General features: G+C 33.9%; 57 protein-coding genes and 1 tRNA gene (2 of these 58 running past the window's edge). 26 read left to right on the top strand and 32 right to left on the bottom strand.

Going from position 1 to position 57,671, the window contains the following annotated elements; genetic code table 11:
• The 11 genes from xseA to A9CBEGH2_RS03445 form a co-directional block, all read left to right on the top strand.
• Positions 1-477: the 3' portion of an exodeoxyribonuclease VII large subunit gene (xseA, locus tag A9CBEGH2_RS03495; RefSeq protein ID WP_118360966.1), read on the top strand. The gene continues 852 nt to the left of window position 1, outside the view; 477 of the gene's 1,329 nt are visible here — the last part of the coding sequence; the start codon falls outside the window, past its left edge; it ends in the stop codon at positions 475-477.
• Positions 478-690 (top strand): exodeoxyribonuclease VII small subunit, encoded by a 213-nt coding sequence (gene xseB, locus A9CBEGH2_RS03490; protein ID WP_115714851.1) that lies wholly within the window; start codon positions 478-480, stop codon positions 688-690.
• Complete coding sequence (locus tag A9CBEGH2_RS03485; RefSeq protein WP_118360964.1) at positions 683-1,525, top strand: polyprenyl synthetase family protein; 843 nt, start codon at positions 683-685, stop codon at positions 1,523-1,525. The genes xseB and A9CBEGH2_RS03485 overlap by 8 nt, the downstream gene beginning before the upstream one ends.
• Before the next feature lie 13 nt (positions 1,526-1,538).
• The gene (gene dxs, locus A9CBEGH2_RS03480; RefSeq protein WP_118360962.1) at positions 1,539-3,401 is read left to right on the top strand and encodes a 1-deoxy-D-xylulose-5-phosphate synthase; all 1,863 of its coding nucleotides are present in this window, start codon (positions 1,539-1,541) and stop codon (positions 3,399-3,401) included.
• 10 nt (positions 3,402-3,411) lie between these two features.
• A complete protein-coding gene (locus tag A9CBEGH2_RS03475; RefSeq protein ID WP_118360960.1) occupies positions 3,412-4,191 on the top strand; it encodes a TlyA family RNA methyltransferase in 780 nt (259 codons plus the stop codon).
• 11 nt (positions 4,192-4,202) lie between these two features.
• On the top strand, positions 4,203-5,861 hold the full coding sequence (recN, locus tag A9CBEGH2_RS03470) for a DNA repair protein RecN (RefSeq protein WP_118360958.1): 1,659 nt from the start codon (positions 4,203-4,205) through the stop codon (positions 5,859-5,861).
• 64 nt (positions 5,862-5,925) lie between these two features.
• A complete protein-coding gene (gene spoIVB, locus A9CBEGH2_RS03465; protein WP_118360956.1) occupies positions 5,926-6,924 on the top strand; it encodes a SpoIVB peptidase in 999 nt (332 codons plus the stop codon).
• A gap of 1,129 nt (positions 6,925-8,053) precedes the next feature.
• Positions 8,054-8,884 (top strand): sporulation transcription factor Spo0A, encoded by an 831-nt coding sequence (spo0A, locus tag A9CBEGH2_RS03460; protein WP_115714844.1) that lies wholly within the window; start codon positions 8,054-8,056, stop codon positions 8,882-8,884.
• Positions 8,885-8,931: 47 nt separating this feature from the next.
• Positions 8,932-10,113, top strand: coding sequence for a DNA polymerase IV (dinB, locus tag A9CBEGH2_RS03455; RefSeq protein ID WP_115714843.1), 1,182 nt, complete (start codon positions 8,932-8,934; stop codon positions 10,111-10,113).
• A 60-nt stretch (positions 10,114-10,173) separates the two neighbouring features.
• Positions 10,174-10,779 carry a stage II sporulation protein M gene (locus A9CBEGH2_RS03450; RefSeq protein ID WP_118276637.1) on the top strand — a complete coding sequence of 202 codons (606 nt, stop codon included), beginning with the start codon at positions 10,174-10,176 and terminating at the stop codon, positions 10,777-10,779.
• A gap of 37 nt (positions 10,780-10,816) precedes the next feature.
• Positions 10,817-11,482, top strand: coding sequence for a tRNA1(Val) (adenine(37)-N6)-methyltransferase (locus A9CBEGH2_RS03445; RefSeq protein WP_232057306.1), 666 nt, complete (start codon positions 10,817-10,819; stop codon positions 11,480-11,482).
• Positions 11,483-11,539: 57 nt separating this feature from the next.
• Here the strand turns inward: A9CBEGH2_RS03445 and A9CBEGH2_RS03440 are convergent, their stop codons facing one another.
• Positions 11,540-13,516, bottom strand: coding sequence for a UvrD-helicase domain-containing protein (locus A9CBEGH2_RS03440; protein ID WP_118360952.1), 1,977 nt, complete (start codon positions 13,514-13,516; stop codon positions 11,540-11,542).
• A 168-nt stretch (positions 13,517-13,684) separates the two neighbouring features.
• Between A9CBEGH2_RS03440 and A9CBEGH2_RS03435 the strand changes: the two genes are divergently transcribed.
• The 6 genes from A9CBEGH2_RS03435 (at position 13,685) to A9CBEGH2_RS03410 (ending at position 19,379) form a co-directional block, all read left to right on the top strand.
• A complete protein-coding gene (locus A9CBEGH2_RS03435) occupies positions 13,685-14,584 on the top strand; it encodes a tyrosine recombinase (RefSeq protein WP_115714840.1) in 900 nt (299 codons plus the stop codon).
• Positions 14,581-15,771, top strand: coding sequence for a phosphopentomutase (locus A9CBEGH2_RS03430; protein ID WP_115714839.1), 1,191 nt, complete (start codon positions 14,581-14,583; stop codon positions 15,769-15,771). The genes A9CBEGH2_RS03435 and A9CBEGH2_RS03430 overlap by 4 nt, the downstream gene beginning before the upstream one ends.
• Positions 15,772-15,789: 18 nt before the next feature.
• Complete coding sequence (locus A9CBEGH2_RS03425) at positions 15,790-16,623, top strand: Mrp/NBP35 family ATP-binding protein (protein WP_118276635.1); 834 nt, start codon at positions 15,790-15,792, stop codon at positions 16,621-16,623.
• A 188-nt stretch (positions 16,624-16,811) separates the two neighbouring features.
• Complete coding sequence (locus tag A9CBEGH2_RS03420) at positions 16,812-18,098, top strand: adenylosuccinate synthase (protein ID WP_115714837.1); 1,287 nt, start codon at positions 16,812-16,814, stop codon at positions 18,096-18,098.
• Between the two features lie 119 nt (positions 18,099-18,217).
• The gene (locus A9CBEGH2_RS03415) at positions 18,218-18,529 is read left to right on the top strand and encodes a PadR family transcriptional regulator (RefSeq protein ID WP_115714836.1); all 312 of its coding nucleotides are present in this window, start codon (positions 18,218-18,220) and stop codon (positions 18,527-18,529) included.
• A gap of 19 nt (positions 18,530-18,548) precedes the next feature.
• Positions 18,549-19,379 carry a DUF2812 domain-containing protein gene (locus A9CBEGH2_RS03410; RefSeq protein WP_163051433.1) on the top strand — a complete coding sequence of 277 codons (831 nt, stop codon included), beginning with the start codon at positions 18,549-18,551 and terminating at the stop codon, positions 19,377-19,379.
• 127 nt (positions 19,380-19,506) lie between these two features.
• Here the strand turns inward: A9CBEGH2_RS03410 and purB are convergent, their stop codons facing one another.
• A complete protein-coding gene (purB, locus tag A9CBEGH2_RS03405) occupies positions 19,507-20,937 on the bottom strand; it encodes an adenylosuccinate lyase (RefSeq protein ID WP_118360948.1) in 1,431 nt (476 codons plus the stop codon).
• A 20-nt stretch (positions 20,938-20,957) separates the two neighbouring features.
• Positions 20,958-21,665, bottom strand: a complete 708-nt coding sequence (purC, locus tag A9CBEGH2_RS03400) for a phosphoribosylaminoimidazolesuccinocarboxamide synthase (RefSeq protein WP_163051431.1) — start codon at positions 21,663-21,665, stop codon at positions 20,958-20,960.
• A gap of 241 nt (positions 21,666-21,906) precedes the next feature.
• Between purC and A9CBEGH2_RS03395 the strand changes: the two genes are divergently transcribed.
• From A9CBEGH2_RS03395 to A9CBEGH2_RS03380, 4 genes are all read left to right on the top strand, one after another.
• A complete protein-coding gene (locus A9CBEGH2_RS03395) occupies positions 21,907-23,217 on the top strand; it encodes a Mur ligase family protein (RefSeq protein ID WP_163051429.1) in 1,311 nt (436 codons plus the stop codon).
• Complete coding sequence (locus tag A9CBEGH2_RS03390) at positions 23,217-23,957, top strand: type 1 glutamine amidotransferase (RefSeq protein WP_118276629.1); 741 nt, start codon at positions 23,217-23,219, stop codon at positions 23,955-23,957. Before A9CBEGH2_RS03395 ends, A9CBEGH2_RS03390 begins: the two co-directional genes overlap by 1 nt.
• 110 nt (positions 23,958-24,067) lie before the next feature.
• Positions 24,068-24,916, top strand: a complete 849-nt coding sequence (locus A9CBEGH2_RS03385; RefSeq protein ID WP_118360946.1) for a DegV family protein — start codon at positions 24,068-24,070, stop codon at positions 24,914-24,916.
• A 373-nt stretch (positions 24,917-25,289) separates the two neighbouring features.
• Positions 25,290-26,701 (top strand): IS3 family transposase gene (locus A9CBEGH2_RS03380; RefSeq protein WP_163104252.1). Its coding sequence is split into 2 segments (ribosomal slippage): positions 25,290-25,799 and positions 25,802-26,701, totalling 1,410 coding nucleotides; the frame shifts between segments, so codons are not numbered across the junction.
• 61 nt (positions 26,702-26,762) lie between these two features.
• On the opposite strand, the gene A9CBEGH2_RS03375 is transcribed toward A9CBEGH2_RS03380, so the two are convergent.
• The 17 genes from A9CBEGH2_RS03375 to A9CBEGH2_RS03295 form a co-directional block, all read right to left on the bottom strand.
• Positions 26,763-27,476: a zinc metallopeptidase gene (locus tag A9CBEGH2_RS03375; RefSeq protein ID WP_115714829.1), complete on the bottom strand. Its 714-nt coding sequence runs from the start codon at positions 27,474-27,476 to the stop codon at positions 26,763-26,765.
• A 99-nt stretch (positions 27,477-27,575) separates the two neighbouring features.
• On the bottom strand, positions 27,576-27,860 hold the full coding sequence (locus tag A9CBEGH2_RS03370) for an HU family DNA-binding protein (protein ID WP_115714828.1): 285 nt from the start codon (positions 27,858-27,860) through the stop codon (positions 27,576-27,578).
• A gap of 84 nt (positions 27,861-27,944) precedes the next feature.
• The gene (spoIVA, locus tag A9CBEGH2_RS03365) at positions 27,945-29,423 is read right to left on the bottom strand and encodes a stage IV sporulation protein A (RefSeq protein ID WP_115714827.1); all 1,479 of its coding nucleotides are present in this window, start codon (positions 29,421-29,423) and stop codon (positions 27,945-27,947) included.
• An 84-nt stretch (positions 29,424-29,507) separates the two neighbouring features.
• A complete protein-coding gene (locus tag A9CBEGH2_RS03360) occupies positions 29,508-31,103 on the bottom strand; it encodes a peptide chain release factor 3 (protein ID WP_115714826.1) in 1,596 nt (531 codons plus the stop codon).
• Between the two features lie 111 nt (positions 31,104-31,214).
• The gene (gene der, locus A9CBEGH2_RS03355; RefSeq protein WP_118276627.1) at positions 31,215-32,525 is read right to left on the bottom strand and encodes a ribosome biogenesis GTPase Der; all 1,311 of its coding nucleotides are present in this window, start codon (positions 32,523-32,525) and stop codon (positions 31,215-31,217) included.
• A 13-nt stretch (positions 32,526-32,538) separates the two neighbouring features.
• Positions 32,539-33,195 (bottom strand): (d)CMP kinase, encoded by a 657-nt coding sequence (cmk, locus tag A9CBEGH2_RS03350; protein ID WP_118276626.1) that lies wholly within the window; start codon positions 33,193-33,195, stop codon positions 32,539-32,541.
• Complete coding sequence (locus tag A9CBEGH2_RS03345) at positions 33,196-34,065, bottom strand: hypothetical protein (RefSeq protein WP_118276625.1); 870 nt, start codon at positions 34,063-34,065, stop codon at positions 33,196-33,198.
• A 114-nt stretch (positions 34,066-34,179) separates the two neighbouring features.
• On the bottom strand, positions 34,180-34,740 hold the full coding sequence (efp, locus tag A9CBEGH2_RS03340) for an elongation factor P (protein WP_115714822.1): 561 nt from the start codon (positions 34,738-34,740) through the stop codon (positions 34,180-34,182).
• A gap of 354 nt (positions 34,741-35,094) precedes the next feature.
• Complete coding sequence (locus tag A9CBEGH2_RS03335) at positions 35,095-35,505, bottom strand: hypothetical protein (protein ID WP_147360214.1); 411 nt, start codon at positions 35,503-35,505, stop codon at positions 35,095-35,097.
• Positions 35,480-35,872 carry a prepilin-type N-terminal cleavage/methylation domain-containing protein gene (locus A9CBEGH2_RS03330; protein WP_118276622.1) on the bottom strand — a complete coding sequence of 131 codons (393 nt, stop codon included), beginning with the start codon at positions 35,870-35,872 and terminating at the stop codon, positions 35,480-35,482. Before A9CBEGH2_RS03330 ends, A9CBEGH2_RS03335 begins: the two co-directional genes overlap by 26 nt.
• Before the next feature lie 143 nt (positions 35,873-36,015).
• On the bottom strand, positions 36,016-36,435 hold the full coding sequence (locus tag A9CBEGH2_RS03325) for a prepilin-type N-terminal cleavage/methylation domain-containing protein (RefSeq protein ID WP_147360213.1): 420 nt from the start codon (positions 36,433-36,435) through the stop codon (positions 36,016-36,018).
• Positions 36,389-36,688, bottom strand: coding sequence for a competence type IV pilus major pilin ComGC (comGC, locus tag A9CBEGH2_RS03320; RefSeq protein WP_118276620.1), 300 nt, complete (start codon positions 36,686-36,688; stop codon positions 36,389-36,391). The genes A9CBEGH2_RS03325 and comGC overlap by 47 nt, the downstream gene beginning before the upstream one ends.
• Before the next feature lie 17 nt (positions 36,689-36,705).
• A complete protein-coding gene (locus tag A9CBEGH2_RS12490; RefSeq protein WP_332066397.1) occupies positions 36,706-37,032 on the bottom strand; it encodes a type II secretion system F family protein in 327 nt (108 codons plus the stop codon).
• Positions 37,033-37,651: 619 nt separating this feature from the next.
• A complete protein-coding gene (locus tag A9CBEGH2_RS03310; protein ID WP_115714815.1) occupies positions 37,652-38,644 on the bottom strand; it encodes an ATPase, T2SS/T4P/T4SS family in 993 nt (330 codons plus the stop codon).
• Positions 38,645-38,782: 138 nt separating this feature from the next.
• Positions 38,783-39,391 (bottom strand): MBL fold metallo-hydrolase, encoded by a 609-nt coding sequence (locus A9CBEGH2_RS03305; RefSeq protein ID WP_118276618.1) that lies wholly within the window; start codon positions 39,389-39,391, stop codon positions 38,783-38,785.
• A gap of 37 nt (positions 39,392-39,428) precedes the next feature.
• Positions 39,429-39,578: a 50S ribosomal protein L33 gene (gene rpmG / locus A9CBEGH2_RS03300; protein WP_002609076.1), complete on the bottom strand. Its 150-nt coding sequence runs from the start codon at positions 39,576-39,578 to the stop codon at positions 39,429-39,431.
• 123 nt (positions 39,579-39,701) lie between these two features.
• Positions 39,702-41,774 (bottom strand): peptidoglycan D,D-transpeptidase FtsI family protein, encoded by a 2,073-nt coding sequence (locus A9CBEGH2_RS03295; protein ID WP_118276617.1) that lies wholly within the window; start codon positions 41,772-41,774, stop codon positions 39,702-39,704.
• Between the two features lie 361 nt (positions 41,775-42,135).
• On the opposite strand from A9CBEGH2_RS03295, the gene ispG reads away from it, so the two are divergent.
• Entirely contained in the window at positions 42,136-43,206 is a 1,071-nt protein-coding gene (ispG, locus tag A9CBEGH2_RS03290) for a flavodoxin-dependent (E)-4-hydroxy-3-methylbut-2-enyl-diphosphate synthase (protein WP_115714812.1), read from the top strand.
• A gap of 29 nt (positions 43,207-43,235) precedes the next feature.
• Here the strand turns inward: ispG and A9CBEGH2_RS03285 are convergent, their stop codons facing one another.
• Positions 43,236-44,114 (bottom strand): deoxyribonuclease IV, encoded by an 879-nt coding sequence (locus A9CBEGH2_RS03285; RefSeq protein ID WP_115714811.1) that lies wholly within the window; start codon positions 44,112-44,114, stop codon positions 43,236-43,238.
• Entirely contained in the window at positions 44,111-45,475 is a 1,365-nt protein-coding gene (locus tag A9CBEGH2_RS03280) for a DEAD/DEAH box helicase (RefSeq protein WP_115714810.1), read from the bottom strand. The genes A9CBEGH2_RS03285 and A9CBEGH2_RS03280 overlap by 4 nt, the downstream gene beginning before the upstream one ends.
• Before the next feature lie 150 nt (positions 45,476-45,625).
• Between A9CBEGH2_RS03280 and ispH the strand changes: the two genes are divergently transcribed.
• Positions 45,626-46,537: a 4-hydroxy-3-methylbut-2-enyl diphosphate reductase gene (ispH, locus tag A9CBEGH2_RS03275; protein ID WP_118276615.1), complete on the top strand. Its 912-nt coding sequence runs from the start codon at positions 45,626-45,628 to the stop codon at positions 46,535-46,537.
• 81 nt (positions 46,538-46,618) lie between these two features.
• Here the strand turns inward: ispH and A9CBEGH2_RS03270 are convergent, their stop codons facing one another.
• The 9 genes from A9CBEGH2_RS03270 to ybeY all read right to left on the bottom strand — a co-directional run bounded on the left by A9CBEGH2_RS03270 (position 46,619) and on the right by ybeY (position 54,673).
• Positions 46,619-47,296, bottom strand: a complete 678-nt coding sequence (locus tag A9CBEGH2_RS03270; protein WP_118276614.1) for a tRNA (adenine(22)-N(1))-methyltransferase — start codon at positions 47,294-47,296, stop codon at positions 46,619-46,621.
• Positions 47,296-48,486, bottom strand: a complete 1,191-nt coding sequence (gene rpoD / locus A9CBEGH2_RS03265) for an RNA polymerase sigma factor RpoD (protein WP_115714807.1) — start codon at positions 48,484-48,486, stop codon at positions 47,296-47,298. The genes A9CBEGH2_RS03270 and rpoD overlap by 1 nt, the downstream gene beginning before the upstream one ends.
• Positions 48,487-48,489: 3 nt before the next feature.
• Entirely contained in the window at positions 48,490-50,256 is a 1,767-nt protein-coding gene (gene dnaG, locus A9CBEGH2_RS03260; RefSeq protein WP_118276613.1) for a DNA primase, read from the bottom strand.
• A gap of 18 nt (positions 50,257-50,274) precedes the next feature.
• Positions 50,275-51,657 carry a glycine--tRNA ligase gene (locus A9CBEGH2_RS03255; protein WP_118276612.1) on the bottom strand — a complete coding sequence of 461 codons (1,383 nt, stop codon included), beginning with the start codon at positions 51,655-51,657 and terminating at the stop codon, positions 50,275-50,277.
• Positions 51,658-51,831: 174 nt separating this feature from the next.
• Positions 51,832-52,575, bottom strand: coding sequence for a DNA repair protein RecO (gene recO / locus A9CBEGH2_RS03250; RefSeq protein WP_115714804.1), 744 nt, complete (start codon positions 52,573-52,575; stop codon positions 51,832-51,834).
• Positions 52,572-53,471, bottom strand: a complete 900-nt coding sequence (gene era, locus A9CBEGH2_RS03245) for a GTPase Era (protein WP_115714803.1) — start codon at positions 53,469-53,471, stop codon at positions 52,572-52,574. The genes recO and era overlap by 4 nt, the downstream gene beginning before the upstream one ends.
• The gene (gene cdd / locus A9CBEGH2_RS03240; protein ID WP_232057324.1) at positions 53,468-53,842 is read right to left on the bottom strand and encodes a cytidine deaminase; all 375 of its coding nucleotides are present in this window, start codon (positions 53,840-53,842) and stop codon (positions 53,468-53,470) included. The genes era and cdd overlap by 4 nt, the downstream gene beginning before the upstream one ends.
• A 35-nt stretch (positions 53,843-53,877) precedes the next feature.
• On the bottom strand, positions 53,878-54,237 hold the full coding sequence (locus tag A9CBEGH2_RS03235) for a diacylglycerol kinase (protein WP_115714802.1): 360 nt from the start codon (positions 54,235-54,237) through the stop codon (positions 53,878-53,880).
• Positions 54,206-54,673, bottom strand: a complete 468-nt coding sequence (ybeY, locus tag A9CBEGH2_RS03230) for an rRNA maturation RNase YbeY (RefSeq protein WP_118276611.1) — start codon at positions 54,671-54,673, stop codon at positions 54,206-54,208. Before ybeY ends, A9CBEGH2_RS03235 begins: the two co-directional genes overlap by 32 nt.
• Before the next feature lie 203 nt (positions 54,674-54,876).
• Between ybeY and A9CBEGH2_RS03225 the strand changes: the two genes are divergently transcribed.
• From A9CBEGH2_RS03225 to A9CBEGH2_RS03215, 3 genes are all read left to right on the top strand, one after another.
• On the top strand, positions 54,877-56,550 hold the full coding sequence (locus A9CBEGH2_RS03225) for a Na/Pi cotransporter family protein (protein ID WP_115714800.1): 1,674 nt from the start codon (positions 54,877-54,879) through the stop codon (positions 56,548-56,550).
• 91 nt (positions 56,551-56,641) lie between these two features.
• Positions 56,642-56,716, top strand: a tRNA-Glu gene (locus A9CBEGH2_RS03220).
• 128 nt (positions 56,717-56,844) lie between these two features.
• Positions 56,845-57,411 carry an HD domain-containing protein gene (locus tag A9CBEGH2_RS03215; protein ID WP_163104250.1) on the top strand — a complete coding sequence of 189 codons (567 nt, stop codon included), beginning with the start codon at positions 56,845-56,847 and terminating at the stop codon, positions 57,409-57,411.
• A 64-nt stretch (positions 57,412-57,475) separates the two neighbouring features.
• Here the strand turns inward: A9CBEGH2_RS03215 and A9CBEGH2_RS03210 are convergent, their stop codons facing one another.
• Positions 57,476-57,671, bottom strand: the end of a protein-coding gene (locus A9CBEGH2_RS03210; RefSeq protein WP_115714798.1) for a sensor histidine kinase. The gene runs 1,025 nt beyond the window's last position; the window shows 196 of its 1,221 coding nt (coding positions 1,026-1,221); its start codon lies off the right edge, out of view — the gene reads right to left on this strand; it ends in the stop codon at positions 57,476-57,478.

Raw genomic sequence — 57,671 nt, 5'->3', positions numbered from 1 at the left:
CGTTTAGAAAAAGAAAAAGCAGCATTAAAGCCACTGCAGGAACATCGCTATATGAAAGATCCATTATCTTATGTGGCAGATAGCCAGATGAAACTTGCTATGCATGTAAAAGAACTAAGTATCATGGAACATCAGGTACATGCATGGTCACAGAAATTATCTTCGCTATCTTCTCATTTGGGACTTTATGCCAAGAAAATCGAAAGAGAAAAAATGGAAGATGTCAAGCAAAAACAAAATCTTCTATTCGTAAATATGGAACATTATAAACAAAAAGCAAATGAAAATTATATGGAAAAAGTTCGTCTGTTAGATGCTTTTAGTCCATTAAAAATATTAACACGTGGATATACCTTAACTTATCGTAAGGAACATTTAGTAAAAAGTATTCAGGATGTAGAAGAACAGGATGCTTTGCGTATTCGTATGCAGGATGGATATATCCATACAAAAGTAACAAAGAAGGAGGGGCTGTAAATGAGTGAAAAACTACCTTTTAAACAATCCATGCAGCGCTTGGAAGAAATTATTGGAATGCTTGAAAAAAATGAAATTGAATTAGAGGAAGCAATTTCTCTTTTTGAAGAAGGTTTGAAACTGGTAAACAGCTGTGATTCTCAGTTGAAAAACTTTGAAAATAAAGTAGAAGAATTATTAAAGACATATCAGGAGGACAGCAGCAATGTCTGAGTTTGAAACATATCTGTCTACTGTCTTGGATGATGTGAAAAACTCTACGGTAAAAGAAGCGATGCGCTATTCTTTAATGGCAGGGGGAAAGCGAATTCGCCCACAGCTTTTATTATCGACGTTGAAAGCGTATGGCGCAAATGCGCATGTCGGTTACAAGGCAGCAGCAGCCATCGAGATGATTCATACGTATTCTTTGATTCATGATGATTTGCCTGCGATGGATAATGATACGCTTCGAAGAGGAAAACCTACCTGTCATGTCAAATATGGCGAAGCCAATGCGATTTTGGCAGGAGATGCTTTATTGACACAGGCTTTTGTGTTAGGAGCAAATGCGTGTGAAGAAGCAGATATAAACTGTCATATCGTTTCCCTGCTAAGTCGATACAGCGGGGCAGATGGTATGGTGTTAGGACAGTGTCTGGATTTGGAAGGGGAAGCAAAAAAAGATATTACACTGGAAGAAATGAAAGAAATTCATTACTATAAAACCGGTCGTTTATTAACGCTTCCTTTCTTATGTGCTGCCTATTTGACACATAATGAAAAAGATATTCCTGTATGGGAAAATATTGGTTCTTTATTAGGGTTATCTTTTCAGATACAAGATGATGTTTTGGATGTAACTGCCGATGAAACAGAGCTTGGTAAAAACATCAACAGTGATGCAGATAACAATAAAACAACTTATGTTACACTTTTAGGTATAGAAGATGCACTTTCACAGGCCAACGCTTATTATGAAGAAGCACTCTGCCTACTGGATACGCTAAAAATCAACAAAGAACCATTAATGGAAGTCTTTGTAGCTTTACTGCATCGAAAAAAATAAAGAGGTGATACACATGAATCTTTTTGATATAAAAGATCCTTCTATTATCAAAACGATGTCAATAAAAGAAATGGAAGATTTAGCGAAAATGATTCGTTCATTTCTGATTGAAAACATATCCAGAACGGGTGGACATTTATCCAGTAATCTGGGTATCGTGGAATTAACAATTGCAATGCACTATGTATTTTCTTCTCCAAAAGATAAATTCATATTTGATGTTGGGCATCAGTCTTATGTGCATAAGATTTTGACCGGAAGAAGTGCAGAGTTTGCGCATTTGCGTCAGTATAAAGGAATCAGTGGATTTCAGAAGCGAAAAGAAAGCATACATGATGTATGGGAGGCAGGACATTCTTCTACATCCTTGTCTGCTGCACTGGGTATGGCAACCGCAAGAGATTTAAACCATGAAAACTTTCAGGTCGTACCTGTCATTGGTGATGGGGCTTTGACAGGTGGAATGGCAATGGAGGCCTTAAATCAGATTGGCAGTGACAAGCGTAGAATGGTCATTATTTTCAATGATAATAATATGTCTATCTCAGAAAATGTAGGTGCTATGGATCAGGCATTTACAAAATTAAGAGTAAGCAAGCCATACACAACTTTAAAACATGATTTAAAAGGGGCATTATCAACTTCCAAATTTGGAAAAAGTGTTTTGCATACGATGCAGAATGTAAAAAATGCAGTGAAGGAAAATGTGGTCGATACTTCTATTTTCGGTGATTTTAATTTGGATTATATCGGACCAATTGATGGGCATAATCTTCCTTCTTTGATTCGTGTTTTAAAGCTTGCAAGTGAAAATGATGGGCCGGTCGTTGTCCATGTACTGACCAAAAAAGGGAAAGGATATTCCTATGCGGAAGAGGATAAAACGGGAAGCTGGCATGGAGTATCTCCTTTTGATGTAAGAACTGGTAAATCTTTATCGCAAATGCCAATGGGACATGCTTCATGGAGTGAAGTTATGAGCAGTACACTTACAAGTCTTGCGGCAAAAAATAAAGATATCGTTGCGATTACACCAGCTATGAAAAGTGGCAGTAAACTGCAAAACTTTTTTGATAAATATCCAGAGCGAAGCTTTGATTGTGGAATTGCGGAAGAGCATGCAATGACTTTTGCGGCAGGTTTGGCTGTCAGTGGCAAACGTCCTTTTATTTCTGTATATTCCTCTTTCTTGCAGCGTGCCTACGATCAAATAAACCATGATGTTGCACGTATGAACTTGCCGGTTGTGATTGGAATTGATCGCTGTGGCCTTGTTGGGGAAGATGGAGAAACCCATCATGGCGTCTTTGATATTGCGATGCTTCGTCATATTCCTAATATGATACTTTCTCAGCCTAAAGATGCGAAAGAAGCGCAAAATCTGCTGTATTCTGCATTTCAGCAGAAGGAACACCCATATGCAATACGTTATCCTAGAGGAAATGTTCCTTTTGAAAAAGCAAAAGAATATACATATATTGAACCTGGAACATGGACAAGCTGGTCATTCGATGAACATAGCCGTTTAATCATCATTACGTATGGTGATTGTGTAGATAAAATCATTTCAAAAGCACAGGTAAATCAAATGCCAATTACCGTTGTCAATGCTCGTTTCTTTAAACCGCTGGATGGGGATATGCTGGAGCGTCTATGTCAGATGGAACTTCCTATTTTACTTTATGAAACTGATATGCTTGCGGGTGGATTAAGCAGTTCTATTTTAGAATATGCCAATGATCATGGATATACTCGTCATTTTGTTCGTTTAGGAATTGAAGATCATTTTGTAGAACATGGAAGTATATCACAGTTAAGAAAATTAGAACGACTGGATATCAATTCTTTATTTGATATCATTTCCAGTTATTTATAGGAGTTTAACTATGCGATTAGATGCATTTCTTGTAGAGAAAAAATATTTTGAAACACGCAGCAAGGCACAGGACGCGATTCAAAAAGGACTTGTGAAAGTAAATGGAAAAGCAATTCAGAAAAACAGCTATCCAGTAAATGAAGATATGGAAATTCATGTAGAGCAGGAAGATATTGCTTTCGCAAGTCGTGCCGGATTTAAGCTTTATGATGTTTTAGAACCATTTGAGATTTCCTTAAAACATAGAACCGTTATTGATGTCGGTGCCAGTACTGGTGGTTTTAGCGATGTCTGTTTAAAAGAAGGTGCAGATTTTGTATATGCCGTTGATGTTGGAAAAGACCAGCTGCTGCCTCGTTTAAGAGAAGACAGTAGAGTTTGCTGCATGGAAGGTGTAAATTGTCGTTATTTAACAAAAGAAATGTTTGATCGTCCCATTGATTTTGCATGCATGGATGTATCTTTTATTTCTATTAAACTTATTCTTCCTGCACTGTTTTCCATAATGTCAAAAAAAGAACTGGTTGTATTAATCAAGCCGCAATTTGAAGCAGGAAAGAAAAACATTGGGAAAAATGGAGTCGTAAAAGATGAGAAGGTACATATACAGGTATTAAAAGATATTGTTTCTTTTGTTGAAGATGCCGGACTTTATGTAAAACATTTATGTGCCAGCAGTATACTAGGAAGAGATGGAAATAAAGAATTTGTCATGCATATTGTAGAAAATCCATGTCATTGTGTATTTTCTTATAAACAAATCGTAAAAGATTATGTAGTAAAACGTTAGGAGGTGAGTTCATGTTAAAACAAATCTATGTAAAAGACTTTATTTTATTAGATGAAGTACAATTGGATTTTAGTGAACATATGTCTGCTTTTACCGGAGAAACCGGTGCAGGGAAATCTTTGCTTATGGATGCGATTGGAGTATTAAAAGGAGATCGTGTCAGTGCTGGAATGGTAAAAGAAGGGAAAAAGAAGGCTATCATTGAGGGGGTATTTGAAATTCCCTGCAATCATGAAGCTTCTAGAATTCTTGAAGAAGGCGGATTTGAATTAGAAGATCAGCTGGTTATTGTAACAAGAGAAATAAGTGCTGATGGGAAAAGCAATGTGCGCATCAATCATCGCTTATCGACCGTTTCTTTTTTGAAACAAGTATTTTCTTCTCTTATCGATATTCACTCGCAGCATGATACACAATACCTTTTACACTCCAAATATCACTTATCTTTACTTGATAAATTCGGTGTAGACAAGACATTGCTGGAACGCTGCAAAAATGCTTATCAAAACTATAAAAGTATTGTCGACTACATGGAAGAAATGCTTCGTGAAGACTACAATGAAGACGATTTGGAATTTTTAACATATCAGCTAAACGAGATCGAAGATGCAAACTGTAAAGAAAATGAATTAGAAGAATTAGAATTGCAGCAGAAAAAGCTTCAATCCTATGAAAAAATATGCTCTACTGTTCAAAATTGCGTAGAGTTGCTGGAGGCAGATGAAGGAATTTCCAATCAGTTGTATGAAGTATCAAGACAAATCGGTACACTTAATGAAGATTCTTTTTTTGAAGAGATTCAAAATGAAGTAACGGATGTATATTATCGTTTAGATGATATCCGGGATCGATTAAAAAATTATGTGGACAGCATGGAATATGATGAAGAAAATTTTGCTATGATGCAGGATCGAATTTATCAGCTTCATAAACTTTATCGAAAATATGGAGGAAGTTATGATGCACTCATGCGAAAAAAAGAGGAACTGCAATCACATATTGATTCCATTTTGCATCGACAGGAGTTTCTTGAAAGAGAAGAAAAGAAAAAAGCAAAAGCATGGAATGAATACAAAAGCATTGCAGATGAAGTGCATAAACAGCGTATTTGTGTAAGTAAAAAACTAGAAGAAAGCATACTTGCACAGCTTCACGATCTTCAGCTTCCAAATGCACAGTTTAAAGTATCTATCGAAGAAACACAGGGAAATGCAGCTGGCTATGATAAAGTAGAATTTTTGATTTCTATGAATCGAGGAGAGCGCTTAAAAAGTTTATCTATGACTGCCAGTGGCGGAGAACTATCCCGATTTATGCTTGGATTAAAATGTGTATTTACTCGTCTTCAGGGAATCGAAACCATTATCTTTGATGAAATTGATACAGGAGTAAGCGGCAGTGTTGCCTTTTCAATTGGAAAGAAAATGCAGGAGCTTTCAAAACAGGTACAAGTATTTTGTGTAACACATCTTGCAGCTGTTGCGGCTTGTGCTCATCAGCACTATATTGTAGAAAAACATCAGGATGATGCCTCTACAACGACATCGATTCATGAACTTGAAGAAAAAGAAAGAATCGAACATTTAGCTTGGATTTCCAGCAATTCTTCCAGCACCTCTGCTTTAGAAGCGGCCAGGGAACTTTTGGAAAAAGCACAAATTGAATCATAATATATATAAGTTTTCTTCATGAAGTATGCTTTCTGAGACACACTAGTAATCAGGAGGTGATACTTTGTCTAGAAAACTTTTTTCTTTTCTCTTATGTTTTTTCTTCCTGTTTATAACACCGCAGTCAGTTTATGCGGCACAAGAAGTTTATTTAGGTGGAGACAGCATAGGAATAAAAGCAGAATATGATGGAGTGATGATTACAGGAACATATTCCTTTCAGGCAAATGGAAAAACATACGATCCATCGTCAACTTTTTTGCTTGGAGATGTCATCATTCAATGCAAAGGAGAAGTTATTTCTAATTTGGAACAGTTATATGCCATACTTTCCTCTTTACAAAATACAGAAAATACAGTCGATGTAAAAATTAAAAGAAATGATAAAATCATAGATAAACAGTTAGTAACGGTTTATGATGAAAAAAAGAATAACTTTCAAAGCGGATTGTATGTAAAAGATAGTATTACGGGAGTTGGTACACTTACCTATATTGATCCAGGCACAATGAAATATGGTGCGTTGGGACATGAAATAACAGATGCAGACTTAAAAAAGATTGCGCCAATTCAATCCGGTTCTATTTATGATTCTAGAGTAACTTCTATACAAAAAGCACAAAAAGATGTACCAGGGCAAAAACATGCAGCTATCGACTATACAAAACAAATTGGAGATGTAAATACAAATACGCCTATAGGTATTTATGGAAATTACTTTGGCAACAAGGAGCATTCCTTGATTCCTTGCGCATCGAAAGAAGAAATTGTATTAGGAGAGGCATATTTTTATACGGTTATTGATGGTAATACAGTAGAACCTTTTAAAATTGAAATCACAAAACTGCATTCACAAAAGGAAAGCGACATAAAAGGAATCGAATTTCGTATTGAAGATGAAAGGTTAAAACAGAAAACAAATGGTATCGTACAGGGAATGAGTGGTTCTCCAATCGTACAAAATGGAAAGCTGATAGGTGCAGTTACACATGTTATCTCAAGTGATCCTATGAAAGGATATGGTGTATATATCGACTGGATGCTGGAAAATACGAAACAGTAAAATACAAAATAAAATAATCTAATAAAAAAGGAACTAACTTACGATTTGTTATTTTCATAGCCCGTAATAGTTCCTTTTAACATAGTATAGTATGTTTAACCTCTATAAATAGAATGTACTATGTTTTATGTCTTACTTTTTTGTTAAATGCATTTTCAAGTAAAACCATGTATTTTCCAGTTTTCATCGCAAGACAATAATGAAATGGAATCCAAAGAAAAGGCAAAAAATATAAGTATATTGAAATAAAAAGTAAAAGCAATTGATCTATAGAATAAAAAAGTAAAGTGCCCCAAAACAAAGAAATAAGCAGAAGATGTATAATACTTTTTACATGCTTTATAGAATATATAAAAGAAAGGCGATGAACAATCCAATGATATATAACTTGAACAAATTGAAGAAGAACAGGCAGTAATAGAATTGCTAGTACTATATTAACAGAGAAAAGAAAGTATAGAAATATAGACCATAATAGGATAAAAACAATGAGAAATAAGAAAAGCTTTATATCTTTGTTCACTTCCATTTCCTCAGAAAAGGATATAAGCAAAGGCTTTCTTTCAGGAGGAAAGGTTTTGTTTACAGATAAATACCAATGATGATAACCATAAGAGATAATATATATAATAAATGGCAAGATGACGGTAGTGATCCATAAATTGAATGTTCCATTTTGAACATGATTTACAAAAGTTTCATAAGAAAGTTCATGTGTGAATTCACTATGTATATAAAAACGCGTAATATAATAAAACCCTACAAAAGATAGGAGTAATATTATACAAAATATAAAATGTGATTTTAAGAAATGTTTCATAAATATCCCTCACTTTTTAATGATTTTAACATAGTATAAATAACTTCATCTATCTTAATTAGATAAACTTTTATGTGACTTAAAAACTATCCTTTTGATTATTTGATCTTTACTTAAGTTTCTTTTTTATTCTTGTTATATCTAAAGATTACTTTAAAAAGGACACAAATCGACAAAAAGAAAGAAATCGCTTACTCTTTTTTAGATTTTTCATAGAATTTTTTATCTTTTTGAAAATATTCGACAAATTAAGTGAAATTTTTCCAGGACACATTCGTATAATTTGAAATCGTAAAGGAGAAGAAAATAATGAAGGAAAAGATGAGTGTGTATATAGTGGATGATAATATTGATATGATCCACTGTATGAAGGAAAAGTTTTACAAGAATGATACATATGAGGTAATTGGCAGTGCAGGGAATGGGGAACAATGCATAAGGGAATTAGCAGGCAAGCATGTTGATGTTTTAATTCTAGATTTAATTATGCCAAAAAAAGATGGTGTTTCTGTATTGAAAGAAATGAAAGAAAACAGAATAGAGGCTGATCATATTTTATGTACAACGCCATTTATCAACGAAATTATTATATCGTCAATTCAGGATTACAAAATTGACTATATTTTAATGAAACCATTTGAGATTGAAACCATGATTGATAAACTGGATAATATTTGCGGTTATGCGAAAGCAAGTAAAAAGCAGATGCTGATGGATATGAATTTAAATGAGGATGAAAAAGAAAGACTTGCGAAATTAGAACTGGAAAGCGAAATTACAGAACTATTACATGAAATTGGAATTCCAGCTCATATTAAGGGGTATATGTATTTACGAACTGCAATATTAGAAACGTATTTGAATGTTGATTTTTTAGGACAGATTACAAAAGTTTTATATCCCGAAATAGCGAAAAGATATAGTACAAGTGCCTCTCGTGTTGAAAGAGCTATTCGACATGCAATTGAAGTAGCATGGAACAGAGGAAATATTGATGCTATCGATGATATCTTTGGATATACAATATCCGCCAGCAAAGCTAAACCTACAAATTCTGAATTTATTGCGATGATTTCTGATAAACTGCGCTTAGAACATCGATTAAAAAATAAAAATGTAAGAATGCAGATGTATCGCTAGAATTTCTAAACAAAACACTGTATAATACCTCTTACGAGGGTGATGATATGGCAGGACGAGTGATTTTTCATGTAGATTTAAACTCCTTTTTTGCAAGTGCAGAAATCTTAAAAAACTCTGCATTGGAAGGGCAGCCAGTTGTTGTGGCTGGCTTACATAGAAGAAGTGTTGTTTCTACCGCAAGCTATGAGGCAAGGAAATATGGAGTAAACAGTGCAATGCCTTTAATGATGGCATTGGAAAAATGTCCTGACCTTGTAGTTGTTCAAGGGGATTACAGCTGGTATGAAGAATTAAGCAAACGCTTCTTTCAATATTTACGAAAATTCACCCCTTTTGTAGAACCTGCCAGCATAGATGAAGCCTATATGGATGTAACAGAGGTTATCAAGAAATATAAACGTCCTATGGATCTGGCATGGATTCTTCAAAAAGGAATTTATGAAGATTTAAAACTTCCATGCAGCATTGGTGTAGCACCAAATAAATTTCTAGCAAAAATGGCCAGCGATATGCGAAAACCAATGGGTATTACCATTTTACGAAAACAGGAAATTGCCAAAAAATTATGGCCTTTGCCTATTGGAGACTTATGGGGCATTGGTAAAAAAAGTGTTTCTATTCTGGAAGCTAATGGCATTTCTACCATTGGAGATTTCGCAAATCCAGACAATGAATCTAAGATCTTAACACTTTTAGGAAAACATGCCTATACAAGCATACAAAATGCCAGAGGAAATGGAAATTCTGCTTTATCTTATAATTCCAGTGTGCAGTCTATTTCTCAATCAACAACACTGGATAGTGATGTAAGCGATTATGATGAAATCAAAACTGTTTTTTATAGACTTGCAAAATCTTTAAGCAGAAGAGCAAAAGAAGATCATATAAAGGGTTCTTTGATATCTGTATCCATTCGTTATTTCGATTTTACCAATATGGTACGAAGTCAAACGATACATGAATATACCAATGAAGAATCGATTTTAATGGAAACTGCCATGCTGCTGTTTGACAAGCATTATAATGGTCTTCCCATACGACATTTAGGAATTTCCTTAGGTTCCTTATACAGTGCTGATAAAACCATTGATCAAATGAGTATTTTCCAGGAAGAAAGCGAAGATACAAACAGTATTTATAAAGTTTTGGAAGAATTAAATAAATTAATGCCAGATGCTCATCTTATTTGTGCAGCACAGGCATCTGCAAAAAAGGATGAAAAATGACGATGAAAAGAAGGAGGTTATCCTTCTTTTTTTTCATATACTCTAGTGAGGAGGAAGTATATGCACAAAAAAAGAACATATCATGGTTTTCTAAAAAAGTATCATAACGTATATCTCTATATAGGGATTCTTGTTGGATGTGGGATTATTGCTGGAAGTATAATGTCTTCCTATATTGATGTTAGTGATACCCAATATTTATCTTCTTTTCTAACTACAATTGATTCTAATGTAAGCAAGTACGATTATTTTGTAAGTGAATTTTTTTCAGGTATTTTGTTCATCCTTTTAATATTCTTTTTAGGTACAAGCATTGCTGGTATTCCACTCATTAGTTTTGTTGCCTTTACCAAAGGGCTGCAGATTGGTTTTTCAGCTGCCTTGTTTGTTGTAACGTATCATTTAAAAGGTATCGCTGGTATTGTTATGACTTTGTTTCCGCAGGTCTTTTTTGATTTGCTGGCAACTTTTTTAATATCAGCAAGTGCCATTCAGTTATCTATGTATCTTATATATGCGACAAGCAATAGAGAAAAGCTTGATTTTCGCAAATTAACAAACAGTGTATTAAATGACATTTTGATTTGTTTTATCATCTTGCTTATTGGCTCTTATTTGAAATCTACCCTTGTAATTGAATGTATAAAACTATTTAATCTCATGTAAAATTCCTGTATAATGAATACAAAAAGGAGTACATGCTGTGAAAAAAGAATATACATACGATTATGTGAATGGAACTGATGTTTATTTATATCAGAAAAAAGGAATGTTTCGTATCAATACGGACACTGCTTTGCTGGCACATTTTATGAGAATAGAAAAAGGGGAGCGTGTTTTAGATATAGGTACAAATAATGGCGCATTGCTTGCGGTAGCTGCAAAATATGCTCCTTCTATGCTGTATGGGGTAGAAATACAGGATGAAGCCGCAAAACTAGCGAGATATAATATGGAACATTTAGGAATAGAAAATGCCATCATTTTAAGTGGAGATGTTCGAAATATGTCCTTAGAAAAGGTAGATGTTGTTATATGCAATCCTCCTTATTTCAAAACTGAGGAAGATAGTCATATCAATCTGTCTTATGAACTTGCTACTGCTCGTCATGAAACCTACCTTACTTTAGATGAGCTTTGTAAGAAAGTCAGTGAAGTATTACAGGAAAAAGGAAGGTTTTATATGGTGCATCGTGCAAATAGAATCTGTGATATCATCGAAGCTTTACGAAGACATCGGCTAGAACCAAAAAGCATGCAGTTTGTATATGATGAAGCAAAAGAAGAAGCTATCAGTGTTTTGGTTGAAGCCTGCAAAGATGGAAAAGCAAACCTTCATGTTTTAACACCAAAAATGATAAAACGATAAAAAGACCTGTTTGTCATAAGAAATTATGAAAACAGGCCTTTTTTGCATATTGTTATTTTATAATAATTTAGCTAATCCATTATTTAAACAAAATGTAAGGTTTAATGTACGCTCATTCTGATTAGCAAAACGAATCGTAGCTAAATGATTATCTAATTTTAAAATTGTTCCTTCTCCTAAAGATTCATGCATGATTTTACGTCCTCTTCTTGGAAGTGCAGGTGCTTGTCTTTCAACATTTTGTGGTGCTACATTTTCTTTTTCAGGCTTCTTGAAAAGTTCTAAAAGGAAAGATGATGGTCTTAATCTTGTATTTCCCACACGTTTCGCAAATAAAAATTCCAAATGATCCTGTGCCTTCATCATTGCCAGATAAAGTCTTTTTCTTTCTGTATCCTCTTCAGTTAAAGGGAACAAAGACTGCTGCATATCCATTACATAAACTTCGCTACATTCCTCTATTTCACAAGTATCAATACTATCAAGGATAATACGTGCTGTGTCTGGATAGGTTGCAGAAGCAAGTGTACGCAGACATGTAGTTACATCTTTTGGATCTGTATAACGTTCACACAATGCCTGGAAAGCAACCATAGCAGGATGTGATAAGGAAATATTTTCCTGAATCAAAAAACGTCGATATTCCAGCTTTTGTAAAACAAACTGAAACATAGCAAGACTGGATGCATTTTGAATCATACGGAAATTTTCAATATATTTACGAATCCCATTTTTTATTTCAGCCTTTACATTTGCATTCATAATCGCCTGATATACATCAAAATCATCATTTTGTGATAATTGTTCCGCAATGCTCTGGTATGTTTTTTCGCTGCATTTTATATTCAATTTAGATGAAATAGCTTCAAATGCCAAAAGATTTCTAGGATCTGTCAATAAATCAAAAAAGTGCATCATATCGGTAATAAAAGAATATTTGAAAAAGTATTTGATCGATGGACATTGAAAATTAATTTCATTCTTTACAAATAAATCCATCAATGGAAGCAGCATCTCTTTGTTTCTTGCTAAAAACAGACATTTCCCTTGAGAAGCTTTTGCTTTTTCTTCTGCATAGGCATACAGTTCTGTTTCTGTTTGAAATCCTTTATAAAAGCAAACATCTTTTTCTATTTCCTGTGTTTCTTCCATATCTTTATGGAAATAAAAAGATTCAGCAAGTGACAAAATAGCAGGAGCATTTCGATAGTTTGTTTTTAATTCAAATCGCTCCACAGACGCATAGGTTGATTCTAATGCCTGAAGCGGCTGCAAATCAGCTGCATGACGCAAAGACAATTGCTGGTGTTCATCATAAAATAAATGAAGCTGTTTTTCATTGTTCACTAATCTATGCAAAATCAAATGCGCCAAAAAAGGGAGTTCCTGTGCATCATCTACATGAATATATTGAATGTTTGAACAAAGCGAAGCCAAAGATGTTGTTGATAAAAGCTGAAATGCATGTACCAGCAAATCTTCAAAATCATAAATTTTCAAACGTTCTTTTTCTTTTTCATACTGTTTAAACAAATAAGCAAAATCTACATCTATATTTGGAATACGAATTGCCTGTATTTCTTTCTCACTCATCATGCTTGTTTTAGATAAAGCAATCTTGCTCATAATACATTCACATTCTTCAAAAGATAAATCTAAATTAAAATGTTTTTTTACAAGGCGCATAACAATAGAACCAAGGTCTTTATACGCTTTCCATGTTTCTATATCATGCTGCGCATTGTACTTTTTAATAAGCTGATAACAAAAACTATACAAGGTAATAAAAGAAGGGTATTTTTCCTCTTCACTCCACTTCTGTTTAAAGCGAATCGTATTGCTTTTGATTTTATAACGAGAACCAGCAATATTTAACATTTGTGAATATGGTATTCCTTCTTCATATAAAGCATGGATACGCTGTAAATAAACTTCAGTTTTAGCACATCCGCTTAATCCCTCAATGGCACAAACCTGTGCCTTGCTCTTTATAATTTGACTAAATGTAAAATTTTCTGATTGTAGTGTACTCATTCTAACCTCCAAAAAAACGAAGTGATTCAATTATAGTACAAATCGAATAGGATTTTCAAATGTTTTTTTAAAAAATTGATGTAGATTTTACAATCTGCAGAAATGATTTTTAGACGCTTTTTAATACAAATACATCTTCATGTATGTTATAATAAAAAAGGTGAGTTTATGCAGATTAAGGATGCTTTGGAAGATTATATGCACTATCTTCAAGTTGTAGAAAATAAAGCTTTATCCAGTGTTTCATCCTATCGATGTGAACTGAAACAGTATCTGGGTTTTCTGAACAGTAAAAACGTTGATGAAATGAACGATATTGATGATTTGTTAATTGAAGAGTTTTTATCTTTGCAGCAGCAAAACAAAACAAACACAAGCATAAATCATATGATAACAACATTACGAATGTTTCATCGCTATATATCCATGAGCTATCCTGCTATACATGATCCAACATTGCATATCAAAAGTCGCAAAACTGCTAGAAAATTGCCTGCGTTTTTTAATACAGCTGATATAGAAAGACTTTTGGACAGTTTTTCAAACAGTGATAATGACTTGTTTCATAAAGCCATGCTGGAAATCTTATATGGCTGCGGTCTGCGTGTAAGTGAATTATGTTCTTTACGTTTAAATCAAACACACCTGGAACAAGGATATTTGAGAGTAATTGGAAAAGGGGACAAAGAGCGCATGGTTCCTATGAACCAAAGAAGTGTCAAAGCACTTTCCCTTTATTTAGAATTTGTACGTCCTTCATGGGTAAAAAATCGAAATTCCTATGTTTTTATAACAAAAAGTGGACATATGGTATCTAGACAATATGTGCATACGCTAATAAAACAAAAACTGCAGGAATTAGGGCTGGATGAAAGATTATCTGCGCATAGTTTTCGCCACAGCTTTGCAAGCCATTTATTAGATGGCGGCGCAGACTTGCGTTCACTGCAGGAACTTTTAGGACACAGTGATATCTCAACCACCCAGATTTATACACATGTACAGACAAAAAGATTGAAAGAAGCTTATGCTTCTTTTCATCCAAAAGCAAAGGAGGAACATAAATGAAAAAATATAAAAGAGTATTTACCATCGTTGTTGATTCATTGGGAGTTGGTGCTTCCTGGAATGCGAAAGATTATGATGATGAAGGCTGTGATACGCTGGGGCATATTTCTGAACACATGGAAGATTTCAAAATCCCTAATCTTGTAAAGCTTGGACTGGCAAACCTTCATCCGCTAAAAAATATAGAAGGTGTTCAAGAACCATTGGCATATTATGGAAAAATGCAGGAAGCAAGTGTTGGAAAAGATACTATGACTGGCCATTGGGAAATGATGGGACTATATATCACAACACCATTTCAGACTTTTACAGATACAGGATTCCCTCAGGAATTATTAGATGAGCTGACTCGTCGCACGGGTCATAAAATCGTTGGAAACAAAGCTGCAAGTGGAACAGAAATCTTAGATGAACTGGCAGAACATGAAATTGCGACAGGGGATATGATTGTTTATACTTCCGCCGACTCTGTACTACAGATTTGTGGAAATGAAGAAACATTTGGATTGGACGAACTATATCGCTGCTGTGAAATCGCAAGAGAAATCACAATGAAACCTGAATGGAAAGTAGGACGTGTTATCGCACGACCATATACAGGAAAGAAAAAGGGCGAATTTGTTCGTACAGCAAATCGTCATGACTATGCTTTAAAACCATATGGACGCACAGTGTTAAATGCTTTAAAAGATGAAGGATACGATGTGCTTAGCGTTGGGAAAATCAATGATATTTTCGTTGGGGAAGGCATTAGCGAAGCATATAAATCAAAAAGCAGCGTGCATGGCATGGAACAGGTTATTGAGTTGATGGACAAAGACTTTAATGGGCTGTGTTTTGTCAATTTAGTTGATTTTGATGCCTTGTGGGGACATAGAAGAAACCCTGTAGGATATGGGCAGGAATTGGAACGTTTTGATGAAAAACTTGGAATTGTTTTAGATAAATTAAATGATGATGATTTATTGCTGATTACAGCAGATCATGGAAATGACCCTACATTTAAGGGAACAGATCACACAAAAGAAATGGTTCCTTTAATTGCATACAGTCCTTCTATGAAAGGACATGGTTTAATGCCATTAAGAAAGACATTCGCTGATTTAGGGGCTAGCATCGCAGATAACTTTGATGTTTCTATGCCTGAAAATACAATTGGCGAAAGTATTTTGGATATGTGGAAATAAAGAGAGGTAGATGTATTTATGAGTAATTGCAGTACTTGTCCTAGTAAAGGAAAATGTGGTAAAAATGAAGATTCCTGCGGAATCAAAAACAACCCTAAAAACAAGATCAAACACGTTGTTGGTGTAATGAGTGGAAAAGGCGGCGTTGGTAAAAGCTCTATGAGTGTTCTTTTAGCAAAAGAGCTGGCTCGCCAGGGATTTAAAGTTGGAATCATGGATGCGGATATTACTGGACCTAGTATTCCTCGTTTAATGGGATTGGAAAAAGAAAAGGCGTATGGTACAAATGATGCAATTGAGCCTGTTATCGACAAAGATGGTATTAAAGTAATGTCTTTAAACTTCTTGATGGATGATGAAAATCAGCCAGTTGTCTGGAGAGGTCCTATTGTTGGAAATGCTGTACGTCAGTTCTGGAGTGATGTTGTATGGGAAGAATTAGACTATTTACTAATTGATATGCCTCCAGGAACAGGAGATGTCGCTTTAACGGTTCTACAAAACATTCCGGTAAATGGTGTTGTTATGGTTTCTACACCACAGCCAATGGTATCTATGATCGTTTCAAAAGCTATTAACATGTGCAAACAGGTTAAAGTACCAGTGCTTGGTATCATTGAAAATATGAGCTTTGTAGAATGCCCTGATTGCGGTAAACGCATTGAAATCTTCCAGCATAAGAATACAGAAGAATTTCTGGAAAACAACGAAGTAGAATTATGGGCAGAACTTCCTATGATGGATTGTGTTTCTGCAATTTATAAAGATGATGATTTTACTGTTGAAACTGTAGAAAAAATTCGCTCTTATATGAAACCGGCAGCAGATAAACTTACTGCAGCTTTAAAATAAAACAGTATTAAAATCTGTATTCCAATAAACTGGAGTACAGATTTTTTGTTGTTATTTTCTAGTATATCCATAAGACTTTCTTTCCTGGATTTTCTAAATAAAATTGTTTATTTTTTAATTGTTTTGTGCTATATTATTAAAGGTTTTTTTTAAATAACAAGGTTATAATACCAAAGGAGGAATTTTATATGCCAGGTTATGTTGTTGTAGGTACCCAGTGGGGCGATGAAGGAAAAGGAAAAGTTGTTGATTATCTTGGTTCTGAAATGGATTATGTTGTCCGTTTTCAAGGTGGTAATAACGCAGGACATACAGTCGTTGTTAACGATGATAAAGTCGTCTTGCATTTATTGCCAAGTGGCGTTTTACAGCAAGCTACTTGTATCATTGGTCCAGGAGTAGTTGTTGATCCTTTTGTCTTTTTGAAAGAAATTGCTTCCTTAGAAGAAAAAGGAATGGACACTGGACATGTTAAAATTTCAGACTGTTCCCATATCATTATGCCATACCATGTACGTTTAGATGCATTAATCGAAGAAAGTCTAAAAGAGCAGCGTATAGGAACAACAAAACGAGGTATTGGACCTTGTTATGCAGATAAATATTCAAGATTTGGAATACGCATGGGAGATTTATTAGATTTTGAAAGTTTTAAAGTAAAATTAAAACATGCACTGGAACAAAAAAATATTTTGTTTAAAAATGTTTATCATGATGAAGGTTTTGTATTTGAAGAGCTTGTCGAGCAATTTGCACAGATACGTGAAAAATTAGTTCCAAGAATTATTAATGCTCAGATCGAAGTAAACAATGCATTAGATGAAAACAAACAGGTACTATTTGAAGGTGCGCAAGCTGCCATGCTGGATATTAACTATGGAAACTACCCATATGTTACAAGCAGTTCTCCTACATCTGCCGGTGTATGTACTGGGGCTGGTGTTTCACCTAAAAAACTTGATGTTATCATTGGGATTGCGAAAGCTTATTCAACTAGAGTAGGAGAAGGCCCTTTTGTAAGTGAGCTTCATGATGAAATGGGAGAATGGCTGCGTGAAAAAGGTGGAGAATATGGCGCAACTACAGGACGTCCTAGAAGATGTGGATGGATGGATGTAAATGTAGTAAAACATGCTGCCATGATCAATGGACTAACAGATTTAGTAATTACAAAATTAGATATATTAAGTGGTTTAGACAAAATAAAACTTTGTGTGGCTTATGAAATAGATGGAAAACGTTATGACTACATTCCTTCTAACATGGAAGACCTAAAGAAAGCAAAACCAATTTATGAAGAGCTTGAAGGTTGGAAAGAAGATATCTCGACCATGAAAACATATGAAGAGCTTCCAGAAAACACAAAGAAATACTTGCGAAGAATTGAAGAACTTTGTAAAACAAGAATTTCTATGGTATCGGTAGGTCCTGAAAGAAACTGTAACATCTACATTCATAATATGTTAATGAAATAGGGAAATGTCAAAAGACATTTCTTTTTTTTACGCCCCATATGTCGAGTATTGACATAGTGAGAATTTTTGATATATTATATATGACGACACTCGACATATATGGATAGGAGATGTTATAAGTGGCTAGAGATCAATTACAACGATTAAGTGAACCAATGTATTATTTGTTATTAACTTTATTAGAAGAAAATCATGGATATGCTATGATGCATGATATTGAAATGATTTCTAAAGGCCGGGTAAAAGTAGGAACAGGAACTTTATATACCTTACTCGCAAGATTTGAAAAAGAAGGCATCATACGTGCCACAAGAAGTTTAGAAAGAAAAAAATACTATATTATCACAGAGAAGGGAAAAGAACTGTTAAAAGAAGAATATGAAGCTTTAAAAAACCAATTGGATGATGGAAAAGAGATTGAATCAATATAAATTAAAGGGGAGTCTGTATATGAAAATAGAAGAATACTTAATTGATTATTTTCCTTTTGAAAAAAGTGAAATAATAGATTTTCTAAATGAAAAAGCAAAACAGGGTTTAAAAATAAATGGTATTAGTGAATCTGATAATATCTGGACGTTTATAGAAACAAATAGTAAAAACATTCATTATGATATATATTTATTTGGAGAAATTCTCCCTGATATAGAATTTTATGATTCCTGTAAACTTATGGGATGGGATTTTCTGTTTAGAACAAATGATTTTGCGATTTTCTATAATGAAGATAAAGTGCCGCCTCTACCACTGATAGATAAAAGCATGGATAAAGATTTAGAGAATAGTTTATATGATAAGGTTATTTCTGATATAAGAAAAGATTTTCGTAAGTGTATCTTACTTGATATAGTGTATTTCCTCGTGCTATTTTTAATATTCTTTTTTCTTCGTGAAGATACACTATATGATATCCTTCTTCTTTCTATAGAATGTGGTTTATTGTTTTTGCTTCTATCAACAGGTTATTACATTGTCTTATCAGATTTGAAAAAAAGAAGAAAGATAAAACTTCGACCAGTAATATTCCAAATATTATATTACTTTATATACCAACCTGTTAGTGACATCTTGTTTTTATATTTTTTTCTTGATATACCTATTTCTTTTTTAAACATAGCAATCTTTCCTTTTTTAATTTTGAATATTATATTAATGTTATATCTTAGAAAAAGACCACACTCACCTTTATTACAAAAATTATATAAACATAATTTTTTCATAAGCACTGCTATTATTCTACTAGTGTTAGGAATATCATTTTTCATATACTCTATCATATGATTTCATTAAGTGATGTTCAAAGACTTGTAAAATACGGTGTTTCATAGTGTTATTATCAAAAGTAATTCTTATATCTAAAAAAGCTGGGATTCTTCATCACCAGCTTTTTCTATTTTATCTAATGTATTTATACGTTTATTTCTGCATGCATTCCAAGTGCATCTTTTTCTTTTTCAAGAATAGGGGAAATAAAGTCATGGAAATATTCTTCCGTTTGCTGAGGAGCACGTCCAACAAATTTATTTGGGTGCATAATAGCTTCCAGCTGTTCCATATTCATTCCAAACATTTCATCATTTGCAATTCTTTCTAGAAGATCATTTTCTTTTCCTTCTTCTTTTACCACTTTACCAGCAGCCATAGAATGCACACGAATACGTTCATGAAGTTCCTGACGATCTCCACCAGCTTTTACAGCATCCATCAAAATTGTTTCTGTAGCCATAAAAGGAAGTTCTTTCATTAAGTGAGATTGAATTACTTTTGGATAAACAACCAAACCATCTGTAATATTCAAATATAAATCTAAAATACCATCTACCGCAAGGAAGCCTTCCGGAATGCTAATGCGTTTATTAGCTGAATCATCTAATGTACGTTCAAACCACTGTGTAGCTGCAGTAATTGCTGGATTCAATGTATCTGCAATTACATAATTTGCCAATGAAGCCATACGTTCACTTCGCATTGGATTACGTTTATAAGCCATCGCGCTGGAACCAATCTGACCTTTTTCAAACGGCTCTTCAACCTCTTTTAAATGCTGAAGAAGACGAATGTCATTAGAAAATTTATGTGCACTTTGAGCGATGGAACTTAATACATTCAAAATCCTTGAATCAATCTTACGAGAATATGTCTGCCCGGAAACAGGGTAGCATTCACTATATCCCATTTTTTCTGCAATTAGCTGATCCAGTTTTTTTACTTTATCAGTATCATTATCAAACAGTTCCATAAAGCTTGCCTGTGTACCTGTTGTACCTTTGCATCCAAGCAGCTTTTTATTTTCTAACAGCCAGCAGATTTCTTCATAATCAAGCTGAAGATCCTGTGCCCAAATAGCTGCACGTTTTCCTAATGTTGTAGGCTGTGCAGGCTGAAAGTGTGTAAATGCCAAAGTAGGCAAGTCTTTATATTCCAATGCAAATTTCTGTAGCGCTGCCAGTACATTGACCAGTTTGTTTTTTACAAGTTCCAATGCTTCATACATTACAATTAAATCTGTATTATCTCCTACATAGCAGGAAGTAGCTCCAAGATGAATGATTCCTTTCGCATTAGGGCATTGTGTACCATAAGCATATACATGACTCATAACATCATGACGAACGATTTTTTCACGTTCTTTTGCCACATCATAGTTAATATCATCTTTATGAGCAATCAACTCATCAATCTGTTCCTGTGTAATATCCAAGCCTAGTTCTTTTTCACTTTGCGCAAGTGCAATCCAAAGTTTTCTCCAAGTCTTGAATTTTTTATCCTGAGAAAAAATGCCCTGCATTTCTTTGCTGGCATATCTAAGTCCAAGTGGACTTTCGTATCGATCGTACATAAGATATTCCTTTCTATAACTTATTTAATACCTAAACGTTTGTAAACTTCATGGTATGCATCTTCTACATTTCCAAGATCTCTTCTAAAACGGTCTTTATCTAAATGATCGTGTGTATGAATGTCCCAAAAACGGCATGTATCTGGAGAGATTTCATCTGCCAGAACAATTTCATCTTTATAACGTCCAAATTCCAATTTAAAGTCAATCAACTCAATATCTGCAGCAGCAAAGATTTTTTTCAGTTCTTCATTAACTTTAAATGCCATATTTGTAATTGTTTCAATTTCTTCTTTTGTAGAAATTCCTACAGCCAAAGCCATATATGTATTGATCATAGGATCTCCTAAATCATCATTTTTATAGCTGAATTCAAGAATAGGACATTTCAACTCTGTTCCTTCTTCTAATCCCATACGTTTTGCAAAGCTTCCTGCTACCTTATTACGTATGATAACTTCCAAAGGCACAATATCCACTTTTTTAACAAGTGTTTTACGATCATCTAATTCTTCAATAAAGTGTGTATGAATTCCTTTTTCTTCCAGTTTCTGGAACAAGAAGTTTGTCATCTTATTGTTAACAACACCTTTACCAACAATTGTTCCTTTTTTTAAACCGTTAAAAGCAGTTGCATCATCCTTGTAATCCACGATTACCATATCTGGATTTTCAGTTGCAAAAACTTTTTTTGCTTTTCCTTCGTAAAGCATTTCTAACTCTTTCATTTGTTCATCCTCCATTTGTTCTCTTGGAAATAAGAAAGTGAGTTTTCACATTTCTTACCTATTAATTATAGGTTTTTAAAAAGAGAGTGTCAAGAAAGGGAAGGGAAAATTTTACAACTGTAAATCAGTGAAAAAGTTCCTTATTTTTTCGTAAAATATATTCCCCAATATATAAAAACAATGGTATTTCATGTATAATAAATAAGGAATTTGAAAAATGAAAAATACAAGGAGGAATACCATGAAAAGCATTGCCATATTTATAACAAAGCTATCTGCTTTTCTTTTACATCTAATACATCGAGGCGGCTCTTTGCCAGGTCAGTTAGGATTAAAGATATGTAATGATGTTTTATGTAAACTAAAAATCACATGTCCTGTCATTCTTGTGACTGGAACAAATGGAAAAACCAGTACAAGCAATATGATTGTTGAAATGTTTGAGCAGAAGAAAGATAAGGTAATAAGCAATCGCAAAGGTGATAATCTTCGAGCAGGTATCACTACTTCTCTTTTATGTGCTTCTACACTTACAGGAAAAATTCACGCAGATGCCATTGTTTTGGAAGTTGATGAATTAAACATTCCTTATATTATAAAAAGCTTGCCAGTTACTGCATTGGTCGTTACAAACTTCTTTCGAGATCAGCTTGACAGAGCAAGAGAAATGGAACAGCTTATTTCCAAAGTTGAAGCAGCAATCCCGGATTTTAAAGGGACTTTGATTTTAAATGGAAATGATCCAAATGTTGTACGATTAAAAGACAAGGCGCCACAAGCAGCTGCCATGTATTTTGGTATGCATAAATGTATTACCAGTTCATCTGCAACAAAAGAAGCCAGTGAAGGGAAATTCTGCCCACGATGTGCAAACCGTTTAAAATACCAGTATTATCAATACTCTCATATTGGAGAATTTCACTGTACAAACTGCGATTTTAAAACACCAGCAATGGATGTATGCGGTACAGTAAAAGACATTGAAAAACGGGAGTTCATTTATGAACAAAATGTGTTCCATGCGCCACAAGGCGGCTTATATACTATGTATAACTGCATGGCCGTTTTATGTGTTGCGAAAAAGTTTGCTATTCCATTAAAATTTGCTGAACAGGCATTTACAACAATTGTTGTTCCTGATGGAAGAAATGAAAAAATGGAATATAAAGGTCATGATCTTATCTTAAACCTTGTAAAAAACCCAACTGGTGCAAATGAGGTTATGAAAGTTATTGAAGAAGATCATAGAAAGAAAACAATTCTTATCGTATTAAATGATCATGCACAGGATGGTAGGGATGTTTCATGGATCTACGATACTTTCTTTGAAAAACTTTTAAATGATGAAACAAGTAAAATCATCACAAGTGGAACAAGAGCCTATGATATGGCTTTACGTTTGAAATATGCTGGATGGGAAAAAGATTTAACTGTCATTGAAAATTTAGAAGACGCCGTAAATGATTTATTGCGCTGTGATATGACAATGTATGCGATTGCTACTTATACAGCTTTACAGCCTACAAGAAAACTTTTGAGGAGGGAAAGCTAATGGAAATTAAAATTTGCTGGATGTACCATGATATTATGGATTTATATGGTGACAAGGGAAATATGATGGTACTTAAGAAACGATGTGAAGCTCGTGGAATATCCTGTACAATTGATACTTTGGGAATTGGAGAAGAAAAAGACTTAACACAATATGATCTGCTTTTTTTAGGTGGGGGAGCAGATAAAGAGCAGATGATGCTGATAGAGGATTTATTATCACGCAAAGAAAACATCAAGCAAGCATTGAACCAAGGGACTTTTGCTTTGCTGATTTGTGGTGGGTACCAGCTGTTTGGTCAATACTATATTAGTGCTGACAATAAAAAAATTGAAGGTTTAAAATTGTTTGATTACTATACAGAAACAGGAGATAATGGGTCTCGCTGCATTGGAAACATCGCAATTAAATGCAATCTTGATGGAAGAGAAATCGTTGCTGTTGGATTTGAAAATCATGGAGGACAGACACGCAATGTGTCATCTCCTCTAGGAAATGTATTAAGTGGACATGGAAACTGTTTTGGCGCAAAACAAGAAGGCTTTTATAATGGACAGGTTCTTGGAACCTATATGCATGGTCCACTGCTTCCAAAAAATCCAGAAATAGCAGATTTCATTATTTATAAAGCTTTAAAAGCAAAAAATCCAGATGTTGCTTTAACGGATCTTGTACCACTTGATGACACCTTGGAACACAAAGCAAAAGAAGCTATGCTGCATCGTCTTCAAGTGAAATAAAAGCATTACTTATATAGTAAAAAAGACATTTAGTATTCAATACTAAATGTCTTTACTTTATTCATACTCCATGGTATTCTAAATATGACAAAGACAAGGAGGAATTATTTATGGTAAGAATTATTTCTGATTCTTCTACCATGTTAAATGTAAAAGAGGGAAAAGAGCATGGTATTACAATTTCCCCTTTGAGTGTAACAATCAATGGTAAAAGCTATAGAGAACTGGAAGAAATCACTGCAGAAGAGTTTATAAAACTAATAAATGAAGGATTTATGCCAACAACTTCACAACCTTCTATCGGTGAAAAAATGCACCTATATGAAACACTTGCAAAAGATGATGAAATCATCGATATTACAATAGCTGATGGCTTAAGCGGTACTTATCACAGTGCCTGTACAGCAAAAGATGATTGTCCTCATAATGACAATATTCATGTTTTCAATTCAAAAACATTATGTGGACCTCATCGATATCTTGTTTTAAAAGCTGTTGACTTAGCTTCCAAAGGCTTTACAGCAAAACAAATCATACAGGAGCTGAAAACACTGCAGCAGCATGAAAAATCATTCTTGATTCCAAGTGATTTTGCGTTTTTAAAGCGTGGCGGCAGATTGACACCAATTGCCGCAACGATTGGTGGTTTGTTAAAAATCGTTCCAGTAATGACCTTAACGGATGATAAAAGCAAATTAGAAAAATATACGGTAAAACGAACATTATCCAAAGCTATTATTGAAATTGACAAATGTTTTCATGACATGCAGGTAGACGAATCATTTTATATGACAATTACTCATGCAGAAAATGAAGAACTTGCCAAAAAAGTAGCATCACATATGAAAGAAGAATTTCCAAATACAGAAATAGAAATATATCCGTTAACACCTGCTTTTATTGCACAAGGTGGACCTGGATGTATTGCTATACAAGTAATTAAGAAATCAGCAGCCTAAAAAGCTGCTTTTAAAATGCCTTATAAATTACATAATATATATTATGCGAAGTAGATTGTTTAATAAGACTCCAATATATTATTGCCATATGTTGTACTTTAGAAAAGTATAAATCAAAATAATTTTACGTATACAGGAGGTTTTTACCATGTTAAGTTATAACGATATGAACAAAGAGCAAAAACATAGTCTTAAAAAAGTCCTGTTTGTTTTTATTATAGGAACAATTTTAGTTGTGTTTATTCCAATTATTTTTCACTATCTATTTTAATAAACTGAAGTTTTTTGAATTTATTCTTTTAAACATAAAAAAGTGCGACATTGAAATGAACCCCGTTATTTGGACACCAAATAATGGAGGTTCATTTTTATTATGGCAAAACTGACAAGAGAACAAAAAATAGAATTATATAAAAAACGAAAACAAGGAGAAACTGTATCGTCTTTATCTAAAAAATATCAAATAAAATCTAGTAAGATTAATTATTTAGTTAGATTAATAGATAGACATGGATTTGATATTTTAAGATCTAACAAAAATAATTATTATTCACCAGAATTAAAATTAGAAATTATTAATAAAGTCCTTATTGACGGTCAATCATCAACGAGTACAGCTATTGAATTTGGTTTGACTAGTGATGGATTATTAAATAACTGGATTAACTCGTACAAAGAGAATGGATATGTTATAGTAGAAAAAAAGAAAGGAAGACCATCTACTATGAACAAAGAAAATCAATTCAATAAAAAATATGAAGATATGTCACCTGAAGAAAAAATAAAATATCTTGAAAATAAAAATCAGTATCTAGAAGCAGAGAATGAATACTTAAAAAAGCTGCGTGCTGCAGTTCAGAAAAGGAAAAATCAACAATCGAAGAAAAAGTAACGATTGTTTGTGAACTGCAGCTTAAATATTCATTAAAGATTCTTCTTAAAATATCAGGATTAAAACGTTCAACTTATTACTACACATTATCAAAGACTAACAAAGATATGAAAAATGATGAAATAATGAATATTATCATCCATATCTTTTATACACATAAGGAACGATATGGGTATCGTAGAATAACTTTGGAGCTAAGAAATATGGGTTATACGATCAATCATAAGAAAGTCAAACGATTAATGTCTATAATGGGATTATATGGACAAACACCAAAAGCAAGATATAAATCATATAAAGGCGATATGAATGGTACAACAAAAAATTTATTACTTAGTAAAGTAGTAGACGAAGAAAAACATAAAACATATTATGATAGAAACTTCAATACAACAAGATGCAATGAAATATGGTCTACAGATATATCAGAGTTTCATATAGCAGCAGGCAAGCTTTATCTATCACCGATATTAGATTTGCATAATCGAGAAATAGTATCATTCAATATATCAAAAAGTCCAAATTTTGAACAAATAAAAGATATGCTTAAACAAGCATTTGATAAATATGACAATTTAGAAGGATTGAAATTTCATAGCGATCAGGGCTGGCAATATCAGATGCAGTCATATCATGAAATGCTTGAAGAAAAAAGAATTCAACAATCGATGTCAAGGAAAGGGAACTGTTTAGATAATTCACCAATGGAGAATTTTTTTGGAAGGATGAAGAATGAAATGTTTTATGGGTATGAATATAGTTTTAAAACATTAGATGATTTAAAGGTTGCGATGGAAGAATATATTGATTATTATAATAAACAAAGAATAACAGCAAAATTAAAAGGACTAACTCCTGTCCAATACAGGAATCAATCCTTAATAACTGCTTAAAAACAAATTTAATTAAGTGTCCAACAAATTGGGTTCACTTCACATCTTTCGCACTTTTTTATTAGTCGTTATTTCTTCTGCCTAATACCATTATTAGAATTCTAAAAATTTGTAGTAATGTTGATAAAACAGATGCTACATATGTAAATGCTGCAGCCTTTAACATACTTCTTACCATAGGTCTTTCATCATCCTGCATTAACTGCAATTCAGATATCTGTGCAATTGCTCGAGTAGATGCATTAAATTCTACCGGTAATGTTACAACCTGGAATAAAAAGACTACTAAAATCATCCCAATTCCAAGATAAACCAATGATGAAAAACTGGAAAAAAGAAACAATCCAAGAATCAGCGTGATCCAGCCTAACTGCGAACAAATGTTTGCTACTGGTAATAGTTTTGATCTCCAGGATAAAGCTGCATACCCTACTTTATGCTGTATCGCATGTCCACATTCATGTGCAGCAACGCTGACAGATGCAATACTTGCATTATAGTAAATATCAGATGATAAGCGAACTACGCGATGCACAGGATCATAATGATCACTTAATGTTCCGCCTTTCGCTGGTTCGATACGTACATCCTGTAAACCATTTCTATCTAATATAATGCGTGCCGCATCTACCCCACGTATTCCCTTTTTATTAGGTATTTGCTTATATTTATTATACGCAGAACTTACTCGTCCCTGTGCATATAATACAATAAGAATACCTAATAAATACAGAAGATATTGTGATGAAAACGAAGGATAATAATATATTGGCATAAGTTACATACTTCCTTTCCTTGTTTGTATTATGATACAATATGCTATTATTATACCATGAGAAAAAAAGAATACTTTGCAGTACTCTTTTCTTCTACATTATTTTACTGCTTCTTTTAAAGCTTTCGCAGCTTTAAATTTTGGAGTTTTAGAAGCTGCAATTTTTAAAGGTTCTTTTGTTGCAGGGTTAATTCCCATACGTTCTGGACGTTCACTGATTTCAAATTTTCCAAAACCAGCAATATCCACTTTTCCACCTTCAGCTAGTGTTTTTGTAATTTCTTCAAATACTGTATCTACTGCAACAGTAGCGTTTTTCTTAGTGATTTCACAGCTTTCCGCAACGACTTCCACTAATGTTTTTTTATTTAAAATTTCACTCATGTTCATTACCTCCAATGTATGCTGCTACTATCATACCATTGGTAGGCTTGTTTTTCAATAGAAGCCTATAAAAACTATGAGATTTTATAATACAATAGCGATTACATTTCCTTTTCCTTTATTCACAAGTTTTGTAAGAATATCCTGTAAACGAACACGCGCAGCTTCTGGAATCATTGAAAGTTTCGCATTTAATCCATCTCTAATTAAATCTGATAATTTTCTTCCAAAGATATCACTATCCCAGATAGAGTCATCATTTGTGCCATCGTCTCGAAGCAAATATTTTACTAACTCTTCACTTTGCTGCTTTGAACCAATAATCGGTTCAAAACTGCTTTCCACATCAACTTTGATCATGTGAATGCTAGGCGCAATAGCCTTTAACTTTACTCCATACCTGCTTCCCTGTTTAATAATTTCCGGTTTGCTTAATTGAATATCTTGTAATGATGCGCTGGCAAAACCATATCCCGTCTGTTTTACCATCTGCAAGGCAGAACTAATCGTATCATACTCTTTTTTCGCTTTACTGTATTCCTGCATTAGCTCCATCAATTCAGCTTTATCTTTAATATCTTTACCGATGATTTCTTTTAATACTTCATTATAAAGTCCTGCCCGTACCGTAATATCAACATGAACAATTCCCTGCCCTGTATCGATTGTAGATAAATTGCTGCTTTCAATATATTCATTTTCATTTAACACATCACTAATTGCTTCTACTTCCCTTAATCTTTCTACACTTGACATACTTTGTTCAATTGATTCCTGAAAACTCTTCTTCAGCCAGTGCTCATCACTTAAAACCGCAACCCACTTAGGCATATTAATATTAATTTCAGAAACTGGGAATTCATATAATGCCTCTCTTAAAATATCATGTATATCCTGTTCGCTCATATGGTTAACGGCTACGGCTAAAACTGGCACATCGTATTTATCTTTTAATTTCGATACTACACTTGTACAAGTTGGTGAATGTATATCCTTGCTATTTACAATAACAATGAATGGTTTGCCAATGGATTTTAATTCATCAATGACTTCTGCTTCTGCTTCAATATACGCTTCTCTGCTTAAATCAGAGATACTTCCATCGGTTGTCACCACGATTCCAATTGTAGAGTGATCCTGAATAACCTTTTGTGTTCCTGTTTTTGCAGCTTCATGAAATGGTATAGGTTCTTCACTCCATGGCGTACGCACCATACGCACACCATCCTCATCCTTATAGCCTTTTGCTTCTGGAATGACATAACCTACACAGTCAACCAGTCTTACATTAACATGAAATCCATCATCAAAAGTAATCGATGCAGCTGTATTGGGCACAAACTTTGGCTCTGTTGTCATAATCGTTTTACCCATACCAGCCTGTGGTAATTCATCAATCATACGTGCTTTTTCATATTCATCATTTACATAAGGAATCACTGCTTTTTCCATAAATTCACGTATAAACGTAGATTTTCCAACACGTACAGGCCCTACAACTCCAAGGTATATATCACCACCGCATCTTTGTGCAATATTTTTTAGTATTTCTGTGGTATCCATCTTTTATCCTCCCTTAGTCATTCTAACTGTATGAAAGAAAGATGAAAAATATGCAAGAAAAAAAGCATAAGACAATCTCATGCTTTATTCATCCATATTACCAAATTCACTAAGAGAAAGATTTTTATTCTGATCAAGTGCCCACTTGATACCCCAGTTATTCATAAAGATAATTAGGTTTCTACCTTTTAAATCTTTTACACGTTTAGAATCAGATGTTAAATTTAAAGTATGTGGATCAATCGTTTGATCATCAATCCATCTTACACACTGATAAGGTAGAATTTCCAGTTTAATTTCTACATTGTATTCACTTTTTAATCGCTGTTCTAAAACATCAAACTGAAGTACACCAACACCACCAACAATAATTTCTTCCATACCGGCATCAATTTGCTGGAATACCTGAATTGCCCCTTCCTGGGCAATCTGGTTAATTCCTTTCGTAAACTGCTTACGTTTCATTGTATCTTTCTGCGTAACACGAGCAAAATGTTCTGGGGCAAAAGTAGGTATTTTCTTAAATGTAAATTTCATTGACGGATCACACAAAGTATCTCCAATCGAAAAAATACCTGGATCAAATACACCGATAACATCTCCCGCATAAGCTTCTTCTACAATTTCTCTATCCTGTGCCATAAATTGCTGCGGCTGAGATAAACGGATTTTCTTATTTTCTTGAATATGAGTAACTTCCATTCCTTTTTCAAATTTTCCACTGCAGATACGCATGAAGGCAATACGATCACGATGTGCCTTATTCATATTTGCCTGAATTTTAAATACAAACGCTGAAAAATGCTCATCCAATGGATCAATAAACCCGTTTGATGATTCTCTAGGAAGAGGACTTGTTGTCATATCAAGGAAATGTGATAAAAATGGCTCAACACCAAAATTCGTTAAAGCGCTGCCAAAGAATACAGGAGTTAATTCTCCCTTGCTAATTAATTCCTGATCAAACTCTGTACTGGCGATATCTAATAATTCGCTATCTTCTTTTAATTGTTCAAAGAAATGATCGCCTAAAATAGAACGGAATGTATCATCCTGTAAGCTGCCTTCTGTAACTTCTGCAGCTTTCATACCATGATCTCCACCATGAAAAGCTATAATACGTTTATTATCACGTTCGTATACACCTTTAAATTCTTTCCCTGATCCAATTGGCCAGTTCATTGCATATGTAGAAATACCAAGTTCACTTTCAATGTGTTCCATTAACTTAAAAGGATCCATAGCTGCACGATCCATTTTATTAATAAAAGTAAAAATAGGAATTTTACGAAGCAAACATACTTTAAACAGTTTTTTTGTCTGAGCTTCTACACCTTTACTTGCATCGATAACCATAACAGCTGAATCTGCAGCCATCAGTGTACGATAGGTATCTTCAGAGAAATCCTGATGTCCTGGTGTATCTAGAATGTTTATACAAAAATCATTATATTCAAACTGAAGAACAGAACTTGTTACTGAAATTCCCCTTTGTTTTTCTATTTCCATCCAGTCACTAACAGCATGTTTATTTGCTTTTTTTCCTTTAACACTCCCTGCCTGCAATATAGCACCACCATATAATAACAGTTTTTCTGTTAGTGTAGTTTTACCGGCATCAGGGTGAGATATAATTGCGAATGTTCTTCTTCGCTTTATTTCATTAATATAATCAGCCATAGCTACCTCCTGACATTTTTTATAATTTAATAGCAAATGCGTACCTTATTATACATGTTTTTATAAAATATTACTAGGTATTTTTCATTTAAAAAAAAGAGCTTTCGCTCTTTATCTATTTCTTTCTCTTGCCAGGATACGAATTGTCGTTCCTGTAAAGGCAAATGCATCACGCAAACAGTTTTCCAGGTAACGTTTATAACTGAAATGCAGCAATTCTGGGTCATTTACAAATAACACAATTGTAGGAGGTGCTACCGATACCTGAGATGCATAATAAATTTTTAATCGTTTTCCTTTATGTGTAGGAGGTGGTGTCATTAACTGTGCATCCATAATTACTTCATTCAATACGTTTGTCTGAATACGAAGAACTGAATAATCATGCACTTCATCAATTGCCGGAAGAAGTGTATGGATACGCTGTTTTTTAAGCGCAGATACAAATAATATTGGTGCATAGCTTAGATATAGGAACTGTGCACGAATTTCTTTTTCGATTTTCTGCATCGTCTGCTCATCTTTGTCTACAGCATCCCATTTGTTATAAACAATGATGACCCCTTTTCCAGCTTCATGTGCATATCCTGCCACATGTTTATCCTGATCGCGAATACCTGTTTCTCCATCAATTACTACAAGAACAACATCACTTCTTTCAATTGCTGCCATAGCACGTAAAACAGAGTATTTTTCTATATTTTCATAGACTTTTCCTTTTTTACGTATTCCTGCTGTATCAATAACAACATAATCTTTTCCTTCACGTTTAAAAGGCGTATCAATGGCATCACGTGTTGTTCCCTCAATATCTGATACAATAACACGTTCCTGATTTAATATTGCATTTACTAAGGAACTTTTCCCAACATTTGGTCTACCTATTAGACAGAAACGAGTCATACCCTCATATTCTTTTTGCTGCTTATCCGGAAAAGCCTTAACGATTTCATCCAGCATATCGCCAGTACCAATACCATGCGCTGCAGAAACTGCAATCGGATCTCCAAGACCTAAGTTATAGAACTCATAAATTGCATCATTCTGTGAAAAATCATCCACTTTATTTACAGCCAAAACGATTGGTTTTCTGGATTTTTGAAGAAGTCTGGCAATATACTCATCATCCATCGTAATTCCATCTTTACCACTGACTACAAATAAAATCACATCCGCTTCATCAATTGCAATTTCTACCTGCATATTGATTTCATCACGAAAAGGCTGATCTGCAAGCTGAATACCACCCGTATCAATTACTCGAAATTCCTTTGTAAGCCATTCTGCTTTTCCATAAATACGATCACGAGTTACTCCTGGGATATCCTCAACGATACTTTTTCTTTCCCCTATAATACGATTAAAAATCGTAGATTTACCAACATTTGGACGACCTACTATTGCTAAAATACCACTAATCATAAAAGATCCTCCTTTAAACTTCTGCTGGAAGCAGTCTGCGAATCGTATTTACAACTTCCTCAATACTCATATCTGATGTATCTATTTCAACAGCATCATCTGCTTTTTTTAATGGTGATGTTTTGCGATTCATGTCCTGATAATCACGCTGTTCGATATCTTTATAAATCGTATCGTAATCTGCTTCTATTTGTTTTTCTACATATTCTTTATATCTACGATCTGCGCGAGCTTTAACACTTGCCACCATATATACTTTTATTTCTGCATTTGGTAAAACAACGGTTCCAATATCTCTTCCATCCATTATATATCCTTTATGCTCTGCCATTTTCTGCTGCATAGCAACAAGTTTTTCTCTTACCGCAGGATAAGCAGAAATTTTACTTGTCAACATGGAAATTTCGTTTTTACGTATTTCATTAGACACATTCTCATCATTAAGATATACATTTCCCTGTGCATCAAAGTGAATCTGCATAGCATCAATCAAAGAAGCCACTTTTTCTTCATCATCAAAAGAAACATCTTTTAATTTTGAAAAGTAAGCAACACAGCGATACATCGCTCCTGTATCTAAATGTGCATACCCTAATTCTTTTGCCAGTTTCTTCGCAATTGTACTTTTACCAGCTGCACTTGGTCCATCAATTGCTATATTAAATTTCATTTAAAACCCTCCTGTAGCCTGCCATAAATAATATCCGATAAATCCAATTATGACAAGCAATACCAAAATCAAAAAACATAAAATAAAATTTAAGATACGATTATTTTTCTCTACTCCACTACTTAAATCAGATAACTCACCTTCATACTCATCCAGCTGTACACGAAGCTGCTGTGTTTCTTCAATCAGCTTTTTATGCAAAGAGTCCTCCTCATCATTTGGTTTAACAGAATCTTCGATATCCTCTTCTTCATCATCACTTGGAAGAACTAAAGCAGCTGCTTGATGCAAATCAATTTGCTGTGTCTGCATAAGTTTCTCGCTAAGTTCTTCTACATCTGTATCTTGTGTTTCTTCATCGAATGTGGAACCCTGCACATCCTCATCAATTAATAACTGCTGAACTTCTTTTGCTAAATCTTCTTTACTTAAAACAGGTTTTCCATTTTCTTCATCACTTAGCGGCTCTATAATAGTATCATCCTGCTTATCTTTGATTTCCTGCAGATAACGTGTCCGTTTTGCTCTGTTTTCTGCATTCAGCTGATATAAGATATCAACCTGTGTATCTTCGCTTTGTCGATTCCCTTTACGAATATTGTAGTCTCTAACTTCCTTGATAAAGTCATCTAAATATTCATTGGTAAAGGTATCGCTCGTGCTGCTTTCTTTACCCTCTACTTCTTTTTCTTCTTTTGCGCGTTTAGGAGCTGTTTCTTCCTTTATTGCTGCTTTTTTAAAAATAGAGGAATCAAAAGATTTTAATGCCTGTTCACTGCTCTTGCTATCTTCTGCAGCATCTATATTATTATCTATTTCAATTGCTTTACGCAAACTTTCATATTTTTTAACTCGCGATAGTTTTTCCATATACACTACCTCCTAATCTAAGGTATATTATAACAAAAATAAGAAAGATTGAATATTACTTTTCTTACAATTCCATAAAAACTGTACAAAAAAAGCTGACTAGCAGCTTTTTTACTATTTAGCTCTTCCTGAATATTTCCCATCTGCAGTAGAAACAACGATCATTTCATCCTGAGAGATGAACAATGGAACTTTGATTTCCAATCCAGATTCAAGCACAGCATTTTTACTAGCGGAAGTAGCTGTATCACCTTTTACCGCAGGTTCACACTCTACTACGCGCAAAGACACCTTATCTGGAAGAATAATTCCAAGAATTTCTCCTTCAAACATCGAAATATTTACATTATCATTTGGTTTTAAGAAATTAATTTCCCATTTCAAGTGATCCTTAGGAATTTCTATTTGTTCGTAAGTTTCATTATCCATGAATACCAATGCGTCTTCTGTATCATATAAATACTGCATTTCTTTTTTATCAATCTGTGCAGGCTGAATCTTATCTCCGCCTCCCCAGGATAGTTCTACATTAGAACCTGTTCTTAAATTTCTAACTTTTGCCTTAACAACCATAGCAGAACGTGCAGTTTTATTTTGACTCTGTTCCAAAACAATAAACAACTCTCCATCCTGCTGAATGGTCATACCTGGTTTCAAATCATTTGAACTGATCATCTTTATTCACCTTTCCTTGTTTATAACATTACTGTTCTTATTTTAATGGTTTTGCGGTATTTGTCAATTTTTTTCTACAAAACTGCTAGAAAACCAAAAGAAAAAGCTAAAAAAGACTTTTAAAACGTAACGTATCTATATAAAGCATCATGGAAATAAAGGAAGACATATAAAGATAAGCTACACTGACAAGTGAAAAAACTTTAACAAGAATAAATACAGCACATATAACAAAACCAAGATATAAAAAGCTTCGTTTATAAACAACAGTACTTTTCCTAAAAGCAGGAACAAGAAAAACGCCAAAGTACTAACGAAAAGCGTCATGTGTATCCCTCCTGTTACTATAGTTTTTCACATTTGTTCATATCTATACGCTAAAATCTTTTTTTCCTGCTTATTATAAGTAATATACATAACATAACTTTGGTTTTTTTCCTTTACTTTACAAATAGCTTCCTGATCATCATATGTAATAAAAATATATGCATCATTATAAAACAATTCTTCTTCTGTTATATTAGAATCTTCCAGGCTTTCTTCATTTTCCTCATTCATCATTTCATCTGGCACTTCTTCTGGATTTTGCTTTAAATAGGAATTCACTTTATATAAAACAAAAATATCACTATAGGATAATTTCGTCATCGTATAAGCAGTATGTATCTTACAAAAAAGAAAAGTTGAAAACAGCATGGCAATGCTTAATAAAAGCATGGCATAAACACTGAAAAATCCATCATCGGCATACAAGAATCGCTTCATACACATGTTCCTTTCTTTTCCAATTTACCCATATACAGTTATTTTCTTCATAAAAAGATGCATCATCAATATTTTGAAAAAATATCTCATATCCCGCCATGGACACTAAACGTCCATTATGCAATTGCAGCTTTTTCACTTCTTTGAAAGCCTCATAGTCCAATGCAGATGAAGAAAGATGTATACTGCTGGCTGCCGCCAATTCTCTTCGAAGAAAATATAAAGCCATTGCATCATCTGTTTGTCTGCTATCTTCACTTAAAACTTTCATAGCATGCACACAAGGAAAAACAAATAACATACAAACTAGGACAATCTGTAAAGCAATTAATACTTCCAGCAATGTAAAACCACTATCATCTTTCATAAATAAGCTCCATTTCTTTATTTTGAAAAACGTTATCCACTACTGTTTCATAATGTACATAAGACATACAAAATGATAAGGTTAAATGTACCAAAACAATAGAAATCATGAGTAAAAACAACGCTTCTATAAGCACAAATCCATTATCGGATGTCACTTTGTCCACTTCCAAGCTGAAACACCATCTTTCTTGTTATACCTTCCATTGTACAGGTAGTCGTACCTGCTTTTGAAATCGTTCCTTTTTCTGTAAAATGAAAACCCAAAAAAGAACACTGCATTTCTTTTGGATATTTTAAAATTTTATCATCTATAAGAACTCGATCAGACAAAAATTGAATCTGTTTTCTATCTTTTTCAGATACAGCTTTTATCTGCGTTTCTGTTATATTTTCTCTTATGATTTTCATCTGATAAATAAATGCAGTCTTATTTTTCGATACAATCGCCCCGCCAAATAGCAGCAAAACACAAACAACACTCAAAACAAGTATCATTTCCAGCAATGTAAAACCTTTATCTGACAACAGCTTGTCCATTTTCAATTGTAATTTTATCTCCACTTGGACAGCGCTGCTGACTTGGCTTTAAATATCCTTTGCTAATAAGCTGCTGTATCGTAGTAGGCGGAGATAAATTTTCAATTTCATATAACAAAATTTGTGAGTTTACAACCTCTGTCAAAGCTTCGCATCCTTTATTTCTAATAATATCTTCCTTTTGCTGTATATTGGGCAGCGTTAAAAGAAAAATCAACGCAATAACTGATAAAACAATCATCATTTCTAATATTGTAAAACCATCATCTTTTTTCATAACTCTTCTCCTCTTTTTCAAAATTGTTCCAGCATAGATAGGGGCAGCAGCATCAGCTGATAAACAACCAGCACTAAAATCGCAACAAAGCTATAAGAAAGCAGTTGGATAAAAATACCTATTTTTTTCACTTTCTTTTTCCAGATAAGTTCCTGCTGCTGCATAAAAATTTCTAATAATTCACTTATCGACGATGTTATAATACCGATAGGAATCATTTTATGGAATAACTCATTTAACATTTCTGTTTTTTGTAAAACATCTATAAAATCAATACCATTGCATAATTGTTCTTCACAAGAATTGATACAAAGTGAAAACAAGCTATCTTTCTGTACATTCATCATATATTTCATAGCTTTTTTTGTAGGTACTCCCTGCTTTTCTAAAACTTTCATATATCCAGCAAACATATAGGATGTATGATCCTTTAATAGAGATATCTTATTTTGCAATCGAATTAATACTTTTAAGCGTAATGGCTTATATAAATATAAAACAAGAAAAAAACAAACACTTGCAACTGCGCCAATTGCCAGAAACACACAAAAATACTGCAAAGCTTCTACACAGAACAATAAAAAACCAGAACTTTCAGTTAATTCAAAGCCCTGTATCATTTGCGGAAGCAGAGATGTTGAAAAAACAACCATCATTACATAGGCAAACAAAAATATAAAACAGGGATAAGCACAGGATGAAACAAGAAACCGTATCCATCCTTTTTCAAACTCTTCCATTGTTAATGCGCTGTCAATCGCATTCGCCACATCACTAATTTCCAGAAAAAAAGAAAGATGCTCATAAAATCGTCCTTTATGTCCATCAAGCAGTATTTCTTTTAGATCCTTTCCTTCTTTAAAAGCCTCTTCTATATCCTTACTAGGTATTTGTAATATTTGTATACTTTCTAGAAAATTATAACCTGCCTTCATCAAAGCACTGATACCCATCCATTGTTCCTTAGGAAGCGTACAAATCAAGTTTCGCGTCTTCTTTATCGATAATTCCCTTGTCAGCTGCATTTTGAATGATGTCAAAAATGGTTCGATGTTTTTTATCAAGTTCATTGTTTTGGAAGTATCCTGATAATTCTTTTTTCTCCAAGATTTCATATAGACAGACTCTCCCCTTTCCTTTTTTTCTTTTATAAATACGTTGTGCACAAACAGCACTTAAAGTACCTTTCAAATCCTCTTTTCGAATTCCCAGCTCTTCTAATCTTTTTAAAGTTTCTTCGCATGATTTTGCATGAACTGTCGTAAATACCATGTGTCCAGATAAAGCACATCGCAATACCATTCTTGCCGTTGAAACATCTCTAATTTCTCCAATCATAATAACATCTGGATCATGACGAAGAAGCTGACGAATTCCTTCCTCATAAGAAAAACGAGATTGTTCATTGATTTGTAATTGTAGATAACTGTCATCTAGGATTTCAATCGGATCTTCCAAAGAAACAACACGAAGTTTTTGTTTTTCTGCAATATGGTGTAATATGGCATGCAGTGTAGTGGTTTTCCCACTCCCTGTTGGACCACTTAACACAACCATTCCACATCTTGACTGTGTCCATCTTAAAAAAGATTCCGTAATTGTTTTATCTTCACTTAATGAATAGATATCCAACTCTTTCTTTGCGTTTAAAATTCGTAATACACCTGTTTGTTTTTCGATTGTTGAAAGCAAAGAAAAACGAAAAAACAATTCATTTCCTTGATACGTATATGTAAAATTTCCACTTTGTGCTCTAGCACCATTTCCCAAATCCATATTTGACAAATATTTCAAATAATTAAAAAGCATAATATCAAAAGCACTACTATTCATTTCCTCTAAACCATTAATCGTACGCATCGTAACCTGCATATATTTTCCTCTCACTAAAAAATGAATATCACTGACATCATGTTCCATTGCCATAGATAATAATTGTTCTATTTTCTTTTTCATGACTTCACCTCCTTCTTCACTATTTATATACGAGAAGAAAAACAGAAAATACAAAAAAATATGAAAATTTATTAAAGTTATAAACTTTTCAAGACAAAAAAAAAGGTCATTGATAAGATTATCAACAACCTAAACTAATTAAAATTGTAAATATGGATTATATAACAGCTCATCTTTCAAAGTACTCGCTGGACCATGTCCAGGATAAACTTTCAAATTTGGATCCATTTCCCTGATTTTTCTTAAGCTCTGCATCATTTTTGTGTTTGAACTTGTTGCTAGATCCGTACGTCCAATACTTCCCTGAAACAATACATCTCCACTAAAAAGATTATCATCCCATAAAATCATGCTGGAACCTTCACTGTGACCAGGAGCATCAATAAATGTAATCTCAAAATTACCGATCGTATGTACGCCTGGGAGTAATGTTTCAGGTTTTGTATGCACGATGATTTCTTCTCCAATAGAAAAGTTTAGACGAGAATTCGTTAATAACTCTTCATCTAAATCATTCATATACAAAGAACACTGATATTTTTTTACAATTGCATCTATACCGCCAATGTGATCAAAATGAGCATGTGTTAATACAATGCCATCCACAATACCTTGACGCTCATCAATAGCTTCAAACAACCTCTTAGAAGCCGTCCCCGGATCGATAATTAAAACATGATTATCCTTCCATAAAAGATAAGTATTTACCTGCACCATACCCAATACGTAACACTGTATGTCTTTCATATGCTTCTATGAATAAAAAAGACCTCTTCGGCCCTTTTTATTTTTTCTCCTTATGTAAAGTTTTTTTGTTACAACGTGGGCAATATTTCTGAATTTGCATACGTTCTGGATTTTTACGTTTATTTCTTGTTCCAATGTAGTTTTCTTCACCACATTCTGAACATTTGAATGTTATTCTGTCTCTCATGATGTCCCTCCTTGTACATTGCTTGAAAATTATATCATACTCTTCTTAAAAAAGGTAGTCTTTTTTTTAATATCCTCAAAAAACACTTTCTACATCATATCTTTGAATTTACGATAAAACCACCTATTTATATATTTTGAAGAACTCTTCCAATACCTGCGGCAATATTTCTGTTGTACATAAGCTAGCTGCCGCATTTGATGTATCGTTAGCAGAAGTTGGTGTACTGCATACAAAGGAAACCTCTGGATCATCATATGGTGCATAACCTATCTGGGTTTGATTTACCAGATTTTTTCCATCAACAACAACCTGTGCCGTACCTGTTTTTGATGCAATTTTCTTATCCATATTCTTTAATGCCAGACCACAATGATTCCCTTCCACACAAGCTTTAAATCCATCCTGCACGGTTTCCAAATCTTCAATGCTTCCATTTATTGTGCCTAAAACATTTGTTTTATTTTCATAGACAACATAATCACTGTTAATTTCCGTTGCATAATTAACAAGTTTAGGCTGAATCCTATTCCCATCATTGGCAATCATAGATACATATTGCGCTAGCTGAATAGGCGTAAACGTTTCAAACTGCCCAATGGAATAATGCAGCAATTGACCTGCTGTTGTCGGAGTATAAGCTAAGCCTGTAACTTCATTAGGCACATCTAATCCCGTTTTTGTACCTAATCCAAACATCGTATAATAGTTGCGCATTTTTTCATAAGTGTTCAGTGTCTGTGTATAGTCAATATTTAAAGGCTGATTTTCTCTATAAGTGCCTCCAGCAAGTTTAATTGTAGATTTAAACATATATACGTTACTTGATTGTTCTAAAGCAGTAATCGCATTTACAACACCCATATTCATATAAGATTTCATAACCTCTGTACCTGCAATATACATTGGGGCATCCAGTTCCGTACTTGTACGTGTTTGTATACCTTCATTCAACATCATGTATACCGTTGCCCCCTTAACAACAGAACCCGGCATATAGGCATCCAAATAAGCACCACTAGAATAATTAATGATATCATTTTTGTTTTTTAATGCCCCGCTCATAGAATATATTTCACCTGTTTTAGGATTCATTAGCACCACAAATGCTTTTTCCAAATTTTCTCGTCCACTAGTTCCTGCATATTTTTTAAGGGTATCCTGCACGATTTTATCTACTTTGGACTGCAATTCAGCATCAATTGTCAAATGTAAATCATATCCTTTTTTTCCACTTGATACTTCATTTAATGTCGCAATCCCATTTTCATCAAAACTAACTTCACTTACTCTAGGCGTTCCCTTTAAAATACTTTCATATTGTTTTTCCAAACCACTGCTGCCAACACGATCTGTTAATGCATATCCTAAAGATTCATAATAGTCTTTCTGCTCATATGGAACACCTTGAGACGATGTAGTGACAGAACCTAGTACATCTCTTAGCATATTCTTATATGGATATTCTCTTTTCCATGAACCAAAATCGACATCGAATCCCGGAAAAGCTTCTTTATGTTCCATTAAATACGCAACATCTTCATTGCTTGCATCTTCTACAATAACCTTTGTATGTTCTGCTGGAGCTTTATTCATGGATAAATATACAGCAAATGCATTTTTTGTAGCTTCATCTGCAATTTCATTAACCATGTCTTCTGTAATACGTGAGCGGAGAATCTTTTCATAATTCTTTGATTTTTGTTCTTCAGGAGTCAACAAACTCATCCCTCTGTCTTTCTTTCCATTCTCATCTGTATGTAAAAACATATACAAATCCTCATAATCTGATTTTGTCATGTTCTTTGCCTCATACTTAAATTGTTTCGTAAATTTTTGGGCTAATTCCCATTTTTCATCAGAAGTAACATCTTTGGGCGGATAATAAATAATATTATGAGAAGAGGCCGTTTTCACAACTAAATTACCATTTCTATCATACATTTGTCCTCTTGGCGTAGGGGTTGATTCTTCTTTTTGTGAATATGCAGCCAGCTTGTCAGTATAAAGCTCTTTATCTCTTACCTGTAAAAACAGCAAACGAACAATAATACAGGAAAAAAGTATAACAATAATTAAAGAAAAAATAAAAATTCTTTTATTTACAATTTTAAAATAATCATTCTGTGATTTTAATATATCTGAACTGCGACTAAGCTGTTTTTGATCTAAGTCACGAAACGGATTACGCAGCATACAAACTCCTCCTTGCTAAATATTCTTTGATATTATAGCACAAAAAGATGAATTCAGGCGCATAATTAACATTTTGTAAGAGTTAAAAACAACAGATGAAAAATCAACTGTTAACTATACTATTACTATACAGTTATTATAAAAATAACACTGAAATAATAAAACTCATCTTCGCATACAAAACCTTTGATCATGCTCACCGCAATTATAAATCATCCATGCCAAAATAAAAGTAAAGGTAACGCTATGTAAATCATAAAAAAGAATTTCAAAAAAGGATGCTCCTATTTCTTACTTAAGATTATTTTAATACAAAAGATAAGTGGAATAATGCTATAATAAACTCAAGAGGTGAGAAAAATTGAAAAGAACAGAAACTCGATCAATAAAGGTTGGTAATTTAACAATTGGAGGACAAAATAAAGTTGTCATTCAATCCATGTGTAATACCAAAACCAAAGACATTGAAAAAACAATTCAACAGATTTTAGATTTAGAACAAGCAGGATGTGAACTTGTTCGCATGGCTATCATAGATGAAGAAGATGCCTGTGCAATTTCTGAAATAAAAAAACACACCCATATACCATTAGTAGCTGATATTCATTATGATTATCGTTTGGCAATCAAGGCAGTCGAAAATGGAATTGATAAAATTCGATTGAATCCAGGTAACATTGGCAAAAAAGAGAATGTAGAAGCTGTTGTAAATGTATGCAAAGAACACAATATACCTATTCGTATTGGTATCAACAGTGGTTCTCTAGAAAAAGATATTCATGAGAAATATGGAAAACCTACAGCAGAAGGTATGATGGAAAGTGCACAAAGACATGTACAAATACTTGAAGACTTAGATTTTCATGATATCTGTCTATCATTTAAGTCCAGTGACCCGCTGCTTTGTATAGAAGCATATCGACTAGCTTCTAAAACATTTCCTTACCCATTGCATTTAGGTGTTACGGAAGCAGGCACATTTATTGGAAGTGCAATCAAAAGCAGTATGGCACTAGGGACTTTGTTAAATGAAGGTATTGGAGATACGATTCGAATCAGCGTAAATGGTGATCCAATCAATGAAATCACAATTGTGAAACAGCTATTAAAATGTTGTAAACTTTTAAACAATACACCTAATTTAATTGCCTGTCCTACATGTGGGCGTACCGCATGGGATATGCAGCCAGTAGTAAATGAAATTGAAAAGTTTCTCACAAACATCAATTGCGATGTTAATGTTGCAATCATGGGATGTGCAGTAAATGGTCCTGGGGAAGCTAAACATGCAGATATAGCAATTGCTGGAGGAAAAAAAGAAGGATTATTAATAAAAAAAGGAGTCATCATTGAAAAACTTCCTCAAGAGAAAATCGTAGATCGATTAAAGGAAGAAATTCTTGCTTTTGAAAAAGAACATTCAAATAAATAAGTCAAAAAGGAGCATGTGCTCCTTTTCATTTACTGATTTATGATTTTATCCATAATATGTTCATCAAACACCTTGTTTTTTAACATTTCAATTTCAAAACGATAAGGTGGTTTATCCTCTACGTATGGAGTTTCTAAGATTTTTACGACATGTGCAACTCGTGGATTATGTACAATCGATGATAAAACATCGTATCCAATTTCTCCAAACCCAATATTGGCATGACGATCTTTTCTAGCACCCTGTACATTTTTAGAATCATTAATATGCATGCAGACAAGACGATCCAAACCTATGATTTCATCAAACTCATCTAAAATTTTATCGAAGTCCTTCAAATCAAAACCTGCATCATGCAAATGGCAGGTATCCATACATACTTTAATATTTTCAGGATGTTTTACATGATCGATCAGATAGCGAATATGGGAAAAAGCATAACCTAATTCACTGCCTTTGCCAGCCATCGTTTCAATCGCAATCTGAACATCATCTACATGTTCCATTGCCAAATCCAATCCTTCTACAATCTTTTGCAATCCTGCTTCTTCCCCAGCTTTTACATGGCTTCCAGGATGTAAAACAAGAATGCTTGCTTGCAGAGCTTTTACACGTTCAATTTCCTTTTGTAAAAACTCCACTCCTAATTCAAAAGTTTCCTGTCGCATACAGTTCGCAAGATTAATGATATAAGGGGCATGTACAATAACACTGCTTCTTTCAATCCCCTTTTCATCCATCAAGCGTAAAGCTTCCTCAATTTTAAGTTCGCTCATATCTTTTCTTCTCGTATTTTGCGGAGCACCTGTATAAAGCATTAGCGCATTTGCTCCATAAGACAAAGCCTCTTTTACAGACCCCAGCACATAATCTGGCGCAGACATAGATACATGACTACCTATTTTCATAGTTCACCATTCCTTTTCTCAATCATTTTCTGTTTTGCACGTTCCTTTTTCTGACGGCGAATATCCTCTTGTATCATCGCTCGTCTAGCTCTTCGTTTTAATTTTTCTACTTCCTGTGCACGTTTTTTCTTATAGCCCGGCTTCACTTTCGTTTTCTTTTTAGAAACAATCTTCGCAATTTCTTTTTCTAATGGATCATCTTTTTTAACTTTCTTTTTATGTAAAGGTTCTAGATCTACCCATGTATTATTTTTAAAATTTTTATGATCAAAATGAATTCCTCGTACCTCAAGCTGACGAATCATCGCATCTTCTTTTTTCTCATATAAGGCATAACAAATACCATCACGTCCTGCTCTTCCTGTACGACCGCTTCGATGAATATAATAATCAATTTCTTTTGGAAAACCTAGTGAAATAACATGAGAAACACCATCAATGTCAATACCTCTAGCCGCAATATCTGTCGCAACAACAAATGATTTTTCAAGATTTGCTAAATCTTTCATTGCTTTTACACGCTCTCTTGGTGTCAAATCGCCATGTAGCTCAATCACACCATATCCTTCATCACGCATACGTTTCGCAACACTTGCAGCCTCTCCTCTTGTATTCGCAAATATCAAGCACACATAAGGCTGAATAGAAGGTAAAATTTCCATCAGTTTTTCTTCATAGTTCTTTGGTTGAACAGGAACTAAGATATGTTGGATTTTAGGATGGAAATTGCTTTGTTCCTCTATTTTTACGGTTTGTGGATTGCTCATATATTTTTTTAGAAATAGACGCAATTCTGCAGGAATTGTTGCACTAAAACTCATCATTTGAAGATTTTTCTTCATTTTACCAGCAATGGCATCCACATCTTCTAAAAATCCAAATTCTAATGTCATATCCGCCTCATCAACGACAAAAATATCCGCTGTGTCAACACGCAGCACTTTTTCATTCAAAAACAAATCTTTGATACGTCCTGGTGTCCCTATAATGATCTGTGGTTGCTTCTTCAATGAATCCATCATTCTTGTCTTTTCAATACCACCTGTAATCAGACGAATCACTAGATTAGAATCTGCTTCGCTCATTTTTAAAGATCGATTATAAATCTGTAATGCCAGCTCTCTTGTAGGTGCCGTAATAACCGCCTGTACTACATTTTTTGAACTATCTACTTTTTCCATAATAGGAATCAAAAAAGCATGTGTTTTCCCTGTTCCTGTATCCGAAATACCAATAATATCTTTTCCTTTGCAGGCCATGGGAATAACTTCTTTTTGAATTGGAGTTGGTTCTATAAAATTTTCCAGTTTAATAAACTGTTTTGTTGTTTCTTTAAACATATAATCACTATATTTGCTCATATTTACGCCTCCTTTTTAAAAGCAGCTCTTTAATTATACATGAATTCATTTACATGTAAATAAACTTCTATTACATTATAACGTAAAAACAAGTTGTTTTACTATCAATTAACAGAAAAGTTAGGGTATAATACATCTGAGGTGAAAATCATGGAAATTATTAAAGTTGCACCTAGAGGATATTGCAAAGGCGTCATACATGCTATTTCAATCGCCAAACAAACAGCGAAAGAATATCCTGATAAAGATATCTATGTGCTAGGTATGCTCGTACATAATCGCTATGTAATGGAAGCTTTAAACTTATTGGGAATCAAAACAATTGATGACAAGAATAGCACAAGAATAAAACTGTTAGAAAAGATTCCTAGCGGCAGCGTTGTTATCTTTACTGCACATGGGGTAGCTCCACAAGTGAAAACAGAAGCACAAAAACGCGGCTTGATTGCGATCGATGCCAGTTGCTGTGATGTAGTAAAAACACAAAACATTGTAAAATCACATTTAGAAAACGGTTATGAAATCTTATATATAGGGAAAAAGAATCATCCAGAGGCAGAAGCCATCTGTGCCTTAAGCTCTCATGTACATCTTATCTGCAACAAACAAGATATAGTAGATTTGAAAGATTTTAAAAAGGTGTTTGTTACAAACCAGACTACGATGTCAATGTTTGATATTAGCGAACTTTTTGAATGCATTAATGAACATTATCCAAATGCGATTTTTAGTGAGGAAATATGTAATGCTACTAGAATTCGTCAACAGGCTGTTGCTGATTTAAAGGGACAGAATATTGATGTATTATTTGTTGTAGGCGATAAGCATTCCAACAATTCAACAAGACTGGCGCAGATTGCTCTTCAACAAAACATTCCCCATGTTTATCGAATTGATGATGTTAATGATATTCATGAGGATTATCTAAAAGGAGTCAATAAAGTTGCAGTTACCGCAGGAGCCAGCACCCCTACTTATTTGACTTCACAAGTGATATCTTATCTTTTAAATTTTGACAAAGAAAAACAAAAACCCGCAATAGATATAACAAAAGTTTTATGATGAACTATAACATATAACTTAAAATGTACCTAACGCATATAAATGTAAATATTTTGAAAAGGTTGTGGTTTTCGAAGAAAATTAATTCTTCTTACTATCCACAACCTCTTTTAATTTATCTTCAATACACTTAATAAGTGAAATAAGTTCTTCTCGGTTTTCGTGATTTTCAGGCATATTCTGCAAAATAAGTTTCTTTTTCTCTAACATATAATTCCAATATTTAGAAAAAAGAGGATGACTTGGTAAAAACTTTCCGAAAAGAATTTGATCCTCACTAAGTTTTTCACTTTCATAATGAACAGAAAGAATTTGATAATAATGCTGTTCTTCAACCAATTCTTCATGATCAATCGTAAATCCATGGTCACACAGCCATCTTCTTAAATCTTCTACATGATTGTTCGACTGTAAGATCAATTGTTTTGCCTTGATTGCTTTTGCCATTCCATCTGTTAATATATGCGTAATCGTATCAAAACCCATACCTGCAATAACAAAGGTATCTACATCTTCTTTCACTCCATCAAGCCCATCACACAAGACTGTTGTGATTTTATCTTCAAGATGATGAAGCGCAATTGCTTCCTGTGCTCTTGCTAAAGGACCTTTTCTCACATCACAAGCATATGCTTTCTGACATTTTTCTCCCTCTATTAACGCAATAGGCAAAAGTCCATGATCACATCCAATGTCCGCTAAAATACAAGGGCTATTTACCATATTGTAAATAGCCTGTAATCTTTTACTCAACTTCATTAAGGTTTATCAACAAAATCCTTTAAACGTTTTGAGCGGGTTGGATGTTTTAATTTACGTAATGCTTTTGCTTCAATCTGACGAATACGTTCACGTGTTACATTAAATTCTTTACCAACTTCTTCTAAAGTTCTTGTTCTTCCATCATATAATCCAAAACGAAGTCTTAGAACTTTTTCTTCTCTTTCAGTTAATCCCTGCAGCACATTATTAATTTCATCTTTTAAAAGCTGATTGTTCGCATATTCATCAGGTGATAAAGCTTCTTTATCCTCTATAAAGTCTCCTAAATGAGAATCATCTTCTTCTCCAATAGGAGTTTCTAAAGATACTGGTTCTAAAGCAATCTTTTGAATTTCACGAACTTTTTCAGGAGAAATATTTTCCATTTTAGCAGCAATTTCTTCCGCAGTTGGATCTCTTCCTAAATCCTGAACAAGCTGACGCTGGATTCTTGTAAGTTTATTGATTGTTTCAACCATATGTACTGGAATACGAATTGTTCTTGCCTGGTCTGCAATTGCACGTGTAATAGCCTGACGAATCCACCATGTAGCATATGTTGAGAACTTAAATCCTTTTGTATAATCAAACTTTTCTACAGCCTTTACAAGACCCATATTTCCTTCTTGAATCAAATCCAAAAATAACATTCCACGTCCTACATATTTTTTTGCAATGGATACAACTAGACGAAGGTTAGCAGAAATCAGTTTCTTTTTCGCTTCTTCATCTCCTGCCTGAATACGGCGAGCAATCTCTGGTTCTTCTTTAGGATCCAGCAACTCTACACGACCGATTTCTTTTAGATACATTTTTACTGGGTCATTAATTTTTGTATGTGAAGAATTTGCAAAAGACTGTTCAAGACTTTCAATCTCACTTGCGATAGAATTTTCATCATCATCTTCATCATCCAAAAAATCTAAATCGTCACTGCCTTCATCTGCAAGTGCATCATCATCCATTAAATCTGTATCATCATCCTCATTGACAATATCAATGTCGTGATCAGAAAACCATTGAAACAAATCATCAAACTCTGTATCACTCATATCTAAGTGCTCAACAGCATCTACAACATCTCTTTGATAAAGTACATTATTTTTTTGATATGCTTCCTGCAGTTCTTCTTTAATTTCATCTAAAGTTTTATACTCCTGCAGAACTTTTGATTTTGCTTTTTTCATATCTTACTTCCTTTCTTGGCACATCCGATCATTACGATCCTTGATTAGCTGATTTTTTTGCTGTGCCAATTTTGCTTTTTCCATAGGATCTTGTATCGTTTTAATTTTCTCATTCAGCATCTGAATCTGATCATCCAGCATACAGACTTTTGTTTTTTCCAGAGCATCCTGTAATACCTGCATATTTATATCTTGACTAGCCAATTCCCATTGGGAAATATCCAATAAAAGCTGGCGGACATTATCTTCTTGAATATCGTTTAGAAGATCCGCAACTTCCATTTTTGGATGATTACGATAATAATCAATAATATACAAAGCAAGCTTATTACATGTTTCATCTTTCATAAAACCAAGCTCTTCTTTATAATAATTACTTGCGGCAACACCACATAACATCTGCGATAAAATCTCCTGCTCAGCACGTATCCTGCCCGTTTTAGGATAAGATAGAAACTGTTGTTTCCTTTGCGAATACTCTTTTACAGAAGTCTTTTTATCAATTGATCGTTTGGGCTGCATATCAAAATCTGTCAACTCTCTTAAACGAATGAAATAACTTTCTTTCTCAAAAGTATCTGAAAGCTGATTGATTTCTTCCGCTATTTCCATCGCATATTCTTTCTTTTGAGAATAGTTGTTTAAATTATATTTGGTAAGCAAATATTCAAAAAGAAAGTCAATCCATGATATCGTATTAGAAGACATTGATTTTAATGCATCTTTGCCATAACCATCAATGATTTCATCAGGATCTAATCCATAGCGATTATCAACGATTTCAAAAGGAACATGCTCTTTTATAGCTAATTTCCCAAATTTATAAGTTGCATTTTTCCCTGCAGTATCCCCATCATAACATACAACAACAGGTACATGAAGAAGTTTCAGCAGATGAAGCTGTGTAGAAGTTAGCGCTGTACCTAAAGTAGCAATAGAGTTTGTTAAACCGACTTTTTCAAAAGCCAGTACATCCATTGCACCTTCGACCAGAAATACTTTCTTTGCTTTTCTAGCTTCCTGTTTTGCTCTATGATAATTGAAAACTAAATTTCCCTTTACATAGATATCTGTCTCTGTCGTATTAATATATTTTGCTTCTTCATTTTCCTGTGTTCTTCTTGCTGTAAATCCAACCGGATTTCCCTCTGCATCATGAATGGGAATCATAATACGATTTGAAAAAATATCTTTTATTCCCATCGAAGTCATACGAACTAATCCTGCACCTATCATATCGTCCTCTTTAATTTTTTTTGCTTTTAAAAAGCGATATAATGCATCATTTTTTGGATTATATCCAATCGTAAATTTACGTATGATATCTTCTGTTATATTTCTCTTAAACAGATATTCTTTCACATTTTTAGCGTCAATAGAGTCTAATTGATAATTCGTAAATTCAATCGTTTCTTTACACGCTTTATGTAAAGCAGCAATATGCGGGTCAATATGTTTCTGTGGCAACACCAAAGAATGTTCAAGATGAACACCAGCATAACCCGCTACTTTATAAACTGCCTCAATAAATGAAATTTTTTCATAATTTTGTACAAAAGTGAATACATTCCCTCCTGCACCGCAAACAAAACATTTATAAATCTGCTTATCTGATGCAATTGACATGGAAGGAGAATGATCATCATGAAACGGACATACACACCAGTAATTTCTACCTTTTTTGGATAGTGGTACATAACGTCCTATGACATCAACAATATCTGCTTTCGCACGTATACCATTAATCTCCTGCTCACTTAGACGAGCCATGCTATCACCCTTTCGGTGTTACAGTTTAATTCGCTCTTCAATATAAGCTGCTAAATCTGAAATCGCAATTCTTTCCTGTTTCATTGAATCACGTTCACGAACTGTTACACATCCATCCGTTTCTGTTTCAAAATCAACTGTAATACAGAATGGTGTACCAATCGCATCTTGACGGCGATAACGTTTTCCAATGCTTCCGGCATCATCATATTCGCAGTTTGCAATTGGCGCAAGCATCTGGAACACTTCTAATGCTTTATCACCCAATTTTTTGGAAAGAGGCATTACGCATGCTTTTACCGGAGCCAGGAATGGATGAAGATGCATAACGATACGTGTATCATTTTCTAGTTCTTCTTCATCATAAGCATCACACATAAATGCTAACATCAAACGTTCAACACCAACTGCCGGTTCAATACAGTATGGCAAATATTTTTCATTTGTAGTCGGATCCAGGTATTCCAAAGATTTCTTGGATGCATCCTGATGCTGACGCAAATCATAATCTGTACGATCGGCAATCCCCCATAGCTCTCCCCAGCCTATCTGAGAGCGGAAGTTATACTCAATATCACAAGTCCCCTTGCTATAGAAAGCAAGTTCTTCCGGTGTATGATCACGGAAACGTAAATTTTCTTTATCTACACCTAAATCTGTCAAGAATTTCATGCAGTAATCTTTATAATAAGCATACCATTCTAAATCTGTTCCAGGCTGACAGAAGAATTCCAGTTCCATTTGTTCAAATTCTCTTGTACGGAAAATGAAATTTCCAGGAGTAATTTCATTACGGAAACTTTTTCCAATCTGTCCAATACCAAAAGGTAATTTTTTGCGCATAGAACGCTGTACATTTTTAAAGTTTACAAACATTCCCTGTGCTGTTTCCGGACGTAAATAAATCGTATTTTTATTATCTTCCAAAATACCCTGGAATGTTTTAAACATCAAATTAAATTGACGAATATCGGTAAAATTGTGAGCACCGCATTTTGGACAGGCAATCTTATGCTCTTCAATATAAGAACTCATTGCTTCATTGCTCCATCCTTCTACACTCACTTCTCCATTTGTAGCTTCTTCTATTAATTGATCAGCACGGAAACGGGATTTACACTCTTTACAATCCATCAATGGATCTGAGAATCCTCCAACATGTCCACTTGCTACCCAGACAGAAGGATTCATTAAAATAGCTGACTGAATTCCCACATTATATGGAGATTCCTGAATAAAACGTCTCCACCATGCTTTTTTAATATTTTCTTTTAATTCAACACCTAGTGGTCCAAAATCCCAAGTGTTAGCTAAACCGCCATAGATTTCAGATCCCTGATACACAAAACCGCTGTTTTTTGCATGGGCTACAACGGTATCAAACAATTTCTCTCTATTCATATCTATATGCCCCTTTCAAAAAAAACGCACCATCTGATGATGCTTTGTAACAATTGAGAAACATTTACAAGAATACACTATAATATAACACTTTTTTAAAAGAAATGTCAACGATATACCGTTTTGTTTTTTACCTTTTTCATAATAAACACATGATAAAAAAAGCAAAGCGATTTACTTTGCTTTAACTTCCATCTCACATATTGTTTTTAGAAAACGAATGCTTTTCATACCAATTCCTGCATACTCCTCAAAATAGGTATAAACATGTAAAAAATCATCATAATCAAACGGAATTTCTTTAATGATTTCATAATGTTCCCATTTGGCTTTACACAAGATACGAAACTTTTTCAATCTTTCCTTATCTTGAACAGAATCTATGCCTTGCCGATAACATGAGGAACATACAAAACCTCCATCTCGATACGATAATGCATAAATATTATGTAAACCGCCACAGCGTACACACCCATCCACAAATGGTTCTATTCCATGCATGCGATTCATAATGGATTGAAATAAACAAAGAACAGAAAAAGGATTCTTTGTATCCTGCAGGCATGATAAAGCTTCCAGCAAAATTGAAAACACATCCTCATCAAAATTGCTTTTTTCAATCATTTCACAAAAATAAGATGCTATACTTTGTTTCAGTAAATCTTCCCGTATCTTGCGATAACTTTTTAGAATTACTGCACTTTGCAAAGTATGTAAACTTCGCTGTTCTTTTAAATCAACCATCAGCTTTGCATATGTAAAAGGCAGACAGGCACTTGCATTTTTACTATTAATTTTTCGAATTCCCCTTGCCACCAGATGCAGGATTCCATATTTTAAAGACAAAACACTTAGCAGTGCATCTTTTTCTTTATAGTCTTTAGAATCTAGTATGATTGCATCAATTTGTTCTATCATTGTTTGTCATCCAATTCAAGATATCCTAACTGCTGCAGTTTGTTCGCACGATTTCGCCAGTTTTTTTCTACTCGCACATAAAGTTCCAATTCCACTTTCTTATGGAATTTTTCTTTTAGTTCTTTTTGAGCAGACAAACGAATGCTTCGTATCATAGAAGCCTGCTTCCCAATTAGAATAGATTTTTGACTTGGTCTTTCCACTACGATCATAGCCTGTAAATCCATACGGGTATCCGTTTCTTCTTTTCTTTCAATTACAACAGCTACAGAATGTGGTACTTCCTCATTTGTTTTCAAAAGTACTTTTTCACGAATGATTTCTGCTATCTGAAACTGTTCTCCATGATCCGATACCATTTCATCAGGAAAATATTTAACACCTTCCTCAAGATATTCCTTCACAACTTCCAGCAAATGTTCTACATTATCTCTTTCCAATGCCGAAATAGGGAAAATTTCTGCAAAATCATAGCGTTCTTTCCATTCTTCTAATGTTTTTAACACTTCTTCTTTTTTCAATAAATCAATCTTATTTAACAATAAGAAACATGGAATGTGCGACTGTTTGATTTTTTCAAGCAAGAATTCATCTCCACCGCCAAAACTTTGTGTTGCATCAACGACCCAGAAATTGATATCAGCTTCTGCAATCGCAGTATACGCATTTCGATTTAAAGAACGTCCTAGTTCATGTTTTGGTTTATGAATACCTGGTGTATCTGTGAAGATAAATTGTGCATCCTCTCTTGTAAGAATACCTGCAATATTATTTCTAGTCGTTTGTGCCTTTGGTGTTGTAATTGCTATTTTTTGTTTTAAAATCGCATTCAACAATGTACTTTTCCCTGCATTAGGTCTTCCGATAATAGCGATAAACCCGCTTTTATATGTCATTTTAAATCCTCCTCATTAAACTGCATTGGCAACAATTCTTTTATTGTAGTAACAAGACTTTCTTTTCCATTGCTTAATACAATTGGTGTATCCTGCATCAATAGTTCACTCAATACCTGACGGCATGCTCCACATGGAGCACCAATGCGAGCACCATCAGAAACAATAGCGATAGCTTTTATATCTTCTTTTCTGCATCCATTGGAATAAGCAGAAAAAATAGCATTTCTTTCTGCACAGCAAGTTAATCCATACGATGCATTTTCAATATTTGCACCAATATAACTTTGATTATCATGGGTAAGCACACATGCTCCTACATGATAGTTTGAATAAGGCGCATAAGCATGTTCCATCGCTTGAAAGGCCATATCTAAAACTTTGGTATATCCCTCTATGTTCTCTTTCACAATAACTTTCCTCCTAAAATAATACAAGCTATCACCCCAGCTGCAATAGATACAACAAGCACAGCTGCAGCCATATAGTCTTTTATAATTTTTGCCTGTGGATGATAATTTGGAGATATAAAATCCACCACATGTTCCACAGCACTATTCACAAATTCTAAAGTAATCACCAGGGCAATAAGTATGATCACCACGATCCATTCTGTTACTGTTAAATCAAAAAAAGCAAATACAGCTAATGCTATAATTCCCAATATACATTGCAAAGCTATACTGGCATCATGTGTTATTCCATGAAACAGACCGCTAAAAGCATAATAAAACTTACGCACGTACTTTTTTAGGAACGATTTCATCTAATATCACATCCTGTAAAGCAAACATTTCTTTTTCTTCATCTTCTTCCATATGGTCATATCCTAAAAGATGCAATAATCCATGAGTAAACAAAAAGCAAACTTCTCTTCTTAAAGAATGTCCATATTCTTTTGCCTGATTGCGAATTGCTTCAACATTAATAAAGATATCTCCAAGCTCATTGTCATCTTCCATCATCTCATAATCATCTTCGCTGTCCATCAATGCAAAACTGATTACATCCGTTGGCCGATCGATCCCACGATATGTTTTATTAATCTCATGTATTTCTTCAGGATTCACAAAAATAACACTGGCACTATATTCTTTTTCTAATTTCAGTATTTCTTCTGTTCTTTTGGCAATTATAGAAAAATCTTTTCTAAATCGTGACCATTGCTTCTCTTCACTCTGATTAATTACACTAATTTCCATATACTACCTCACTTTTTTACTTATTATAGCATTATTTTTCTTCTTTATGAAGTTTTGCAGGAAACACTTTTAAACTTGTAATAAATTATGAAGCTTAATCAATATAAAAAGAAATACCTTTTAAAATCAGTTTGTTAAGTTTTTGTATACATATTGTTAAGTTTTTGTTAAAATAACCCTGCTAGAAACGGGAGGAATGAATTATGATTCATATAGCAGCAAATACTGCTTCCCTATCGTCAATCAGCTGGGATTTTATTATCGGAGGACTTGCTTTATTTCTCTTTGGTATCCAGTTTATGGGCGATGGATTAAAAAGTATAGCAGGAGAAAAATTAAAAGATTATATTGACAGATATACAAATAAACCATGGAAAGGAATCCTGGTAGGAGCCGTTATAACTGTATTCATACAGTCCAGCAGTGCAACAAGCGCAATTGCAATAGGTTTTGTACGTGCAGGATTGATGAGCCTTGAACAATCCGTTGGGATTATTATCGGTGCCAACATTGGAACAACCGTAACCGCATTTCTTATAGGCTTAAAAGTAGAAGAACTGGCTTTATATTTTGTGTTCCTTGGAGTACTGATTACGTTATTTGCAAAAAGAAAAAAACACACATATTTAGGACAAATTGTTTTAGGCTTTGGAATTCTTTTCTTTGGACTTCGACTCATGGGTGATGAATTGAGTAAGTTAGGACAAATGGAATTTTTTACAAACCTTACGATGACAATGCAGGACCAGCCTGTTCTTGGATTTCTATGCGGTATTATTTTAACCGCAATCGTACAGTCAAGCAGTGCTGTTGTCGGTATCATACAAAAAATTTATGACTCTGGTGCTATGACACTAACAGCTGCTTTGCCATTTGTATTTGGAAGTAATATCGGTACTACGATTACAGCAGTATTTGCTTCTATTGGGGGAAGTACTTCTGCAAAACGTGCTGCTGGAGTCAATGTTCTTTTTAATACAATTGGCTCTATTGCATTCATGTTTTTGCTTACCCCTTATGTTGGACTCATCACATACTTAAGTGAAACATTTTCTATTTCACCAATGATGCAAATTGCCATTGCTCACATTCTTCGCACGCTTATTATTTCCATTATCGCTTATCCATTTATTGGCACCATGGTTAAAGTTATTAAAAAAATTATACCAGGCGAAGAAGAAAAAATTGAACTGGATTTAGATGCATTGGATCCAAGCTTGGCATCTTCACTTCCAGCTGGTGCGCTTGGTGTCAGCAAACAGGTCACTATTAAAATGGGAGAACTGGCTGCTGATTGTATTCGTTCCAGTCAGGAATATTTTAATAAAAAATCTGGCAAATATAGAAATAGTACAAAACAATATGAAGATGCGATCAATTCACTTGATAGCAAGATTACTTCTTATCTAATGGAGATTTCACATAACAACTTAAGTGAACATGATACTGATGTATTCATTTCAAATTTACAGGTAATTAAGAATATCGAGCGTGTAGGTGACTTGACAATGAATTTAACAGAGTTTTATGAACTTGTCATTGAAGACAAAGGAACCTTCACAGACAGCGCAATCCACGACATAAATGAAATGTATAAAACTGTCCTGGAAATGAATGAACTCGCCTTGCTTTATTATGAAGAACCTCAGGAAAAATATCTAAAGCTTATCAATGATAAAGAAAATTATCTTGATTTAATAGAAGAAAAAGCAAGACAGCGCCACTTTAAACGCATGACAGAAGAAGTTTGTGTTTCAGGAGTTGCAGCAAGTATATTCGTAGATATTCTAGCTACATTAGAACGAATTGGAGATCATATTCATAACATAACAAAACAAACGGATATGAATTATACAAATACGATTTCAAACGAATAAGAAAGCAGACACGTTCTGCTTTTTTATAAAATATATCATATTCGTACTTGAATTTTTATAATAAAGTACTATAATGAATCTTGTCAGAACTGTCGCGTTCGGCAAGGGGTTAAGCCACAGCCCTCTCAAGGCTGTATCACGGGTTCAAATCCCGTACGCGATACCATATTACTAACAAGCCTTATTCTTATGGCTTTTTTTATATCTTTTCAAATTTTGGTGTATTTTTATGTAACCTTTCCCTTTTACAAAACTATATAAGGGTTTATAATCAAAAACAAGGAGGATACTATCATGCAGCCAAGAGAATTATTAGATGCATTACAAATTGCAGAACGATTAAAAGAAACAACACGCCATTGTTATGGTGCTAATGGCAGACAGGAAAGTGTTGCCGAACATAGCTGGTTAATGAGTTTAATGGCTTTTCTAATTAAAGATGAATTTCCAGAAGCAGATATGCATAAAGTTATCGAAATGTGTATTATTCATGATTTAGGAGAAGCTTTTACTGGAGATATTCCTACATTTTGTAAAACCGAGAAAGATGATATAAAAGAAGAAACTTTGCTGCTTCAATGGGTACACAGCTTGCCAAAAAATCAGGCAGAAGAAATGCTTTCCTTATATCACGAAATGAAGCAGCAGCAAACCATTGAATCCAAAATTTATAAAGCTATTGACAGTTTGGAAGCTTTGATTCAACACAATATTTCTGATTTATCTACATGGTCATCAAATGAATATGAATTAAATAAAACCTATGCAGATGATCGTGTTGGATTTTCTGCACATCTTACACAGTTACGACAGGAAATAAGAAAAGATACTTTAGAAAAACTGCAACAAGAGAAACGATAACAGCTACAAAAGAAAAATATATAAAAACATTCAGAGACAGCAGATCCTGAATGTTTTTATATATTTAATTATTAAATCTTAGACGGAAACAAGAGCCTTGTCCATACGTACTTTCTACACTGATTTCTCCCCCATGAGCATCCATAATAGATTTTACGATAGATAAGCCAAGTCCTGAACCTCCGTTTTTCCTAGAACGCGCATCATCCACACGATAAAAACGATCAAAAATTTTATCTATTTCCTCTTTCTTTAATCCG

It is taken from the genome of Amedibacterium intestinale, from assembly GCF_010537335.1.
GTDB classification, from domain to species: domain Bacteria; phylum Bacillota_I; class Bacilli_A; order Erysipelotrichales; family Erysipelotrichaceae; genus Amedibacterium; species Amedibacterium intestinale.
Note: the sequence above shows the minus strand (reverse complement) of the source record. Positions and strands in the feature narration are given on the sequence as shown.

Bases quoted from the DNA above. Each gene is read 5' to 3' on its own strand.
- xseB (WP_115714851.1), top strand. From the start codon at position 478: ATGAGTGAAAAACTACCTTTTAAACAATCCATGCAGCGCTTGGAAGAA.
- A9CBEGH2_RS03485 (WP_118360964.1), top strand. From the start codon at position 683: ATGTCTGAGTTTGAAACATATCTGTCTACTGTCTTGGATGATGTGAAA.
- dxs (WP_118360962.1), top strand. From the start codon at position 1,539: ATGAATCTTTTTGATATAAAAGATCCTTCTATTATCAAAACGATGTCA.
- A9CBEGH2_RS03475 (WP_118360960.1), top strand. From the start codon at position 3,412: ATGCGATTAGATGCATTTCTTGTAGAGAAAAAATATTTTGAAACACGC.
- recN (WP_118360958.1), top strand. From the start codon at position 4,203: ATGTTAAAACAAATCTATGTAAAAGACTTTATTTTATTAGATGAAGTA.
- spo0A (WP_115714844.1), top strand. From the start codon at position 8,054: ATGAAGGAAAAGATGAGTGTGTATATAGTGGATGATAATATTGATATG.
- dinB (WP_115714843.1), top strand. From the start codon at position 8,932: ATGGCAGGACGAGTGATTTTTCATGTAGATTTAAACTCCTTTTTTGCA.
- A9CBEGH2_RS03450 (WP_118276637.1), top strand. From the start codon at position 10,174: ATGCACAAAAAAAGAACATATCATGGTTTTCTAAAAAAGTATCATAAC.
- A9CBEGH2_RS03440 (WP_118360952.1), bottom strand. From the start codon at position 13,516: ATGAGTACACTACAATCAGAAAATTTTACATTTAGTCAAATTATAAAG.
- A9CBEGH2_RS03435 (WP_115714840.1), top strand. From the start codon at position 13,685: ATGCAGATTAAGGATGCTTTGGAAGATTATATGCACTATCTTCAAGTT.
- A9CBEGH2_RS03430 (WP_115714839.1), top strand. From the start codon at position 14,581: ATGAAAAAATATAAAAGAGTATTTACCATCGTTGTTGATTCATTGGGA.
- A9CBEGH2_RS03425 (WP_118276635.1), top strand. From the start codon at position 15,790: ATGAGTAATTGCAGTACTTGTCCTAGTAAAGGAAAATGTGGTAAAAAT.
- A9CBEGH2_RS03420 (WP_115714837.1), top strand. From the start codon at position 16,812: ATGCCAGGTTATGTTGTTGTAGGTACCCAGTGGGGCGATGAAGGAAAA.
- A9CBEGH2_RS03410 (WP_163051433.1), top strand. From the start codon at position 18,549: ATGAAAATAGAAGAATACTTAATTGATTATTTTCCTTTTGAAAAAAGT.
- purB (WP_118360948.1), bottom strand. From the start codon at position 20,937: ATGTACGATCGATACGAAAGTCCACTTGGACTTAGATATGCCAGCAAA.
- purC (WP_163051431.1), bottom strand. From the start codon at position 21,665: ATGAAAGAGTTAGAAATGCTTTACGAAGGAAAAGCAAAAAAAGTTTTT.
- A9CBEGH2_RS03395 (WP_163051429.1), top strand. From the start codon at position 21,907: ATGAAAAGCATTGCCATATTTATAACAAAGCTATCTGCTTTTCTTTTA.
- A9CBEGH2_RS03390 (WP_118276629.1), top strand. From the start codon at position 23,217: ATGGAAATTAAAATTTGCTGGATGTACCATGATATTATGGATTTATAT.
- A9CBEGH2_RS03385 (WP_118360946.1), top strand. From the start codon at position 24,068: ATGGTAAGAATTATTTCTGATTCTTCTACCATGTTAAATGTAAAAGAG.
- A9CBEGH2_RS03375 (WP_115714829.1), bottom strand. From the start codon at position 27,476: ATGCCAATATATTATTATCCTTCGTTTTCATCACAATATCTTCTGTAT.
- A9CBEGH2_RS03370 (WP_115714828.1), bottom strand. From the start codon at position 27,860: ATGAGTGAAATTTTAAATAAAAAAACATTAGTGGAAGTCGTTGCGGAA.
- spoIVA (WP_115714827.1), bottom strand. From the start codon at position 29,423: ATGGATACCACAGAAATACTAAAAAATATTGCACAAAGATGCGGTGGT.
- A9CBEGH2_RS03360 (WP_115714826.1), bottom strand. From the start codon at position 31,103: ATGGCTGATTATATTAATGAAATAAAGCGAAGAAGAACATTCGCAATT.
- der (WP_118276627.1), bottom strand. From the start codon at position 32,525: ATGATTAGTGGTATTTTAGCAATAGTAGGTCGTCCAAATGTTGGTAAA.
- cmk (WP_118276626.1), bottom strand. From the start codon at position 33,195: ATGAAATTTAATATAGCAATTGATGGACCAAGTGCAGCTGGTAAAAGT.
- A9CBEGH2_RS03345 (WP_118276625.1), bottom strand. From the start codon at position 34,065: ATGGAAAAACTATCGCGAGTTAAAAAATATGAAAGTTTGCGTAAAGCA.
- efp (WP_115714822.1), bottom strand. From the start codon at position 34,740: ATGATCAGTTCAAATGATTTGAAACCAGGTATGACCATTCAGCAGGAT.
- A9CBEGH2_RS03335 (WP_147360214.1), bottom strand. From the start codon at position 35,505: ATGAAGCGATTCTTGTATGCCGATGATGGATTTTTCAGTGTTTATGCC.
- A9CBEGH2_RS03330 (WP_118276622.1), bottom strand. From the start codon at position 35,872: ATGAAAGATGATAGTGGTTTTACATTGCTGGAAGTATTAATTGCTTTA.
- comGC (WP_118276620.1), bottom strand. From the start codon at position 36,688: ATGAAAAAAGATGATGGTTTTACAATATTAGAAATGATGATTGTTTTA.
- A9CBEGH2_RS12490 (WP_332066397.1), bottom strand. From the start codon at position 37,032: ATGAATGTACAGAAAGATAGCTTGTTTTCACTTTGTATCAATTCTTGT.
- A9CBEGH2_RS03310 (WP_115714815.1), bottom strand. From the start codon at position 38,644: ATGAAAAAGAAAATAGAACAATTATTATCTATGGCAATGGAACATGAT.
- A9CBEGH2_RS03305 (WP_118276618.1), bottom strand. From the start codon at position 39,391: ATGAAAGACATACAGTGTTACGTATTGGGTATGGTGCAGGTAAATACT.
- rpmG (WP_002609076.1), bottom strand. From the start codon at position 39,578: ATGAGAGACAGAATAACATTCAAATGTTCAGAATGTGGTGAAGAAAAC.
- A9CBEGH2_RS03295 (WP_118276617.1), bottom strand. From the start codon at position 41,774: ATGCTGCGTAATCCGTTTCGTGACTTAGATCAAAAACAGCTTAGTCGC.
- A9CBEGH2_RS03285 (WP_115714811.1), bottom strand. From the start codon at position 44,114: ATGAAAATAGGTAGTCATGTATCTATGTCTGCGCCAGATTATGTGCTG.
- A9CBEGH2_RS03280 (WP_115714810.1), bottom strand. From the start codon at position 45,475: ATGAGCAAATATAGTGATTATATGTTTAAAGAAACAACAAAACAGTTT.
- ispH (WP_118276615.1), top strand. From the start codon at position 45,626: ATGGAAATTATTAAAGTTGCACCTAGAGGATATTGCAAAGGCGTCATA.
- A9CBEGH2_RS03270 (WP_118276614.1), bottom strand. From the start codon at position 47,296: ATGAAGTTGAGTAAAAGATTACAGGCTATTTACAATATGGTAAATAGC.
- rpoD (WP_115714807.1), bottom strand. From the start codon at position 48,486: ATGAAAAAAGCAAAATCAAAAGTTCTGCAGGAGTATAAAACTTTAGAT.
- dnaG (WP_118276613.1), bottom strand. From the start codon at position 50,256: ATGGCTCGTCTAAGTGAGCAGGAGATTAATGGTATACGTGCGAAAGCA.
- A9CBEGH2_RS03255 (WP_118276612.1), bottom strand. From the start codon at position 51,657: ATGAATAGAGAGAAATTGTTTGATACCGTTGTAGCCCATGCAAAAAAC.
- recO (WP_115714804.1), bottom strand. From the start codon at position 52,575: ATGATAGAACAAATTGATGCAATCATACTAGATTCTAAAGACTATAAA.
- era (WP_115714803.1), bottom strand. From the start codon at position 53,471: ATGACATATAAAAGCGGGTTTATCGCTATTATCGGAAGACCTAATGCA.
- cdd (WP_232057324.1), bottom strand. From the start codon at position 53,842: ATGGCCTTTCAAGCGATGGAACATGCTTATGCGCCTTATTCAAACTAT.
- A9CBEGH2_RS03235 (WP_115714802.1), bottom strand. From the start codon at position 54,237: ATGAAATCGTTCCTAAAAAAGTACGTGCGTAAGTTTTATTATGCTTTT.
- ybeY (WP_118276611.1), bottom strand. From the start codon at position 54,673: ATGGAAATTAGTGTAATTAATCAGAGTGAAGAGAAGCAATGGTCACGA.
- A9CBEGH2_RS03225 (WP_115714800.1), top strand. From the start codon at position 54,877: ATGATTCATATAGCAGCAAATACTGCTTCCCTATCGTCAATCAGCTGG.
- A9CBEGH2_RS03215 (WP_163104250.1), top strand. From the start codon at position 56,845: ATGCAGCCAAGAGAATTATTAGATGCATTACAAATTGCAGAACGATTA.